This is a genomic window from Pseudomonas sp. SAS7 (assembly GCF_052112345.1).
Lineage (GTDB): Bacteria > Pseudomonadota > Gammaproteobacteria > Pseudomonadales > Pseudomonadaceae > Aquipseudomonas > Aquipseudomonas putida_Q.
On sequence record NZ_JBEGGO010000004.1, the window covers coordinates 228434 to 284911 of the forward strand.

At 63.0% G+C, this 56478-nt stretch carries 54 protein-coding genes (2 of these 54 only partly in view); 22 read left to right on the top strand and 32 right to left on the bottom strand.

The features are described from left to right. Positions 1 to 659, top strand: the 3' portion of a protein-coding gene (locus ABI582_RS09050; protein ID WP_442119002.1) for a hypothetical protein. It extends 310 nt beyond the left edge of the window; 659 of the gene's 969 nt are visible here — the last part of the coding sequence; its start codon lies off the left edge, out of view; its stop codon occupies positions 657 to 659. Between the two features lie 108 nt (positions 660 to 767). Here ABI582_RS09050 and ABI582_RS09055 read toward each other — a convergent pair whose 3' ends face one another. After that, a complete protein-coding gene (locus ABI582_RS09055) occupies positions 768 to 1358 on the bottom strand; it encodes a GNAT family N-acetyltransferase (RefSeq protein WP_338745094.1) in 591 nt (196 codons plus the stop codon). Positions 1359 to 1473: 115 nt separating this feature from the next. Here ABI582_RS09055 and ABI582_RS09060 point away from each other — a divergent pair, with 115 nt between their 5' ends. Further along, positions 1474 to 1872, top strand: coding sequence for a nuclear transport factor 2 family protein (locus ABI582_RS09060; protein WP_442119003.1), 399 nt, complete (start codon positions 1474 to 1476; stop codon positions 1870 to 1872). Between the two features lie 126 nt (positions 1873 to 1998). Here ABI582_RS09060 and ABI582_RS09065 read toward each other — a convergent pair whose 3' ends face one another. The 6 genes from ABI582_RS09065 to ABI582_RS09090 all read right to left on the bottom strand — a co-directional run bounded on the left by ABI582_RS09065 (position 1999) and on the right by ABI582_RS09090 (position 6745). Next, positions 1999 to 2577, bottom strand: a complete 579-nt coding sequence (locus tag ABI582_RS09065; RefSeq protein WP_086975467.1) for a DJ-1/PfpI family protein — start codon at positions 2575 to 2577, stop codon at positions 1999 to 2001. 44 nt (positions 2578 to 2621) lie between these two features. Beyond that, a complete protein-coding gene (locus ABI582_RS09070) occupies positions 2622 to 3779 on the bottom strand; it encodes a phospholipase D-like domain-containing protein (RefSeq protein WP_442119004.1) in 1158 nt (385 codons plus the stop codon). Position 3780: 1 nt separating this feature from the next. Continuing rightward, positions 3781 to 4362 carry a YceI family protein gene (locus ABI582_RS09075; RefSeq protein ID WP_019471184.1) on the bottom strand — a complete coding sequence of 194 codons (582 nt, stop codon included), beginning with the start codon at positions 4360 to 4362 and terminating at the stop codon, positions 3781 to 3783. Between the two features lie 44 nt (positions 4363 to 4406). Then, a complete protein-coding gene (locus ABI582_RS09080) occupies positions 4407 to 4703 on the bottom strand; it encodes an amidase (RefSeq protein ID WP_338745099.1) in 297 nt (98 codons plus the stop codon). Continuing rightward, positions 4700 to 5782 carry a serine hydrolase domain-containing protein gene (locus tag ABI582_RS09085; RefSeq protein ID WP_442119005.1) on the bottom strand — a complete coding sequence of 361 codons (1083 nt, stop codon included), beginning with the start codon at positions 5780 to 5782 and terminating at the stop codon, positions 4700 to 4702. The genes ABI582_RS09080 and ABI582_RS09085 overlap by 4 nt, the downstream gene beginning before the upstream one ends. Positions 5783 to 5857: 75 nt before the next feature. Beyond that, positions 5858 to 6745, bottom strand: a complete 888-nt coding sequence (locus ABI582_RS09090) for an acyl-CoA dehydrogenase (protein WP_442119006.1) — start codon at positions 6743 to 6745, stop codon at positions 5858 to 5860. 158 nt (positions 6746 to 6903) lie between these two features. Between ABI582_RS09090 and olsB the strand changes: the two genes are divergently transcribed. Together olsB and ABI582_RS09100 are read left to right on the top strand one after the other, a co-directional pair. Beyond that, positions 6904 to 7659, top strand: coding sequence for an L-ornithine N(alpha)-acyltransferase (gene olsB, locus ABI582_RS09095; RefSeq protein WP_442119007.1), 756 nt, complete (start codon positions 6904 to 6906; stop codon positions 7657 to 7659). Continuing rightward, positions 7659 to 8447: a lysophospholipid acyltransferase family protein gene (locus ABI582_RS09100; RefSeq protein WP_442119008.1), complete on the top strand. Its 789-nt coding sequence runs from the start codon at positions 7659 to 7661 to the stop codon at positions 8445 to 8447. The genes olsB and ABI582_RS09100 overlap by 1 nt, the downstream gene beginning before the upstream one ends. A 259-nt stretch (positions 8448 to 8706) precedes the next feature. Here the strand turns inward: ABI582_RS09100 and ABI582_RS09105 are convergent, their stop codons facing one another. Next, positions 8707 to 9294 carry an ACP phosphodiesterase gene (locus ABI582_RS09105; protein WP_442119009.1) on the bottom strand — a complete coding sequence of 196 codons (588 nt, stop codon included), beginning with the start codon at positions 9292 to 9294 and terminating at the stop codon, positions 8707 to 8709. A 150-nt stretch (positions 9295 to 9444) separates the two neighbouring features. Here ABI582_RS09105 and ABI582_RS09110 point away from each other — a divergent pair, with 150 nt between their 5' ends. Together ABI582_RS09110 and ABI582_RS09115 are read left to right on the top strand one after the other, a co-directional pair. Then, entirely contained in the window at positions 9445 to 9747 is a 303-nt protein-coding gene (locus ABI582_RS09110) for an ArsR/SmtB family transcription factor (RefSeq protein ID WP_016498090.1), read from the top strand. A gap of 17 nt (positions 9748 to 9764) precedes the next feature. Beyond that, a complete protein-coding gene (locus ABI582_RS09115; RefSeq protein WP_442119010.1) occupies positions 9765 to 10814 on the top strand; it encodes an alkene reductase in 1050 nt (349 codons plus the stop codon). Positions 10815 to 10944: 130 nt separating this feature from the next. Here the strand turns inward: ABI582_RS09115 and ABI582_RS09120 are convergent, their stop codons facing one another. From ABI582_RS09120 to ABI582_RS09130, 3 genes are all read right to left on the bottom strand, one after another. Beyond that, on the bottom strand, positions 10945 to 11814 hold the full coding sequence (locus tag ABI582_RS09120) for an ATPase (protein ID WP_442119011.1): 870 nt from the start codon (positions 11812 to 11814) through the stop codon (positions 10945 to 10947). A gap of 87 nt (positions 11815 to 11901) precedes the next feature. Beyond that, positions 11902 to 12897 (bottom strand): NAD-dependent epimerase/dehydratase family protein, encoded by a 996-nt coding sequence (locus tag ABI582_RS09125; protein WP_338745107.1) that lies wholly within the window; start codon positions 12895 to 12897, stop codon positions 11902 to 11904. 49 nt (positions 12898 to 12946) lie between these two features. Next, positions 12947 to 13837, bottom strand: coding sequence for a LysR family transcriptional regulator ArgP (locus ABI582_RS09130; RefSeq protein WP_132842340.1), 891 nt, complete (start codon positions 13835 to 13837; stop codon positions 12947 to 12949). Positions 13838 to 13937: 100 nt separating this feature from the next. On the opposite strand from ABI582_RS09130, the gene ABI582_RS09135 reads away from it, so the two are divergent. The 9 genes from ABI582_RS09135 to ABI582_RS09175 all read left to right on the top strand — a co-directional run bounded on the left by ABI582_RS09135 (position 13938) and on the right by ABI582_RS09175 (position 27583). Further along, positions 13938 to 14537 (top strand): LysE/ArgO family amino acid transporter, encoded by a 600-nt coding sequence (locus ABI582_RS09135; protein ID WP_049273246.1) that lies wholly within the window; start codon positions 13938 to 13940, stop codon positions 14535 to 14537. 238 nt (positions 14538 to 14775) lie between these two features. Next, positions 14776 to 15372: a superoxide dismutase gene (locus tag ABI582_RS09140; protein WP_012312902.1), complete on the top strand. Its 597-nt coding sequence runs from the start codon at positions 14776 to 14778 to the stop codon at positions 15370 to 15372. Between the two features lie 250 nt (positions 15373 to 15622). Beyond that, complete coding sequence (locus ABI582_RS09145; RefSeq protein WP_019473880.1) at positions 15623 to 17677, top strand: putative bifunctional diguanylate cyclase/phosphodiesterase; 2055 nt, start codon at positions 15623 to 15625, stop codon at positions 17675 to 17677. A 158-nt stretch (positions 17678 to 17835) separates the two neighbouring features. Then, positions 17836 to 19173: an imelysin family protein gene (locus ABI582_RS09150; RefSeq protein WP_338745109.1), complete on the top strand. Its 1338-nt coding sequence runs from the start codon at positions 17836 to 17838 to the stop codon at positions 19171 to 19173. Positions 19174 to 19487: 314 nt separating this feature from the next. Beyond that, a complete protein-coding gene (locus tag ABI582_RS09155) occupies positions 19488 to 20915 on the top strand; it encodes a di-heme oxidoreductase family protein (RefSeq protein WP_442119012.1) in 1428 nt (475 codons plus the stop codon). Positions 20916 to 20934: 19 nt separating this feature from the next. Beyond that, entirely contained in the window at positions 20935 to 21999 is a 1065-nt protein-coding gene (locus ABI582_RS09160; RefSeq protein WP_063422290.1) for an imelysin family protein, read from the top strand. 2 nt (positions 22000 to 22001) lie between these two features. Beyond that, positions 22002 to 23099 (top strand): DUF1513 domain-containing protein, encoded by a 1098-nt coding sequence (locus ABI582_RS09165; RefSeq protein ID WP_258653901.1) that lies wholly within the window; start codon positions 22002 to 22004, stop codon positions 23097 to 23099. A 278-nt stretch (positions 23100 to 23377) separates the two neighbouring features. Then, positions 23378 to 24526 (top strand): efflux RND transporter periplasmic adaptor subunit, encoded by a 1149-nt coding sequence (locus ABI582_RS09170; RefSeq protein WP_442119013.1) that lies wholly within the window; start codon positions 23378 to 23380, stop codon positions 24524 to 24526. 12 nt (positions 24527 to 24538) lie between these two features. Further along, positions 24539 to 27583 (top strand): multidrug efflux RND transporter permease subunit, encoded by a 3045-nt coding sequence (locus ABI582_RS09175; RefSeq protein WP_442119014.1) that lies wholly within the window; start codon positions 24539 to 24541, stop codon positions 27581 to 27583. Between the two features lie 168 nt (positions 27584 to 27751). On the opposite strand, the gene ABI582_RS09180 is transcribed toward ABI582_RS09175, so the two are convergent. The 5 genes from ABI582_RS09180 to colR form a co-directional block, all read right to left on the bottom strand. Continuing rightward, the gene (locus tag ABI582_RS09180) at positions 27752 to 27985 is read right to left on the bottom strand and encodes a hypothetical protein (protein ID WP_442119015.1); all 234 of its coding nucleotides are present in this window, start codon (positions 27983 to 27985) and stop codon (positions 27752 to 27754) included. Next, positions 27985 to 28683: a lipopolysaccharide kinase InaA family protein gene (locus ABI582_RS09185; protein WP_442119016.1), complete on the bottom strand. Its 699-nt coding sequence runs from the start codon at positions 28681 to 28683 to the stop codon at positions 27985 to 27987. Before ABI582_RS09185 ends, ABI582_RS09180 begins: the two co-directional genes overlap by 1 nt. A gap of 6 nt (positions 28684 to 28689) precedes the next feature. Continuing rightward, the gene (locus ABI582_RS09190; protein ID WP_442119017.1) at positions 28690 to 29370 is read right to left on the bottom strand and encodes a class I SAM-dependent methyltransferase; all 681 of its coding nucleotides are present in this window, start codon (positions 29368 to 29370) and stop codon (positions 28690 to 28692) included. Positions 29371 to 29478: 108 nt separating this feature from the next. Beyond that, the gene (locus tag ABI582_RS09195; protein WP_442119018.1) at positions 29479 to 30783 is read right to left on the bottom strand and encodes a sensor histidine kinase; all 1305 of its coding nucleotides are present in this window, start codon (positions 30781 to 30783) and stop codon (positions 29479 to 29481) included. Further along, complete coding sequence (gene colR / locus ABI582_RS09200; RefSeq protein WP_016488935.1) at positions 30773 to 31456, bottom strand: two-component system response regulator ColR; 684 nt, start codon at positions 31454 to 31456, stop codon at positions 30773 to 30775. Before colR ends, ABI582_RS09195 begins: the two co-directional genes overlap by 11 nt. A gap of 183 nt (positions 31457 to 31639) precedes the next feature. Between colR and ABI582_RS09205 the strand changes: the two genes are divergently transcribed. Further along, on the top strand, positions 31640 to 32368 hold the full coding sequence (locus ABI582_RS09205; protein WP_442119019.1) for a phosphatase PAP2 family protein: 729 nt from the start codon (positions 31640 to 31642) through the stop codon (positions 32366 to 32368). A gap of 173 nt (positions 32369 to 32541) precedes the next feature. On the opposite strand, the gene groL is transcribed toward ABI582_RS09205, so the two are convergent. The 5 genes from groL to ABI582_RS09230 all read right to left on the bottom strand — a co-directional run bounded on the left by groL (position 32542) and on the right by ABI582_RS09230 (position 37216). Then, complete coding sequence (groL, locus tag ABI582_RS09210) at positions 32542 to 34185, bottom strand: chaperonin GroEL (protein ID WP_338745117.1); 1644 nt, start codon at positions 34183 to 34185, stop codon at positions 32542 to 32544. A gap of 48 nt (positions 34186 to 34233) precedes the next feature. Next, positions 34234 to 34527: a co-chaperone GroES gene (locus tag ABI582_RS09215; protein WP_016488938.1), complete on the bottom strand. Its 294-nt coding sequence runs from the start codon at positions 34525 to 34527 to the stop codon at positions 34234 to 34236. A gap of 244 nt (positions 34528 to 34771) precedes the next feature. Then, entirely contained in the window at positions 34772 to 35233 is a 462-nt protein-coding gene (locus tag ABI582_RS09220; protein ID WP_338745118.1) for an FxsA family protein, read from the bottom strand. Between the two features lie 65 nt (positions 35234 to 35298). Continuing rightward, the gene (locus ABI582_RS09225) at positions 35299 to 36030 is read right to left on the bottom strand and encodes a HugZ family pyridoxamine 5'-phosphate oxidase (RefSeq protein ID WP_338745119.1); all 732 of its coding nucleotides are present in this window, start codon (positions 36028 to 36030) and stop codon (positions 35299 to 35301) included. Between the two features lie 175 nt (positions 36031 to 36205). Continuing rightward, positions 36206 to 37216: a DUF481 domain-containing protein gene (locus tag ABI582_RS09230; RefSeq protein ID WP_338745120.1), complete on the bottom strand. Its 1011-nt coding sequence runs from the start codon at positions 37214 to 37216 to the stop codon at positions 36206 to 36208. A gap of 151 nt (positions 37217 to 37367) precedes the next feature. On the opposite strand from ABI582_RS09230, the gene ABI582_RS09235 reads away from it, so the two are divergent. Continuing rightward, the gene (locus ABI582_RS09235; RefSeq protein ID WP_338745121.1) at positions 37368 to 37721 is read left to right on the top strand and encodes an MGMT family protein; all 354 of its coding nucleotides are present in this window, start codon (positions 37368 to 37370) and stop codon (positions 37719 to 37721) included. A 44-nt stretch (positions 37722 to 37765) separates the two neighbouring features. Further along, a complete protein-coding gene (locus tag ABI582_RS09240; protein WP_368977858.1) occupies positions 37766 to 39313 on the top strand; it encodes an AmpG family muropeptide MFS transporter in 1548 nt (515 codons plus the stop codon). A 70-nt stretch (positions 39314 to 39383) separates the two neighbouring features. Here ABI582_RS09240 and ABI582_RS09245 read toward each other — a convergent pair whose 3' ends face one another. From ABI582_RS09245 to ABI582_RS09255, 3 genes are all read right to left on the bottom strand, one after another. Further along, entirely contained in the window at positions 39384 to 40628 is a 1245-nt protein-coding gene (locus tag ABI582_RS09245) for an MFS transporter (RefSeq protein ID WP_442119020.1), read from the bottom strand. Between the two features lie 200 nt (positions 40629 to 40828). Then, positions 40829 to 41671, bottom strand: a complete 843-nt coding sequence (locus ABI582_RS09250) for a mechanosensitive ion channel family protein (RefSeq protein ID WP_442119021.1) — start codon at positions 41669 to 41671, stop codon at positions 40829 to 40831. A 114-nt stretch (positions 41672 to 41785) separates the two neighbouring features. After that, positions 41786 to 42271, bottom strand: coding sequence for a YajQ family cyclic di-GMP-binding protein (locus ABI582_RS09255; RefSeq protein ID WP_016498063.1), 486 nt, complete (start codon positions 42269 to 42271; stop codon positions 41786 to 41788). A gap of 100 nt (positions 42272 to 42371) precedes the next feature. Between ABI582_RS09255 and ABI582_RS09260 the strand changes: the two genes are divergently transcribed. From ABI582_RS09260 to ABI582_RS09270, 3 genes are read left to right on the top strand one after another with little or no spacing between them, the layout of a single operon-like run. Further along, positions 42372 to 43289 (top strand): putative 2-dehydropantoate 2-reductase, encoded by a 918-nt coding sequence (locus ABI582_RS09260; protein WP_442119022.1) that lies wholly within the window; start codon positions 42372 to 42374, stop codon positions 43287 to 43289. 38 nt (positions 43290 to 43327) lie between these two features. Next, positions 43328 to 45352, top strand: coding sequence for a sensor histidine kinase (locus ABI582_RS09265; protein ID WP_442119023.1), 2025 nt, complete (start codon positions 43328 to 43330; stop codon positions 45350 to 45352). A gap of 1 nt (position 45353) precedes the next feature. Next, positions 45354 to 45920, top strand: a complete 567-nt coding sequence (locus ABI582_RS09270; RefSeq protein WP_016498060.1) for a cob(I)yrinic acid a,c-diamide adenosyltransferase — start codon at positions 45354 to 45356, stop codon at positions 45918 to 45920. A gap of 129 nt (positions 45921 to 46049) precedes the next feature. Here the strand turns inward: ABI582_RS09270 and ABI582_RS09275 are convergent, their stop codons facing one another. The 4 genes from ABI582_RS09275 to secA all read right to left on the bottom strand — a co-directional run bounded on the left by ABI582_RS09275 (position 46050) and on the right by secA (position 51928). After that, entirely contained in the window at positions 46050 to 46994 is a 945-nt protein-coding gene (locus tag ABI582_RS09275; protein ID WP_442119024.1) for a Nudix family hydrolase, read from the bottom strand. Beyond that, positions 46991 to 47623: a glutathione S-transferase family protein gene (locus tag ABI582_RS09280; RefSeq protein WP_442119025.1), complete on the bottom strand. Its 633-nt coding sequence runs from the start codon at positions 47621 to 47623 to the stop codon at positions 46991 to 46993. The genes ABI582_RS09275 and ABI582_RS09280 overlap by 4 nt, the downstream gene beginning before the upstream one ends. A gap of 155 nt (positions 47624 to 47778) precedes the next feature. After that, positions 47779 to 48996, bottom strand: a complete 1218-nt coding sequence (gene argJ / locus ABI582_RS09285) for a bifunctional glutamate N-acetyltransferase/amino-acid acetyltransferase ArgJ (protein WP_442119026.1) — start codon at positions 48994 to 48996, stop codon at positions 47779 to 47781. A 196-nt stretch (positions 48997 to 49192) separates the two neighbouring features. Beyond that, positions 49193 to 51928 carry a preprotein translocase subunit SecA gene (secA, locus tag ABI582_RS09290; RefSeq protein WP_338745128.1) on the bottom strand — a complete coding sequence of 912 codons (2736 nt, stop codon included), beginning with the start codon at positions 51926 to 51928 and terminating at the stop codon, positions 49193 to 49195. A 389-nt stretch (positions 51929 to 52317) separates the two neighbouring features. On the opposite strand from secA, the gene ABI582_RS09295 reads away from it, so the two are divergent. After that, complete coding sequence (locus ABI582_RS09295; RefSeq protein WP_338745129.1) at positions 52318 to 52773, top strand: DUF721 domain-containing protein; 456 nt, start codon at positions 52318 to 52320, stop codon at positions 52771 to 52773. A gap of 47 nt (positions 52774 to 52820) precedes the next feature. Here the strand turns inward: ABI582_RS09295 and lpxC are convergent, their stop codons facing one another. The 4 genes from lpxC to ABI582_RS09315 all read right to left on the bottom strand — a co-directional run. Further along, positions 52821 to 53732 carry a UDP-3-O-acyl-N-acetylglucosamine deacetylase gene (gene lpxC, locus ABI582_RS09300; protein WP_016498054.1) on the bottom strand — a complete coding sequence of 304 codons (912 nt, stop codon included), beginning with the start codon at positions 53730 to 53732 and terminating at the stop codon, positions 52821 to 52823. A 112-nt stretch (positions 53733 to 53844) separates the two neighbouring features. Further along, complete coding sequence (ftsZ, locus tag ABI582_RS09305) at positions 53845 to 55041, bottom strand: cell division protein FtsZ (protein WP_016488958.1); 1197 nt, start codon at positions 55039 to 55041, stop codon at positions 53845 to 53847. Positions 55042 to 55096: 55 nt separating this feature from the next. Further along, entirely contained in the window at positions 55097 to 56359 is a 1263-nt protein-coding gene (gene ftsA, locus ABI582_RS09310) for a cell division protein FtsA (RefSeq protein ID WP_016488959.1), read from the bottom strand. Between the two features lie 14 nt (positions 56360 to 56373). Continuing rightward, positions 56374 to 56478: the 3' portion of a cell division protein FtsQ/DivIB gene (locus ABI582_RS09315; RefSeq protein WP_442119027.1), read on the bottom strand. 765 nt of this gene lie beyond the right edge of the window; 105 of the gene's 870 nt are visible here — the last part of the coding sequence; its start codon lies beyond the right edge, outside the window — the gene reads right to left on this strand; the stop codon is at positions 56374 to 56376.

The following is a 56478-nucleotide window of genomic DNA, read 5'->3' on the forward strand; positions in this document are numbered from 1 at the left end:
GCATTCGCCGTATCTTCTACGTCACATCCAAACGCCCTGGCGGTACGCTCACCCAGATCTACGCAATGATGTTCAAGGATGAGAGCAGTTACGCCATAACCAACACCAGCCCCTTCGTCTCATCGGTGGTCATTGAGTCCATCACACCACCGCCCCCGCATGACAAGGCGTTCCACCTTGAACCGGGCGCCTCCTTCACCTACAAGTCGCCCAATGCGAATAGCCACTGGGACGACGAGGTCAAAGAGACGGTCAGCTACTTTGGTTTTGCCGATCCCAAGCTCATCCTGGTCGAAAGCACCGCACTGGTGACGCCTTCAAACACGCCCTTCTATGAGCGGCACAATCATGACCACGCCCTTATCTCATTCGAGCTGACCAACGACTACAGCCAGGAATCGAAAGTGACAGCCCTGGGCGTGGGGGAAAACTTCGAAGCGATCTCCCCTGATTCAGGCGAAGCGTTTGTAGAACGACCCAACCACATGGTCATTCATCATTACTACAGGCGCTTTTACGTAAGGCATTACAACTCGCTCAATGAGGCACCCAGTGCGTGGTTGCTACTGGACCAGCACGGCAACGAGTACTACGTCGAGTTTCTCGTCAGCGATGGCGGCCACGCGCTGAAATACCATGTTGGCGAAAACGAGGTATGAAACCTGGGGCTGAAAACCGTCATCTGGGGCGTGCCTCTGATCCCCTGGCAATGTTGGGTACACGGAGCCTGGCCGATTGCCCCTGGTAGCGCCGCGCTGCCGAGATTTTCATGTCATCAGCTCTTTCAGCCAGAACGACATGATCTTCTCGGACGCTGCTTGCTCACCCAGGTCTCGCCAGGCACAGGTGGTGCGTAACGACGGTTCGTGCAGAAAACCCCGGTTGCGCCAGAAACCCTGCAAGGGCTTGTAGTCGGGGGGGCGCCTGGGGTGCACGCCGGGTCGCTCGACGGCGCAGAAAACGCAGTAATCGAACTCGGCAAGCGTGTGCGCATAGGATTCACGCTCGATAAAAAAGCGCACCCCGAGGCCCTGCCCACGGTACTGCGGCAGCACAAGCGACTCCCCGAAGAAATAGACGCTGGCAGGGTCGCGACCCTGAGCCCTGAACAGCTGACGGAACGCGGGGGTGCCATCCATCAGCGGCAAGGCGGTCGAGGCCCCGACCACCCGGCCATCGTCCAGGGCCAACACAACCAGGCTGCGCCCGGAACGGACATAGCTGGCCAGGTAGTCGGCGTCGTCGTCCGGGTTGCCGTCGTACAAGTAGGGAAACTCGCTCAGTACAGCCAGGCGCAGGCGAGCGAGGTCATCGATGTAAGGCGCGATAGCGGCGCCGTGCAGCAGGCGGATTTCCATGCTTGGCGGTCATTTTGTCGATGTGGATGACGCGCTCGGCTATGCCGGGCTTGAGGGGAAACCCTATCATCCGAGGCAGCGAGCCGCCTTTTCCCTACACGACAGGTACTGTTCCATGACCGCTACCGAACTGGTAAATGCTTACTACGCCGCGCTCAACGCGGGCGACATGCCGGGCGTTCTCACCCTGCTCAGCGAGGACGTGATCCACGACATCAACCAGGGCGAGCGGCAGATGGGCAAGGCCAGGTTTGCCACGTTCATGGACAAGATGAACCGCTGCTACCGCGAGCGCCTGGCCGATATCGTGGTGATGCAGAACGCCGACGGCAGCCGCGTGGCGGCGGAGTTCACCGTGCATGGCGAATACCTGGCCGATGACCAAGGGTTGCCGGCAGCCAACGGGCAGACCTATGTGCTGCCGGCGGGGGCTTTTTTCTATATCCACTGCGGCAAGATTGCCCGGGTGACCAACTACTACAACCTCAATGACTGGGTAGAGCAAGTAGCCTAAGCCTGACAGAGCTGCATTGCCTGTACCGGCCTCTTCGCAGCACAAGGCTGCTCCTACAGGGCCAGCACAAGACCTGAGTGTTGTGGGGTCCCTGTAGGACCAGCCTTGTGCTGCGAAGGGGCCCGGTCAGGCGATACGGGTACCCAGCACCTTCAGAAATGCCGCCAGCCACGCCGGGTGGGCTGGCCATGCCGGGGCGGTCACCAGGTTGCCGTCCACATGGGCCTGGTCCACCGCGATGTCGATGAACGTGCCGCCCGCCAGACGCACTTCCGGCGCACACGCCGGGTACGCGCTGCATTCGCGCCCCTCCAGCACACCCGCCGCCGCCAGCAGCTGGGCACCATGGCACACCGCCGCAATCGGCTTGCCAGCCTGGTCAAATGCCCGTACCAGCGCCAGCACTTTTTCATCCAGGCGCAGGTACTCCGGCGCTCGGCCACCCGGGATCAGCAGCGCGTCATAACTCTCGGCTCGCACCCGCACAAAGTCATAATTCAGGGCAAAGTTGTGCCCCGGCTTTTCGCTGTAGGTCTGCTCACCCTCAAAATCATGGATGGCAGTACGCACGGTCTGACCCGCCAGTTTCTCCGGGCAAACCGCGTGCACCGTGTGGCCCACCATGCTCAGGGCCTGGAACGGCACCATCGCCTCGTAATCCTCGACGTAGTCACCCACCAGCATAAGAATCTTCTTCGCCGTCATAGCACCCACTCCTTCGGTAAACTGTCAATGCACGATAGCCGCTGTCAGTCACGGCGGTCGAGCACGTTGACGACCAGTCGGTCGATCCAGCCCCAGATCCGTTGCTTCACCCGGCGCCACAGCGGGCGAGCATGCCAGTGATCGAGGTCGACCTCCTCGCTCAAGGCAAAGTCGCGCTCGAAGCTGGCCACCACCGCTGCCGTCAACGGCGGGTCCAGCGCCTCGATGTTGGCCTCAAGGTTGAAACGCAGGTTCCAGTGGTCGAAATTGCACGAACCGACGCTGACCCAGTCGTCAACCACGGCCATCTTCAGGTGCAGGAAGCACGGTTGGTATTCGAAAATCCGCACCCCGGCGCGCAGCAGGCGTGGGTAGTAGCGGTGCCCGGCGTAGCGGACCGACGGGTGGTCGGTGCGTGGGCCGGTCAGCAACAGCCGCACATCAAGCCCCTTGCTGGCAGCACGGCGCAACGAACGGCGCACGCTCCAGGTCGGCAGAAAGTACGGCGTGGCCAGCCATACCCGTTGCTTGCCACTGTTCAGGGCCCGTACCAGCGAATGCAGGATGTCCTGGTGCTGGCGGGCGTCGGCATAGGCCACCCGGCCCATGCCCTGCCCATGGGCAGGGGCCTTGGGCAGGCGCGGCAGGCCGAAGCCTTCGGCAGGGCGCCAGGCGGTACGGCGGTTGTTGGCGGACCACTGGCGGTCGAACAGCAGTTGCCAGTCGGTCACCACCGGCCCCTGGATCTGCACCATCACCTCATGCCACTCGCTGGTCGCGTCGCCCGGCTTCCAGAACTCGTCGGTAACGCCCGTGCCGCCCACCACCGCCCAGCGTTCGTCCACCAGCAAAAGCTTGCGGTGGTCGCGGTACAGGTTGCGCAGGCCACGCTTCCAGCGCAGGCGGTTATACCAACGCAGGTACACACCGGCTTCCAGCAGGCGCTGGCGCAGGGCGCTGTTGAAGGCCAGCGAGCCATAGTCATCGAACAGGCAGCGCACCCGCACGCCACGCTGGGCGGCCTGCTCCAGCGCTTCGACTACCGCCTCGGCACAAGCGCCGGCTTCCACCAGGTACAGCTCCAGGTCAACCTGAAACTCGGCACCCATTATTGCCGCCAGCATGCGCGGAAAGAACTCGGGGCCGTCGATCAGCAGTTCGAACTGGTTGCCATCCCGCCAGGGGAATACCGGCCCCGGCATGTCAGCGGGCAGTGAAAATCAGCACCGCGCTAACCGGCACCGACGGGTTGATGGACTTGAGCCCGGCAAACTTGCGCAGGCTTTCCAGGCCCGGCAGCAAACCGAAATCCTCGGCGCGCAGCAGCAGCGGTTCCAGGGTCACAACCTGGAAGCGCCGCGCATCCAGGCGAGTGGCCAGCAGCAGGGCGTTGTAGCTGTGCGACTGGCCGTGCAAGGTGACCGTCAGCGGCAGGCGCAACTCGATCTGCGCACCATCGGCCAGGTCATTGATCGGCCGCAAATCGATCTGCGCCTTCACTGTGGCCTCGGCGAAGCGCCCGACCTCGAACAGGTTGTCGCGCATTTGCTCATCACGCAGCGGGATGCCGCTGCTCACAGAGTCCATCTCGATGCTCAGCCCCGCCACGCCCTTGCGGTCGACCGTACCATGCAGCACCAGAAAGCGGTGCACTTCGGCGGTGTCACCGTTCTTGCCGGTAATGAACGACAGGCGCGACGATTCGCCATCAAGGTGCCAATTGGCGTGGGCGGGCAGGCACAAAGCCAGCAACAAGGCGGGCAGTAGACGGGACAGTTTGAACATGACAGATCTCGTGAAACCAAGCCGCCAACCTTACCCGCACGCCTTCATGGCAGCAAGCGGCAGCCCTCGCGCCCGCCTTGCCAGGCAGCCTGGTTGCGCCGCCCCAGCCCCTCGGCGGTGATTAGCCGTTGCTGGCTGTTTTCCTCCAGCAGGCTCAGCGGCAGCCATTGCTTTACATAACCTTGGCAGTAGGCCTGCTCAAAGCCCATGACGAAGCGGCACGAGCAGTATTCCTTGGCTGAATAGGCCGAGAGAATGCCGGGGAAATCCCCCAGCGCCTGACGCTCCTGCCAGGCCCAGAACAACAGGCCCAGCAGCACCACCAACAAGGCCCGCTTCATCTGCCCTCCCAGGCCAATGCCGCCAGTACCCGCTTGAGCAGTTCGTCGTGCTGGTAACTGCCGTCGCGGTCATCGGCATAGCGCACGATCACCAGCTTTTGCGCGGGCAATACGTACAACGCCTGGCCCCAGTGGCCAAGGGCGGCGTAGGTGTCTTCGGGCGCACTCGGCCAAGGCCGCGCGGCGCCGGCCAGCGGCTGGTTGAGCCACCAGTGGCCGCCAGGATTGGCCTCACCCGGCACAGGTTCGGCATGGTCAAACGCTTTACGGTTGAAGGCCACCCAGGCCCTGGGCAGCAGTTGCCGGCCTTGCCAACGGCCGTCGCGCTGCATCAGCAAGCCGATACGCGCCAGGTCACGGGCGCTGAGGTACAGATAGGAAGAGCCCACGTAGGTGCCCGCCCGGTCACGCTCCCACACCGCGCTGTCGATACCCAGCGGGGTGAACAGCGCGTGCCAAGGGTAGTCGGGGTATTGTCCGGCATTGAGCATGCCGCGCAGTGCAGCGGCCAGCAGGTTGCTGTCACCGCTGGAATAGACAAAACGCTCGCCAGGGCTGGCCGACGAACCCCGCGCCGCCGTATAGGCCGCCATGTCCCCGCGGCCACGGGTATACAGCATGGCCACCACCGAGGATTTGAGCGGAGCGTATTCGTAGTCTTCCTGCCAGTCCAGGCCACTGGCCCAGTGCAGCAGATCGGCCATGCGTACACCGGGATGAGCGCGCATGCCGGGGTAGAAACGGGTGACCGGATCTTGTAGCTGGAAGCGCCCTTCACCCTGGGCCACGCCCAGCAGCGTGGCAAGTACGCTCTTGCTTATCGACCAGGTCAGGTGCGCGGTGGCGGCAGTGGTGGGGGCGGTGTAGCGCTCGTGGAGGATACGGCCGTCGCGGATGATCAGCAGCGCGTCGGTGCGGATGCCGCTGCGGTCGGGGGCAGTGCGAGGGGGGAAGGCGTAGGCGTCGACGGCTTGCCAGTCGAACGTGGCAGGGTCGTTCTGCCAGGCAGGATCAGGCCATTCCTCGGCTTCGGCGGTTGCCAAGGCCAGGCAAAGAACCAGTAGCAGACCTTTCAGCATTGCGTTTCAGGCTCGAAATTTTGGGGCCGCAAAGCGGCCCCAAGATTGATCGGTTCACAAAAACCTATCAGGCATTCATGACAATCCCGCAGCCACCCAAGCCTTGTTCAGCCGCTTCTCTCTCGCCGCCGCGGCCAGGGTCATCACCCCTTGGTCACGCTGCCAGATTTGCGCCCAATGCACCGGCCCTGCCGCCAGGGCCGCATCGATCGCCCCCCGCAATGCCTGGAACTGCGCAAACAACCCGCCCAGCAACAAATGGCAACCCACGCTATCAGCACACTGCCGACTGCCCTCTGCACACCCTGCAAGCAGCCCAAGCAGCTGCAGCCGTAAATCCTGTGGCCAGGCGCTTTCCTGCCCCACGCCATACAACCAGGCCGTCAGCGCCGTGAGCACATACAAATCCTCCAGCGAACGAAACGGCTTCACATAGGCATCCCAGCCGTCACCGGCCAGCAACTCGCACGCCGCCTGTTCCAGCAGCAAGCGCCCATGGCCCACCTCCGGCATCAGCGGCAGGGTCGGCAATGGCTCCAGCGTCACGCCAGGCTCCCCGGGGTAGACCACCGCCAGGTTCAACTGTGGCGCCGCGCCAGCCGTTTCACTGCGCGCCGCCACCAGCAGCCACTCCGCTTCCAGCCCGGCGGTGACGAAGTCCTTGCTGCCGGTCAGCCGCAAGCCGTCCAGGCGCGTGCGCATGTCCGCCGGCCGCACGCTGCGCCGCTCGGTGGCGCACAGGGCGCCGAGGCTGGGCGGTGCACTGGGCCACAGCACGCGCAAGGCGGCCTGGTAACCCACCAGGAAAGCCAGGCCTGGCGTAGCCATCGCGCGCCCGCCCAGTGCCGCCAGTTCAAAGGGAGCAACCGGGCCGAGGCGCTCGAGCAGCGCGGCGTAGGTTTCGCCCAGCGTGCCCGCCAACGCGTGGCGAAGCGGGTCGTTCAATCGTTGCAACCAGGCCATGGGACGGCTCCTTGCTGGGGCTTTCTGGTCAAGGTTCGGGGGTGTCACGCAAGCATCACCAAAGATTCACAGGGGTGACACCGCGTCTACCTAGGCTGACTTTGCACAACAAAGCCGACCGGCCGCAACCCTTCATGGCTGGCTTATGGAGACTCGTAATGACTCGGATCGCTCACTCTGGCGACAACAGCACTGAACGCCGTCTGCAAGCCGAACGCCTGGTTGGCGCCGCGGCGCTGCAAGAGGCCCAGGCCCTGCGCTTCAAAGTGTTCAGCGCAGAATTCAAGGCCAAGCTCAAGGGTGCCGAGCACGGGCTGGACATGGACGACTACGACGTGCACTGCCGCCACATTGGTGTACGCGACCTGAGCACCGGCGAGCTGGTGGCCACAACCCGCCTGCTCGACCACCAGGCCGCCAGCAGCCTGGGCCGCTTCTACAGCGAAGAAGAATTTCGCCTGCACGGCCTGTTGCAGCTGCAGGGCCCGATCCTGGAGCTCGGCCGCACCTGCGTAGCCCCCGACTACCGCAACGGCGGCACCATCGCCGTGCTCTGGGGTGAACTGGCCGAGGTGCTCAACGAGGGCCGCTACAGCTACCTGATGGGCTGCGCCAGCATCCCCATGCAGGACGGCGGCGTGCAGGCCCATGCCGTGATGCAGCGCCTGCGTGAACGCTACCTGTGCAACGAGCACCTGCGTGCCGAGCCGAAGAACCCGCTACCAAGCCTGGCCTTGCCGGGCAACGTCATCGCCGAAATGCCTCCGCTGCTCAAGGCCTACATGCGCCTGGGCGCAAAGATTTGCGGCGAGCCGTGCTGGGACGAGGACTTCCAGGTGGCGGACGTGTTCATCCTGCTCAAGCGCGATAACCTGTGCCCGCGCTACGCCCGCCACTTCAAGGCGGCAGTCTGATGCCGAAGCTGCGGGTAGTAGCCCGCCTGACCCGACTGCTGCTGGTGCTGTTGCTGGGCATGTTCATGGCCAGCCTTGTTGCCCTCGGCGAACGCCTGGGCTTCAAGCCCCCCCTGGAGCGCCGCCAGCGCTGGTCATGCCTGTTCATGAAACGCCTGGTCACCGCCATGCCCTTCGACGTACGGGTAGTGGGTGAGTTGCCGCAGCGGCCAATGCTGTGGGTGAGCAACCACGTTTCGTGGACCGATATCCCCCTGCTCGGCATGCTGCTGCCGCTGTCGTTCCTGTCCAAGGCCGAGGTGCGTCATTGGCCGGTGGCGGGTTGGCTGGCGGAAAAAGCCGGCACGCTGTTCATTCGCCGTGGTGGTGGCGACAGCCAGCGCCTGCGCGAACAGATCGCCGGGCAACTGGGGCTGGCCCGCCCCCTGCTGATATTCCCCGAAGGCACCACTACCAGCGGTCGCACCTTGCGCACCTTCCATGGCCGCCTGCTGGCAGGCGCCATCGACCGGGGCGTGGCGGTGCAGCCGGTGGCCATCCAGTACCTGCGCGATGGCCAGATCGACCCGATTGCGCCGTTCATTGGCGATGATGATCTGGTGTCGCACCTGATGCGCCTGTTTGCCCAGCCACGGGGCGAGGTGTGCATTCACTTGCTGCCACCCATCGGCAGCGTGGGCAAGGAACGTGCGGTGCTGGCATTGCAGGCGCAGCAGGCGATTCACTTGGCGCTGTTTGGGGTTGAAGAAGTTGAAGCAGTGCCAAGGCGGCAGGCGCGGGCTGCCTGAGCCCGGCGTGAGCAAGCTGGCGCCTGCGAGATCGAGCGCCGCCCGCGCGGCGCTTCGGAGCACAAGGCTGCTCCTACATCTGTTTCGGGCCAGTTATTCCTGGGGCATAGGCGCGCGGTCCCTTGGTGTTCACCTCGATATCGTGTCGGACAAACAAGGCGGTCGCGCGCATTGGTACAGACGTAATTGGACCGAAACAGATGTAGGAGCAGCCTTGTGCTGCGAAGCGCCGCGCGGGCGGCGCTCGATCTCACATGCGCTACAACCCCTCAGCCCTACGCTGCGCCGCCGCAAAGGCCTGCAGCTGCGGATAGAACTCGCGAAAATCCGCCAGCAGCGGCTCATAAAGCCGCTCAAGCTCCCCCATCACCCCGGCCATGCCCTCAGGCCGCGACAAGCGCCGGGCAATGCCGTTGAACACCTGCTCCAGCGTGTCGAAATCGCCATACGCCCCCAGCCAGTCATCGGCCGCCATGAACGGCGCAATCCGCGCCAGCCGCCCCGGCAGTTCGGGCTCCGCCAGCAGCACCCGATAAAATGCGCCAGTAAACTGCTCCAGCGGCTGATCGGCGTAGTCATCCCAATGCCGCGCCAGGCAATGGTCGAAAAACACATCCAGCACAATGCCGGCAAAGCGCCGCCGCTCACGCGGAAAGCGCGCCAGGGCTGCCAGCACCAACGGGTGCCGATCCGTGTAGCTGTCGATATGCCGGTGCAGCCGGATAGCCGCCTCCAGTGCAGGCGGAAAGCGCCCTTCCAGCGAGCCTTTGACGAAATCGCCATACAGGCTGCCAAGCAGTTGTTGCGGCGCCGGGCCGCCCAGGTGCAGGTGTGCGAGGTAGTTCATGAGCGCAGTCTAGCACCGCTCACTTGTATATCGTTATAACGCGATATAGCGATTGGTACTCAGCTCAGAACCTCTTCGTATTTGTATATCGGGAACGGGCGATTTACATTTCGTTCTATCGCGATATACCGCTACAACGAGCCTCAACCCATGCCTCTCGATCTCGACGAAATCATAAAAGCGCTGGCCCATCCGGTCAGGCGAGAAATCCTCAGCTGGCTGAAAGACCCGGCAACCCAATTCCCCGACCAGTACCACAGCACCGAAAACGGTGTGTGTGCCGGGCAGATCGACCAACGCTGCGGCTTGTCGCAGTCGACCGTCTCCGCTCACCTGGCCACCTTGCAGCGCGCCGGGCTGATCAGCAGCCAGAAGATCGGCCAATGGCACTTCTTCAAACGCAACGAAGCCACCATCGAGGCGTTCCTCGAACAACTGCGCCAAGCACTTTGACAAGGCAGGTAACCGTTATGACCACGCTTTTCGATCCGATCACCCTGGGCGACCTGCAACTGCCCAACCGCATCATCATGGCCCCGCTCACCCGCTGCCGTGCCGACGAAGGCCGCGTGCCCAATGCGCTGATGGCCGAATACTATGTGCAGCGCGCCAGCGCCGGGCTGATCCTCAGCGAGGCGACTTCGGTCACTGCCATGGGCGTCGGCTACCCGGATACCCCCGGCATCTGGAACGATGAGCAGGTGCGCGGCTGGAACAACGTCACCAAGGCCGTGCATGCCGCTGGCGGGCGCATCTTCCTGCAGCTGTGGCACGTCGGCCGCATCTCCCACCCCAGCTACCTGAACGGCGAGCTGCCGGTTGCCCCCAGTGCGATCCAGCCCAAAGGCCATGTAAGCCTGGTGCGCCCGCTAAGTGACTATCCCACCCCGCGCGCGCTGGAAACCGAGGAAATCAACGACATCGTCGAGGCCTACCGCAGCGGTGCTGAAAACGCCAAAGCTGCCGGTTTCGACGGTGTAGAGATTCACGGCGCCAACGGCTATCTGCTCGACCAGTTCCTGCAGAGCAGCACCAACCAGCGCACCGACCGCTACGGCGGGTCGCTGGAAAACCGTGCACGCCTACTGCTGGAGGTGACCGATGCGGCCATCGAAGTGTGGGGTGCGAACCGCGTAGGCGTGCACCTGGCGCCGCGTGCCGATGCTCACGACATGGGTGATGACGACCGCGCCGAAACCTTCAGTTACGTGGCTCGCGAGCTGGGCAAGCGGGGCATTGCCTTTATCTGTTCACGGGAGCGGGAAGCCGACGACAGCATCGGCCCAATGATCAAACAAGCATTCGGCGGCCCGTATATCGTCAACGAGCGGTTTGACAAAGCCAGTGCCAATGCGGCCCTGGCCAGTGGCAAGGCCGATGCGGTGGCGTTTGGTGTGCCGTTCATCGCCAACCCCGACCTGCCGGCGCGGCTGGCGGCGGATGCGCCGTTGAACGAGGCGCGGCCTGAGACCTTCTATGGCAAGGGGCCGGTGGGGTACATCGATTATCCGCGGTTGTAATCAAGATTGCCGGGGCCGCTTTGCGGCCCTATCGCGACACCAGGCCGCTCCGACAATGGATCGGCGTACACCGTACATTGTGGGATCGGCCTAGTGTCGCGATAGGAGGGCAACGCCCTCCCCTACGGCGTCACGGCCGGGCGTTGATCTGCTGCTGCAGGTTCTGAATCTGGCTCTGCAGTGTATTCAGGTTGCGCGTCGTCTGCGCCCGGAACGCATCAAACTCCTGCACCGACGCACCACCGGACGCCGCAGCAGCCGGGCGGTTGTCAATCTGGCTCTTCAGCACCAGCATGTCCTGCTCCAGGTTCTGAATGGCAGCGCTCGGGTTACCCTGCTTCTTCAGCGCCGCCACATCGCTGCCCAGGCTCTTGAGTTGCCCGTCCAGCTTGTCACCCTCCACCTGGGCGGCCTTCAACGCGGCCACCTGCTCGCTCAGGCTCTTGAGCTGGGTGTCCAGCCTGCCACCATCAACTTGTCCCGAACGCAACGCGGCAAGCTCGCCATTCACCAGCTTCAACTGCGCCTGCAGCTGGCTTTGCAGCTCGGTCACAGCCTTCTGCTGTTCACGGGTATCGGCCAGCACCTGCTCCAGGCGCTTGCCAAGGTCGCCGGTCTGCCCGGCTACCCCCTGCTGCAACTGGCGTAACTGCAGCTTCAGTGCCTCGCTGCTGGTAGTGACACCGGACTCGCTGGCCTCGACCTTGCCACTGATCGCCTGCAAACGCCCGGCGGCTTCTTCACTGATGCGGGCAAAACTCTCCTGCGTCGCCACCAATTGCTGCTCCATCAGCGAGATCTGCTGGAAGCTCCACCAGCCCAGGCCCGCCAACGCAATGAAAGAAGCCCCGAGCAGCGCCCACAACGGCGCCGTGCTGGCACCACGGGCGGATTTCTGGCGGCTGCGCACCACGTGCGCCGGCATCAGTTCGTCATCATCAACGGTGCCCGCCCGCAAGCTGGGCACGTCATCGAAGTCATCGTGAGCATGGTTACGCATGGATACATTCAACCGCGGTAGTCGCAAAGAGGCACGAGTATAAACCGCAAGCGCGTCTCGTTCATGACCATCGTCACTCCCGCGGCTTCACTGCCCAGGCGGCAAATGCTTCCACCAGCCGCAGAATTCATCCAGCGCTGTCCACAGGCTGACCTTGGGCTGGTAGTCCAGGTACTGTCGGGCGCGGCTGATATCCAGAGTGAAATCACGGCTCATCACCTGCATCCCCAGGCGCGACAAGGTCGGTTGCGGGCGCCCCGGCCACAGCATGCAAGCCGCCTCGTTCAGCGCGGCCAGGCTGTAGGCCAGGCCGTAGGAACGGTAGCGGGTAACCTGCGGTAGTTGCATCTGGCGCATCACGTAGTTGACCACGTCCCACAGCGGCAGCGGCTGGCCGTTGCTGATGTTGTAGGCCTGGCCCAGCGCACGGTCGTCGGCGAATAACGCGCTGAGCAGTGCTTCGTTGAGGTTGTGCACGCTGGTGAAATCGACTTTGTTCAAGCCGTTGCCAATGATCGCCACGCGGCCTTTACGCTGCATCTGCATCAGCCGCGGAAAAATGCTGGCATCGCCGGCGCCTGTGACGAAGCGCGGGCGCAGCGCCAGCACTTCGAGGCCGAACTCCTGGGCACCGAACACTTTTTGCTCGGCCAGGTGCTTGGTCTGCCCATAGTGGTCGTGAAAACGCCGCGGCACCTGCTCTTCACGGATGTCCAGGCGCGAACGGCCATTGAAATAGATCGACGGCGACGACAGGTGCACCAGGCGCCGCACATGTTCCTTCAGGCACCCCTCGACCACGTTTTCGGTGACGACCACATTGCCTTGGTAGAAGTCCTGATAGCGCCCCCAGTTGCCCACTGCGCCGGCGCAGTGCACCACCGCCTCAATGCCTTGGCACAGGCGGCGGGCCAGCTCTGGGTCACCCAGGTCGCCAGGGATGAACTGGGCGCCGCGCTTGACCAGGTGCTCGACCCCCTCGGCGCGGCGGCCGCTGATCCGCACGTCCAGGCCCTGCTCCAGGGCAAAGCGCGCAAAGCGCCCGCCAATGAAGCCACTCGCGCCGGTGACCAGAATTCGCATGTAAGACTCCATCTTGCCAGATTTCAGATGCAACTGACGCCAACCGTGGCTACAAGGGCACCAGCCACTGCCGTGCGGTGTGCCGCAGGTGGTCGGTCAGTTGCGCGAGCAATTGCCCGCCATTGCGCCAATGATGCCAGTACAGCGGCACGTCGATGGGGGTATCGCTGCAGATTTCCACCAACTGCCCGCTGGCCAATTGCTCTCGAGCCTGCAATTCGGGCACCAGCCCCCAGCCCAGCCCGGCCTCGGTCATGCGCAGGAAACCTTCGGAGGACGGGCACAGGTGGTGCAGGAAGCCGTCCTCGATGCCCAGTGATGCCAGGTAGCGGTGCTGCAGGAAATCATCCGGGCCGTACACGATCGCCGGGGTGCGGGCCAGGCGGCTGGCGACAAAGCCCTGGGGGAAATGCCGCGCCATGAACCCTGGGCTGGCCAACGCCCGGTAGCGCATGGCCCCCAGTAACAGGCTGCGCGCCCCGGCTACCGGGCGTTCACTGCCACACAGGCAGGCCGCTACTTCGCCGGCCCGCATGCGTTTCAGGCCCACTTCCTGGTCTTCTACCACCAGGTCGGTCAGCACGTTCTGCTGCGCACAGAAGTTGCCCACCGCGCCGGCCCACCAAGTGGCCAGGCTGTCGGCGTTAAGGGCGATGCGCAGGCGTTCCGGCATGCCCTCCTCGTCCAGCGCCGGTACCTGGCGCTGCAGGTCGCGTTCAAGCAGGCGCACCTGCTGCACATGGTTGAGCAATTGCCGGCCAACTTCGGTCGGGCTGGGCGGCGTGGCACGCACCAGCACCGGTTGCCCGACCCGCGCTTCAAGCAGCTTGATGCGCTGGGAAATGGCCGACTGCGACAAGCCCAGCACTTGCGCGGCACGCTCGAAACCACCCTGTTCGATCACCGCCGCCAGGGCGGCCAGCAATTTATAGTCGAACATCGATTTTCCTAATGACGGATCAGCTTTATTTGTTTTTCTTATACAGCGCGAGCCACCACAATGGCCAGCATCTTTCAGGTCCATTTATGGAGAGCACGCCATGTGGCAAAGCTATCTCAACGGCATGCTGGTGGCCTTCGGCCTGATCATGGCCATCGGCACCCAGAATGCCTTCGTCCTCGCCCAGAGCCTTCGCCGCGAGCATCACCTGCCGGTAGCGGCGCTTTGCATCGTCTGTGACGCTCTGCTGGTGGCTGCCGGGGTATTCGGCCTGGCCACGGTGCTGGCGCAAAACCCGACCTTGCTGGCCGTTGCGCGCTGGGGCGGCGCGTTGTTCCTCATCTGGTACGGCGCCAAAGCCCTGCGCAGTGCCTTTTCCAAACAAAGCCTGCAGCACCAGGAAGGCCAAGGCATGCGCTCGCGCCGTGCCGTACTGCTCAGTGCGCTGGCGGTAACGCTGCTGAACCCGCATGTCTACCTTGATACGGTGTTGCTGATCGGCTCGTTGGGCGCCCAGCAGACCGAGCCTGGCGCCTATGTGGCCGGGGCAGCCAGTGCCTCGCTGCTGTGGTTCTCGACCCTGGCGATCGGTGCGGCCTGGCTGGCACCGTGGCTGGCCCGCCCGGCGACCTGGCGCATGCTCGACCTGATGGTTGCGGTGATGATGTTCGCGGTGGCGGCGCAGTTGATCTTCAACTGACCTTTGGCCTGCATGGCCCGGCACACATCGGTTGGCCGGGAAACGACCACCACTGGTCGGTACCCGCCAACCGCTGCGGAACCTCTATTCCCTATGTTTGTTGCGTGGTTATGCGCCGGGGCTGGTGCTATGATCGACCCCTTGCGTCGCAAAGAGTACAAACTCGCCGACGCTCATAGGGCCGCCCGTGATCGGCCCTGCGCAAACCGCGAACTAGACCTGAATCAGGAGATCCACCATGGCTTTTGAATTGCCGCCGCTGCCGTACGCCCACGATGCCCTGCAGCCGCACATCTCCAAGGAAACCCTGGAGTATCACCACGACAAGCACCACAACACCTATGTCGTGAACCTGAACAACCTGGTCCCAGGCACCGAATTCGAAGGCAAGACCCTGGAAGAGATCGTCAAGAGCTCTTCGGGCGGCATCTTCAACAACGCCGCTCAGGTCTGGAACCACACCTTCTACTGGAACTGCCTGTCGCCAAATGGCGGCGGCCAGCCTACCGGTGCCCTGGCTGAAGCCATCAACGCCGCTTTCGGTTCCTTCGACAAGTTCAAGGAAGAGTTCACCAAGACTTCGGTTGGCACCTTCGGTTCCGGCTGGGGCTGGCTGGTGAAGAAAGCTGACGGTTCCCTGGCCCTGGCCAGCACCATCGGCGCTGGCTGCCCGCTGACCAGCGGCGACACCCCGCTGCTGACCTGCGACGTCTGGGAGCACGCCTACTACATCGACTACCGCAACCTGCGTCCGAAGTACGTCGAGGCGTTCTGGAACCTGGTCAACTGGGCCTTCGTTGCCGAGCAGTTCGAAGGGAAGACCTTCAAGGCCTGAGTCATCCAGCCTTGATCAGAAAACCCGGCCATGTGCCGGGTTTTTTTGTGCCTGTGTCGGCCGCGAAACGGCCTGAACGGTTTTGCTTGCTCAGCCCGCATAGCGCGCTAACATCAAAGCTCTGGAAGATTGATACAGCGCACTCAAGTTGCGGGGTCAGGCAACCGATACAATCCTCATGATCGGCCGATAGTGTATCGTCATCGTTGATGGCAAAATGATGCCATGCGCATGGATTAAGGAAACCCCATTGAAGCTGGAATTGCGGAACAGCTTGTCGGTCAAGTTGCTCAGGGTCGTGCTGCTGTCGGCGTTGGCAGTTGGCGTCGTGCTCAGCTGTGCGCAAATTGTCTACGACACCTACAAGACCCGCCAGGCCGTCAACAACGATGCCCAGCGCATCCTCGACATGTTCCGCGACCCCTCCACCCAGGCGGTGTACAGCCTCGACCGTGAAATGGGCATGCAGGTAATGGAAGGCCTGTTCCAGGACGAGTCGGTGCGCATGGCGTCCATCGGCCACCCCAACGAAACCATGCTGGCCGAAAAGTCCCGCCCGCTGCGGGACATGTCCATGCGCTGGCTGACCGACCCCATCCTCGGCCAGGAACGCACCTACACCACGCAACTGGTCGGCCGCGGTCCCTACAGCGAATACTACGGCGACCTCAGCATTACCCTCGATACCTCGTCCTACGGCGAAGACTTTCTGATCAATGCGGTGATCATCTTCATTTCCGGCGTACTGCGGGCCTTGGCCATGGGCCTGGTGTTGTACCTGGTCTACCACTGGCTGCTGACCAAACCGCTGTCGAAGATTATCGAGCACCTCACCCAGATCAACCCCGACCGCCCGAGCCAGCACCAGATACCGCTGCTCAAGGGCCACGAGAAGAACGAACTGGGCCTGTGGGTCAACACTGCCAACCAGCTGCTGGCCTCGATCGAGCGCAACACCCACCTGCGCCATGAAGCCGAAAACAGCCTGCAGCGCATGGCCCAGTACGATTTCCTCACCGGCCTGCCCAACCGCCAGCAACTGCAGCAGCAGCTGGACAAGATTCTCGTCGACGGCGGCCGCCTGCAACACCGTGTGGCGGTGTTGTGCGTGGGCCTGGACGACTTCAAGGGCATCAACGAGCAGTTCAGCTATCAGGTCGGTGACCAACTGTTACTGGCCCTGGCCGACCGCCTGCGGGCCCACAGCGGCCGCCTCGGCGCTTTGGCGCGGCTGGGCGGTGACCAGTTTGCCCTGGTGCAGGCCAATATCGAGCAGCCATACGAGGCGGCCGAACTGGCGCAAAGCATCCTCGACGACCTGGAAGTGCCCTTCGACCTCGACCACCACCAGCAGATCCGCCTGCGCGCCACCATCGGCATCACCCTGTTCCCCGAAGACGGCGACAGCACCGAGAAGCTGCTGCAGAAAGCCGAACAGACCATGACCCTGGCCAAGGCCCGTTCGCGCAACCGCTACCAGTTCTACATCGCCAGCGTCGACAGCGAAATGCGTCGCCGGCGCGAGCTGGAAAAGGACCTGCGCGAAGCCCTGCCGCGCAACCAGCTGTACCTGGTGTACCAACCACAGATCAGCTACCGCGACCACCGCGTGGTCGGCGTCGAGGCGCTGCTGCGCTGGCAGCACCCGGAGCTGGGCATGGTCCCGCCGGACCAGTTCATTCCGCTGGCCGAACAGAACGGCAGCATCATCAGCATCGGCGAATGGGTACTGGACCAGGCCTGCCGGCAACTGCGCGAATGGCACGATCAAGGCTTCAGCGAGCTGCGCATGGCGGTCAACCTGTCCACCGTGCAGCTGCACCACAGTGAACTGCCGCGGGTGGTCAACAACCTGCTGCAGGCCTACCGCCTGCCGCCACGCAGCCTGGAGCTGGAAGTGACCGAGACCGGCCTGATGGAAGACATCAGCACGGCCGCCCAGCACCTGCTGAGCCTGCGCCGCTCCGGGGCGCTGATTGCCATCGACGACTTCGGCACAGGCTATTCGTCGCTCAGCTACCTCAAATCACTGCCGCTGGACAAGATCAAGATCGACAAGAGCTTCGTTCAGGACCTGCTGGACGACGATGACGACGCCACCATCGTCAGGGCCATCATCCAGCTGGGCAAGAGCCTGGGCATGCAGGTAATTGCCGAAGGGGTGGAAACCGCCGAACAGGAAACCTACATCGTTGCCCAGGGCTGCCACGAGGGCCAGGGCTATCACTACAGCAAGCCGCTGTCGGCCCGTGAGCTGACCAGTTTCCTCAAGCAGGCGCAGCGCAACCAGGTTTCGATGCTCTGAGCCGGCCCGCCGGGTTACAGGCTGTGACCGGCAATTACATGAATTGCGCGCCCGCCCCTTTACAGCAAATGCAAATCTTTCGCATGATGTTGCGGTTTCGCGTGCCACGGCGCACGGTCCACCCCTTGGTCCAACCACACGACGCAGGAAAACCAATAATGATTCGAATGCCTCTGGCCTCCGCCAGTCTGCTGGCCATTGCCATCGCTCTCGCCGGTTGCGGTGAAGGCAAGGACGACAAAGCCGCCGCGCCGCAAGCCCAGGCACCTGCTGCCGCCAGCACCACCGCTGCTGCGCCAGGGGCTGTCGACGAAGCCGCCGGCAAAGCCGTGGTCAAGCACTACGCCGAAATGGTCCATGCCGTGTACAGCGACTCGCTGAGCACCGCCAAGGCCCTGCAGACCGCGGTCGACGCGTTCCTGGCCAAGCCCAATGACGAAACCCTGAAGGCCGCCAAGGAAGCCTGGTTCGCCGCGCGCGTACCGTACCTGCAGACCGAGGCCTTCCGCTTCGGCAACACCATCATCGACGACTGGGAAGGCCAGGTGAACGCCTGGCCGCTGGACGAAGGCCTGATCGACTACGTCGACAAGAGCTACGAGCACGCCTTGGGCAACCCGGCTGCTGGTGCCAACATCATCGCCAACACCGAAATCCAGGTGGGCGAAGAAAAGGTCGACGTCAAAGACATCACCCCTGAAAAACTGGCCAGCCTGAACGAACTTGCTGGCTCCGAGGCCAACGTTGCCACGGGCTATCACGCCATCGAGTTCCTGCTGTGGGGCCAGGACCTGAACGGCACCGGCCCAGGCGCTGGCAACCGCCCGGCATCCGACTACCTGGAGGGCCAAGGCGCCACCGGCGGCCACAACGACCGCCGCCGTGCCTACCTGAAAGCGGTCACCGACCTGCTGGTCACCGACCTCGAAGAGATGGTCGGCAACTGGGCGCCGAACGTCGCCGACAACTACCGCGCCAAACTGGAAGCCGAGCCTGTCAACGACGGCCTGCGCAAGATGCTGTTCGGCATGGGCAGCCTGTCGCTCGGCGAACTGGCTGGCGAGCGCATGAAGGTTTCGCTGGAAGCCAACTCGCCGGAAGACGAGCAGGACTGCTTCAGCGACAACACCCACTACTCGCACTTCTATGACGCCAAAGGCATCCGCAACGTCTACCTGGGCGAGTACACCCGCCCGGACGGCACCAAGGTGACCGGCCCGAGCCTGTCGTCGCTGGTCGCCAAGGCTGACCCGGCCGCCGACGCCACCCTCAAGGCCGACCTGGAAGCCACCGAAGCCAAGATCCAGGTGATCGTCGACCACGCCCTCAAAGGCGAGCACTACGACCAGCTGATCGCTGCCGACAACGCAGCCGGCAACCAGATCGTGCGTGACGCCATCGCCGCCCTGGTCAAGCAGACCGGTTCGATCGAGCAGGCCGCTGGCAAACTGGGTATTGCCAACCTGAACCCGGACACCGCAGATCACGAATTCTGATCCTGCTGTAGCGGTTCTGAACAAGGCGGCCTTCGGGTCGCCTTTTTCTTTGACATGCACAATCCCTTTGTAGGAGCGGCCTTGTGTCGCGACAGGGGCGCGAAGCGGCCCCAGAATCTCAGCCGTTCTGCAGATTGCCGGGGCTGCTGCGCAGCCCATCGCGACACAAGGCCGCTCCTACAGGGGGCCGCGTCGCCGCTGTCGGCATGGCCAACTGACACCGATTTCATCCAGCAATTGCAAATTGCTCTTATTCAAACACCCCCACTTTGCTAAGCTTGCACGCCGGTTTTCGCTCACGCCCAGGATCCTTGATGTCCTCGTCGCTGTCCCGACTTTCCCCCCTGCTGCTAACCCTTGCCCTCGCCGCCTGTGACGACGCCCCGCGTTTCACCCAGGCCGAGCCCGGCGAAGCGTTGTCGGGTGGCAAGGCGACCGTGCAGCGCAGCGACCGCAACGCCTATTCCTTGCCCTCGGCCAACCTCTCGCCCGAGCGGCGCCTGGACTTCGCCGTGGGCAACAGCTTCTTCCGCAACCCCTGGGTGATCGCCCCCTCCACCACCACCGCACGTGATGGCCTGGGCCCGCTGTTCAACACCAACGCCTGCCAAAACTGCCATGTGCGCGATGGCCGTGGCCACCCGCCAGCGCCGGGTGACAGCAACGCGGTGGGCATGCTGGTACGCCTGTCGATCCCCGACCAGCCCTACCTGGCCAAGGTGATCGAGCGCCTCGGTGTGGTGCCAGAGCCGGTGTACGGCACCCAGCTGCAGGACATGGCCATCCCTGGCGTGACGCCAGAAGGCAAGGTGCGGGTGAGCTACACCCAGCAAACCGTGTCGTTCAAGGACGGCCACCAGGTCGAGCTGCGCAAGCCAACCCTGCAGATCACCCAGCTCGGCTATGGGGTGATGCACCCGGACACCCGCTTTTCGGCCCGGGTAGCCCCCCCGATGATCGGCCTTGGCCTGCTCGAAGCCATCCCCGAAGCCGACCTGCTGGCCAACGAAGACCCGGACGACCACAACCGCGACGGCATTCGCGGGCGGGCCAACCGGGTGTGGGACGACGCCCAGGGCAAGACCGTGGTCGGTCGCTTCGGCTGGAAGGCCGGCCAGCCCAACGTCAACCAGCAGAACGTACACGCCTTTGTCGGCGACATGGGCCTGACCAGTACCCTGCAACCCAAGGACGACTGCACCCCGGCCCAGGCCGACTGCCTGGCCGCGCCCAACGGCGACGGTGCCGATGGCGAAAAGGAAGTCAGCGACAACATCCTGCGCCTGGTCACCTTCTACACCCGCAACCTGGCCGTACCGGCCCGCCGCGATGTGAACGCGCCGCAGGTGCTGGCGGGCAAGAACCTGTTCTACCAGGCCGGCTGCCAGGGCTGCCACACCCCGCAGTTCACCACCGCCGCCGATGCCGCCGAGCCGGAGCTGGCCAACCAGGTCATCCGCCCTTACACCGACCTGCTGCTGCATGACATGGGCCCGGGCCTGGCTGACGAACGCACCGAATTTGCCGCCAACGGCCAGGACTGGCGGACCCCGCCCCTGTGGGGCGTGGGCCTGAACGAAACGGTGAGCGGCCACAGCCAGTTCCTGCACGACGGCCGCGCCCGCAACCTGCTTGAAGCCGTGCTCTGGCATGGTGGCGAAGCCGACGCGGCACGCAACTTCGTACTCACTTTCAATGCCGAGCAACGCGCCGCGTTGCTGGCGTTCCTGAACTCACTTTAAACGCGCAAAGGAGCCGGGCATGTTCCGACCCAAACTGTTGTTCACCAGCCTCGCCGCACTCGCCCTAGGCGCCTGCTCTCCGCAGGACCCGCAAGCAGTGACCTCCGCTGCCATCGCCAAGCAGGTCATCCTGCCCACCTACAGCCGCTGGGTCGAAGCTGATCGCGCGCTGGCCGCAAGCGCCCTGGCCTACTGCGAAGGCAAGGAAGACCTGGACAAGGCCCGCGCCGACTTCCTCAACGCGCAAAAGGCCTGGGCTGAGTTGCAGCCGCTGCTGGTCGGCCCGCTGGCCGAAGGCAACCGCGCCTGGCAGGTACAGTTCTGGCCCGACAAGAAGAACCTGGTCGGCCGTCAGGTCGAACAGCTGGTCAATGGCGACAAGCCGGTCGATGCCGCGACCCTGGGCAAGTCCAGCGTGGTGGTTCGTGGCCTGTCGGCCTACGAGTACATCCTGTTCGACAGCAAGCCAGACATCGCCACCGCCGAGCAGAAAGCCCGCTACTGCCCGCTGCTGGTGGCCATCGGTGAACACCAGAAGGTGCTGGCCGAGGAGATCCTCAAGGGCTGGAACAGCACCGACGGCATGCTTTCGCAGATGACCAAGTTCCCGAACCAGCGCTACGCCGATTCCCACGAGGCTATCGCCGACCTGCTGCGCTCCCAGGTCACCGCCCTGGATACCCTGAAGAAGAAGCTGGGTGCGCCGATGGGTCGCCAGAGCAAGGGCATCGCGCAGCCGCTGCAAGCCGAAGCCTGGCGCAGCCACAACTCGCTGAAAAGCCTGGAGGCCACCCTCAAGGCCGCCGAAACCGTTTGGGTCGGGGTCGACAACCAGGGCCTGCGTGGCCTGCTGCCCAGCGATCAGAAAGCGTTGGCGGACAAGATCGACGCCGCCTACGCTACCTCGCTCAAACTGCTGGCAGACAACCAGAAAACCCTCGGTGAGCTGTTGGCCGACGACGCTGGCCAGCAAACCCTCAACCAGATCTACGACAGCCTCAACGTCGTCCACCGCCTGCACGAAGGCGAACTGGCCAAGGCGTTGAACATCCAGCTGGGCTTCAATGCCAACGACGGTGACTGATCATGCTGCGACGCCAGGCACTCAAACTCGGTAGCGTATTGCTCAGCGCCCTCACCTTGGGCGGCTGGAGCCTGTTCCGCAACAAAGGTAGCGAACCCTTGCTGCTCTCGGCGCGTGACGACGGCGACGGCAAGCACTATGCCGTCGGTTTCCGCCTGGATGGCACCCAGGTGTTCAGCACCCAGGTCGCCCAGCGTTGCCATGCCATCATCCACCACCCCGAGCAGCCGATCGCCCTGTTCGTCGCCCGCCGCCCCGGTACCGAAAGCTACCTGATCGACTTGCGCGACGGGCGCCTGCTGCAAACAGTAGCCTCGCAGCCGAACCGGCACTTCTACGGCCACGCCGTGGTGCACAAAGGCGGCGAATGGCTGTATGCCACCGAGAACGACACCACCGACCCGGGCCGGGGCGTGCTCGGCGTGTACCGCTTCGAAGGTGAACGCCTGGTACACACCGGCGAGATTCCGACCCACGGCATCGGCCCGCACGAGGTGGCCTGGCTGCCCGATGGCGAAACGCTGATCGTGGCCAACGGCGGTATTCGCACCGAAGCCGAAAGCCGGGTGGAGATGAACCTCGACGCCATGCAGCCGAGCCTGGTGCTGATGCAACGCGACGGCACCCTGCTGAGCAAGGAAACCCTGGCCCAGCAGATGAACAGCGTGCGCCACCTGGCGGTGGGCAGCGATGGCACCATCGCCGCATGCCAGCAGTTCATGGGCGATGCCGATGAAACTGCCGAGCTGCTGGCGATCAAGCGCCCGGGCGAGCCGTTCAAGGCCTTCCCGGTGCCAGAGCGGCAGTTGCAGGCCATGGCCCAGTACACCGCAAGCGTTGCCATCCACAGCGAACTGCGGCTGGTGGCACTGACCGCGCCGCGGGCCAACCGCCTGTTTGTCTGGGACCTGGACAGCGGCGCGGTTCGCCTGGACGCTCCCATGCCTGATTGCGCGGGGGTTGGCGCGGTGAAAGACGGCTTTGTCGTCACCTCCGGGCAGGGCCGTTGCCGGTTCTACGATTGCCGCAAGGCCGAACTGGTCGGCCAACCGATGAACCTGCCATCCGGCTTCTGGGACAACCACCTGCATCTCGTCTGATTCCCACCGGCACACTCGGTCGTTGTAGGAGCGGCCTTGTGCCGCGAATGGGCTGCGCAGCAGCCCCGGCAGTTCTTCGATGATGCGAAAATCGCGGGGGCGCTTCGCACCCCTTTCGCGGCGCAAGGCCGCTCCTACAAGGGGCTGTGCAGGCCGCGCCATCGCAATCCATTTCCCCGTCAGCCAAAAACAGTCAATACTTCCCCCATCCACACGTGGGCAGGATCGCCCGTTGTCGTGTCCAGGCTAATAACAACCGTATCCAAGGAACCGGACCTATGCTGCGCCGCCGCATGCTGATCATGTTGGCCGTGGTTCTGCTGATCGTGCTGGCCCTGGGGGGCTACAAGGCGTTCTCGATCTACCAGCAGATCCAGATGTTCACTGCCCCCAAGCCGCCCATCACCGTAGCGGCAGCCTTGGCCGAACAGCGCCAGTGGCAAGAGCGCCTGCCCGCCGTCGGCAGCCTCAAGGCACTGCAGGGTGTGGAGCTGAGCCTGGAAGTGGAAGGTATCGTCAAAGCCCTGCACTTCGACTCGGGCCAGCAGGTCAAGGCCGGGCAACTGCTGCTGCAACTCAACGACGACCAGGAAACGGCCCTGCTCGGCACCGCCCAGGCAGACCTGGGCCTGGCGAAGGTGGATTTTGGCCGTGGCAGCCAACTGGTCGGCGACTCGGCCATCTCCCGTGGCGAGTTCGACCGCCTTAGCTCCCAGTACCGCCGAAACCAGGCGGTGGTCGAGCAGCTCAAGGCGCAGAAGATCAAGAAGAGCATCAACGCCCCGTTCAGCGGCACCATTGGCATCCGCCAGGTGGACGTCGGGCAGTACCTGGCCGCCGGCACGATGATCGCCACCCTTCAGGACACGTCCAGCCTGTACGTAGACTTCAATGTACCGGAGCAGGCCTTGCCGAAGTTGAGCCTGGGCCAGCAGGTGCTGTTGCAGGTGGCCGCCTACCCGGGCCAGACCTTCCCCGCCAGCCTCAGCGCCATCAACCCCAAGGTCGAGGAAGCCACGCGCAACCTGCTGGTGCGTGCCACCTTGGCCAACCCCGACGGCAAGCTGCTGCCGGGCATGTTTGCCAACCTGCTGGTCCTGCTGCCCAACCCACAACCGCAAGTGGTAGTGCCGGAAAGCGCCATTACCTACACCCTGTACGGCAACTCGGTGTACGTCGCCGCGCCGAAGAAGGACAAGGACGGCAAGCCGGAAAACGACGACAAGGGCCAACCCCAACTGGTCGCCGAGCAACGCACGGTCCAGACCGGCGAGCGCCGCGACGGCGTGGTGGTGGTCAGCAAGGGCCTGCAAGCCGGCGAACAGGTGGTCACCGCCGGGCAACTGAAGCTCACCCCGGGCGCCGCGATCCGCATCGGCCAGGACAAAGCCCTCAAGCCCGAGCAGGGCGCGGCGGGCAAGGACTGACAGGAGGCTGGCATGGCGTTTACCGATCCGTTCATCCGTCGCCCGGTACTGGCCAGCGTGGTCAGCCTGCTGATCCTGCTGCTGGGCTTCCAGGCCTGGAACAAGCTGCAGATCCGCCAGTACCCACAAATGGAAAACGCCCTGATCACGGTAACCACCGCTTACCCCGGGGCAAACGCCGAGACGATCCAGGGCTACATCACCCAGCCGCTGCAGCAAAGCCTGGCAAGTGCCGAAGGCATCGACTACATGACCTCGGTGAGCCGGCAGAACTTCTCGATCATTTCCATCTACGCGCGCATCGGTGCCGACAGCGACCGGTTGTTCACCGAGCTGCTGGCCAAGGCCAACGAAGTGCGCAACAAACTCCCTCAGGACTCCGAAGACCCGGTGCTGAGCAAGGAGGCTGCCGATGCCTCGGCGCTGATGTACGTGAGTTTCTACAGCAAGGAAATGAGCAACCCGCAGATCACCGACTACCTGTCACGGGTCATCCAGCCCAAGCTGGCTACGTTGCCAGGCATGGCCGAGGCAGAGATTCTCGGCAACCAGGTGTTTGCCATGCGGATCTGGATCGACCCGGTGAAGCTGGCCGGCTTCGGCCTGTCGGCCACCGACGTGACCAATGCGGTGCGCCGCTACAACTTTCTCTCTGCTGCCGGTGAGGTGAAGGGCGAATACGTAGTAACCAGTATCAACGCCAGTACCGAGCTGAAGTCGGCCGAAGCGTTCGCCGCCTTGCCGGTCAAGACCAGCGGCGACAGCCGCGTGCTGCTGGGCGATGTGGCGCGGGTAGAGATGGGCGCAGAAAACTACGACACGGTCAGCTCGTTCGACGGCACCCCGTCGGTGTATATCGGCATCAAGGCCACCCCGGCCGCCAACCCGCTGGAAGTGATCAAGGAAGTGCGGCGCATCATGCCCGAGCTGGAAAGCCAGCTGCCCTCGGCGCTAAAGGCATCGATCGCCTACGACGCCACGCTGTTCATCCAGGCCTCCATCGACGAAGTGATCAAGACCCTGGGTGAAGCGGTGCTGATCGTGATCGTGGTAGTGTTCCTGTTCCTCGGCGCCCTGCGCTCGGTGCTGATCCCGGTGGTGACTATTCCGCTGTCGATGATCGGCGTGCTGTTTTTCATGCAGATGATGGGCTACTCGCTCAATCTGCTGACCCTGCTGGCCATGGTGCTGGCCATCGGCCTGGTGGTGGACGATGCCATTGTCGTGGTGGAGAACATCCACCGGCACATGGAGGAAGGCAAGTCACCGTTCGACGCGGCCCTTGAAGGCGCCCGCGAAATCGCCATGCCGGTGGTATCGATGACCATCACCCTGGCCGCCGTCTATGCGCCGATCGGCTTCCTTACCGGGCTTACCGGGGCCTTGTTCAAGGAGTTCGCCCTGACCCTGGCCGGGGCGGTGATCATTTCCGGTATCGTCGCCCTCACCCTTTCACCGATGATGTGTGCCCTGCTGCTGCGCCAGGAGCAGAACTCCAGCGGCCTGGCCCATCGCCTTGACCAGCTGTTCGAACGCCTGAAGGTGCGCTACCAGCGCGTGCTGCACGCCACCCTCGACAGCCGGCCGGTGGTCCTGGTGTTTGCCGTGATCGTGCTGTGCCTGATTCCGGTGCTGCTCAAGTTCACCCAGAACGAACTGGCGCCCAACGAGGACCAAGGGGTGATCTTCATGATGAGCAGCTCGCCGCAGCCGGCCAACCTCGATTACCTCAACGCCTACACCGACCAGTTCACCCCACTGTTCAAAACCTTCCCCGAGTACTACTCGTCGTTCCAGATCAATGGTTTCAATGGTGTGCAGAGCGGCATTGGTGGTTTTTTGCTCAAGCCCTGGAACGAGCGCGAACGTACACAGATGGAGCTGTTGCCGCTGGTGCAGGCCAAACTTGAGGAAATCGGCGGCCTGCAGATTTTCGGCTTCAACCTGCCCTCGTTGCCCGGCACTGGCGAGGGCCTGCCGTTCCAGTTCGTGATCAATACCGCTGGCGACTACCCGGCGCTGCTGGAGGTGGCCCAGCGCATCAAGACGCGCGCCCAGGAGTCGGGCAAGTTCGCCTTCCTCGACATCGACCTGGCCTTCGACAAGCCCGAAGTGGTGGTCGATATCGACCGGGCCAAGGCGGCGCAGATGGGGGTATCGATGGACACCTTGGGCGGCACGCTGGCCACCTTGCTGGGTGAGGCGGAAATCAACCGATTCACGCTGGAAGGACGCAGCTACAAGGTGATTGCCCAAGTCGAGCGGCCGTACCGCGACAACCCTGGTTGGCTGAACAACTACTACGTAAAGAACGACCAGGGCCAACTGCTGCCGCTGTCGACCCTGATCACCCTCACCGACCGCGCCCGCCCGCGCCAGCTCAACCAGTTCCAGCAGCTGAACTCGGCGATCATCCAGGGCGTGCCCATGGTCAGCCTGGGTGAAGCGCTGAAGACGGTGCAGGACATCGCCCGCGAAGAGGCCCCGGAAGGCTTCGCCTTCGACTACGCCGGCGTGGCCCGCCAGTACGTGCAGGAAGGCAGCGCGCTGTGGGTTACCTTCGGACTGGCACTGGCGATCATCTTCCTGGTGCTGGCAGCGCAATTCGAAAGCTTCCGCGACCCGCTGGTGATCCTGGTGACGGTGCCGTTGTCGATCTGCGGGGCACTGCTGCCGCTGTTCCTGGGCATATCGAGCATGAACATCTACACCCAGGTCGGGCTGGTGACCTTGATCGGGCTGATCAGCAAGCACGGCATCCTCATCGTCGAGTTCGCCAACCAGCTGCGTGAAGAACGCGGCCTGAGCGTGCGCGAGGCGATCGAGGAAGCGGCGGCGATTCGCCTGCGGCCAGTGCTGATGACAACGGCGGCAATGGTGTTCGGCATGGTGCCGCTGATTCTGGCGACCGGCGCCGGGGCGGTCAGCCGTTTTGACATCGGGACGGTGATCGCCACCGGGATGTCGATTGGCACGCTGTTTACCTTGTTTGTGCTGCCTTGTATCTACACGCTGCTGGCGCACAGGGCGGTGGCTAAAGAACCTGCTGTAGCCTGATCCGGCCTCTTCGCGGGCAAACCCGCTCCCACAGGTACTGCACAGGTTCCGTACCTGAGCTTTACCTGTGGGAGCGGGTTTACCCGCGAAGAGGCCGGTGAGGCAGACACAAAAATGCCAGAGGCCCCGCGATTGCGGGGCCTCTGGCGTTTCTAGCTCACACCGGGTTCAACCAAATGGCCGCAACCCTTGACGCAGACCAAACAGGAACAACAAAAGGTCCTGATCCGGCGCAACCTGTGCCTGCTGCTGCGGTTTCGTTTCACGCGGCAACGCGCACTGGTCGGCCATCTCAGCCTTGCTGAACACGGTCGGCCTCGGCTCTTCCCAGGCAGCCACCGCCACAGTGGTCACCGCCAGGCCAGCTACCAGGAACAAAGCTCGAGCTATTTCTAGTTTCATTACGCTAACCCTTTGACAGCGCTGCCAAACGCCATCTGGTAAAAGTAGAGCAATGACTGCCATTCCGCGTCATTGAGCGACGAATGGCGGCGCAGCTGGCGCAGGTCGTTACCTGCCGCACGCTGGCAACTGATACGCCGCCGGCACTTCTCAAGGTCCAGCAGCGCCACTTCGACACGTGCGTCGTCGCTCTCGCCAATCACCTTGATGAAGACATGCTTGCCATACAGGCAGCCGTGCTGCCAATGCCCCAGGTGCATGCGCGCCAGGTTATCCGCCAGGTCTTTGAGCATGCGCTCATGCACCACCTGCGGGTAACGCTCGCGGGCACCTTCGGCATGCCAGGTGTCGAGCTCGACAAAGCCGTCCAACGCTTCGCTCACCAGCAGCGCACGCCATTGGTGGTCGGCATCGCGTTCGGCACCACAGAAGACGATGCGCGGTACACGCACGCCCAGTTGCTCGAAGCTGTTCAGCGCATCGAGTTCACGCAATACGGTCGGCCGGCCAAAAGGGTGCAGCAGGCTGCGGTAGATATGCCCGACCTGACGCTTGGCATACAGCAGCTTGCCGCTGGCATCGTTGAGGCGTTGCACACCACTCTCGCCGCCGCGGCGCTGGTTAGGCTCCTCGACCCACTCGCCCTGCTGGCGCCAGTAAAAATCGAACCGCGACTCCCCTTTCTGGGCTACAGCCATCAAACACTACCCCTTTCGCAATACATAGACCCGCCACATGGCATAGAACGGCAGGAAGTCGAGGCGTTCCTGGATTCTGAAGCCGGCAGCCCTGAATTCTTCTTCGACCGTTTCGGCCGGTAACACAAAACGGTTCTGGTAATTGTCCTGCTCGGCCTTGGCACTGCGGCGGTGCTCCAGTTTTTTCCGGCGCCAAGCCTTGAAATTGCCATCCACCCACAGGGACAGAATCACACTATCACGGCTAACCCGCTGAAATTCCGAAAGAATGGTCTTTCTGTGGGCGGATTCGCCAATGTGGTGGAACAGTCGCATACAGAAAATGCTGTCCACCGAGTTGTCCGGCAGGTCAATGGCAAACGCAGAAGTCTGCAAAGGGCGTACCCGTGCCACCACTTCTGGCGGTTGCGCGGCGCAAGCTGTCTCGATCATCGCTTCGGAGTTGTCGGCCCCGATGATTACCCGATTGGGTTTTTCTGCCAGCAGCGGCCAGAAACGGCCAGCACCGCACGGCAGGTCCAGTACCAGGCCAGGCTCGCCAGCCAATGCCAGGGCGCGACGCGCCAGTTGCTCATCTCGCTTGTGGGAAAGGCGTCGCGCCAGGCCGTCCTGGTGCTTGAGAAAGTACTCACGCGCATGGTCTTTGTCGTACTTCTCGGAAAATTCAAGCTTGATGGGGCTACGCATTGGGCATCTCCTGACTCCAGTGCCGCTCACCTTAGGTAAGCAAGCGTTGGAATCAGGTCATGCCAATGTGAAAAAAATGTTGCGCGCCAATTGACCTGTTACAAACCATTACTCGGCCATGCCGCCGCCTTTGGCAGCGGTATTGCTCAGGTCTACCTGGAAGCGGCAACCATGCGGCAAGGTTGAAGTCAGGGTGACACGCCAGCCCTGGTCATCACAAATCCGCTGCACAAGCGAAAGCCCCAGCCCCAGGCCCTCGCCGCGCCGCTCATCGCCGCGTACGAACGGCTTGAACATGGCCTCGCGCTGCTCTTCGGGGATGCCCACACCGCTGTCCTCAACACTGAAGCCATTGGCTTCAAGGCTCAGGCGGATATAGCCGCTGTCGGTGTAGTGCGCAGCATTGCGCAGCAGGTTGCCCATCACCGACTGCAGGAACGTGGCGTTGTACAGCACCGGGCTCGCACTGATGCGGCCATCGAAGTACAGGGTCAGGCCCTTTTGCTCGATGGTGTCGCGCCACACGCCGATCAGTTCATCAGCCACTTCGCGAAGGGTCGCCTGCGAGGCCACCGCGCCCTCGTCACGCTGCGCCCGCGCCAGCATCAGGAAGGTCTTGACCAGCTCGCGCATCTCTTCCGTAGCCCGCGCCACCCGCTCCACCTGGCTGCGTGCGCGGGTGTCGAGGTTGGGGTTTTCCATCAGCAGTTCGCAGGAGGTTGCCAGCACCATCAATGGCGTGCGCAGCTCATGGCTGACGTCACTGGTGAACAGCCGTTCGCGAGTCAGCGCGTCGCGCAGGCGGCCCAGGGTATCGTCGAAGGCCACTGCCAGCTGGCCGACTTCGTCGGCGGCGTAGTCCGGTGCCAGCGGCGGGGCCAGGCCCAGCAGCTGGTCGCGGTGACGCACCTGGCGGGCCAGGCGGATCACCGGCGCCATTACCCGGCGCGCCACCAGCCAGCCGAGGATGACGGCCAGCACCAGGCTGAGCACGAAGCCCACCACCACCACCGCGAACAGCACGCGCTCGCGTTCTTCGAAGTCGCTCTGGTCCTGAAGCAGCACATACCGGCGGCCATCGACGATCTCGACCATGGCGTGGTACGACAGCTGGTCGCGAAACACCTCGTGGAAGCCCCGGTCAAGGTGGCGCAGGTCCTTGGGCAGCTCGAAGTCGTCACGCCCGCCGCTGAAGTAGAACAGCTGATCGGGGCGTGGCCGGTGGCTCCAGTCGCTGACGCTGTCCATGCGCAGCAGGCGCTGCAGGTCACCGCCCAATACCGAGGAAATCAACCGCTCTTCGACCAGGTGCACAGTGGCAACGATGCCGAAGGCGAACGCCCCGGCCACCAGCGCGCTCATCAACGCAAAGGCGATGATGATGCGCTGGGCAAGGCTTTGCTTAAACTCCATCGCGGCCCTCGGCGAGGCGATAGCCGACGCCATGCACGGTATGCAGCAACGGTTTTTCAAACGGTTTGTCGATCACCTGGCGCAGCTGGTGCACATGGCTGCGCAGGCTGTCGCTGTCAGGGCAGTCGTCGCCCCACAAGGCTTCTTCCAGCACTTCGCGGCGCAGCACGTGCGGGCTTTTCTGCATCAGCACCGCCAGCAGCTTGAGGCCGACAGGGTTGAGCTTGAGCAGGCGCCCCTGGCGGGTAACCTCCAGGGTGTCGAGGTCGTAGCTGAGGTCGGACACCTGCAGCGTACGGCGCCCGCCGCCCTGGGCACGGCGCAGCACCGCTTCGATGCGCGCCGCCAGCTCCGACAGCGCGAACGGCTTGAGCAGGTAGTCGTCGGCCCCGGAGCGGAAGCCTTGCAGACGGTCGTCCAACTGGTCGCGGGCGGTAAGCATGATCACCGGGGTGTCGCGGCGGGCGTCTTCACGTAGGCGCTTGCACAGGGTGTAGCCATCGATGCCGGGCAGCATGATGTCCAGCACGATCAGGTCGTAGTGTTCGGTGGCAGCCAGGTGCAGGCCCGACAGACCGTCCTGGGCGCAGTCGACGGTATAGCCCTTCATGCCCAGGTAATCGGCCAGGTTGGCCAGGATATCGCGGTTGTCTTCAACCAAAAGAATGCGCATCGGTTTCTCCTGTGCGGCGCTTCTCGCTGTGGTGCGCGGCAGGCGCAGCTTAAGGCCTATACCTGCACGGTGCCAGCCCCCGGAGAAATTCACCGCACTTGACGGTTTTTTCACTGATCCTTCACGGACACAGGATAGCGGGCGGCCGACAATGCCCGATCTTTTTCGTGCCCTGGAGCCGTCATGCAGCAACGAACCCGCCCTCGCCCGATCAATTACTGGCTGTACCTGGGCATACCCTTGGCGACCGCGCTGGCCTTGATCCTGCTGGAGCTGACTTCGGTCGACATGGATGTGGCCAAGCTGTTCTTCGACCCCGCTGCAGGGCAGTTCATTGGCCGCCACAGCTACCTGCTGGAAAACATCCTGCACGACCGGGTCAAGCAAGGGGTGATCTTGCTGGGGGTGTTGTCCCTGCTGACGTTTGCCGCCAGTTTCTTCTGGAAGCGCCTGTTCGGCTGGCGCCGCGAGCTGGGATGTCTGGTGCTGGCACTGGGCCTGTCCACGGCGTTTGTCACGCCGCTGAAAAAGGTGACCCAGGTACAGTGCCCGTGGAGCCTGACCCAGTTTGGCGGCACCGAAACCTACAGCAAGTTGCTGGAGCCGCGGCCGGCCACCGACAAGCCAGGGCTGTGCTGGCCAGGCGGGCATGCAGCGACCGGGTTCTGCCTGTTCGGCCTTTTCTTCATGCTGCGTGATCGCAAGCCGCGGTTGGCGCGGGTGGCGTTCGTAGTGGCATTGGTAGCCGGATCGGTGCTGGGTGTGGGGCGGATGATGCAGGGGGCGCACTTTTTGTCGCACAACGTGTGGACAGCGGTGTTCTGCTGGTTGATCGGGTTGGGGTCGTATTACCTGGTTCTGTATCGGCGGGGCGCGGTGGAAGCGCCAGCTGTCGGGCGTAGCGTCGCCTGACAGAGGGGCCGCTTTGCGGCCCATTCGCAGCACAAGGCTGCTCCTGCAAGGGTACGCGTCGGTGCCGGACTGTAGGAGCAGCCTTGTGCTGCGAAGAGGCCCCCACAGAAAACAAAAAAAAGCCCCGGTTCTCGCGAACCGGGGCTTTTTGATGGTGCAGGGGTAAGGCTGGCTTACATCATGCCGCCCATGCCACCCATGCCGCCCATGTCTGGCATGCCGCCGCCAGCTGGGGCTTCGCTCGGAGCGTCAGCAATCATGGCTTCGGTGGTGATCATCAGACCGCCGATCGAAGCAGCAGCTTGCAGGGCCGAACGGGTGACCTTGGCTGGGTCCAGGATGCCCATCTCGATCATGTCGCCGTATTCGCCGGTAGCAGCGTTGTAACCGAAGTTACCCGAACCTTGCTTGACCTTGTCAGCGACAACGCTTGGCTCGTCGCCGGCGTTGGCAGTGATCTGGCGCAGCGGCGCTTCAACAGCGCGACGCAGCAGGGCGATACCGACGTTCTGGTCTTCGTTGTCGCCTTTCAGGTCAACGATCGCGTTCAGGGCGCGAACCAGGGCAACACCACCGCCAGGCACCACGCCTTCTTCAACGGCTGCACGGGTAGCGTGCAGGGCGTCTTCAACGCGGGCTTTCTTCTCTTTCATTTCAACTTCGGTGCCGGCACCGACCTTGATCACGGCAACACCGCCAGCCAGCTTGGCCAGACGCTCTTGCAGCTTCTCACGGTCGTAGTCCGAGGAAGTCTCTTCGATCTGGGCACGGATCTGCTTGACGCGTGCTTCGATCTCGGTGTCAGCGCCAGCACCATCGATGATGGTGGTGTTTTCCTTGGACAGGATCACGCGCTTGGCGTTACCCAGGTGCTCCAGGGTAGCGGTTTCCAGGGACAGGCCGATTTCTTCGGAGATGACCTGGCCGCCGGTCAGGACTGCGATGTCCTGCAGCATGGCCTTGCGGCGATCGCCGAAGCCCGGTGCCTTGACCGCTGCAACCTTGACGATGCCGCGCATGTTGTTGACTACCAGGGTAGCCAGCGCTTCACCTTCAACGTCTTCAGCAACGATCAGCAGTGGGCGGCCGGCCTTGGCAACGGCTTCCAGAACTGGCAGCAGCTCACGGATGTTGGAGATCTTCTTGTCGACCAGCAGCAGCAGCGGGCCTTCCAGCTCGGCAACCATGGTGTCCGGCTTGTTGACGAAGTACGGCGACAGGTAGCCACGGTCAAACTGCATGCCTTCTACAACAGACAGTTCGTTTTCCAGGCCCGAGCCTTCTTCAACGGTGATCACGCCTTCTTTACCGACTTTTTCCATGGCTTCGGCAATGATGTTGCCGATGGAGTCGTCAGAGTTGGCGGAGATGGTGCCTACCTGAGCGATGGCCTTGGAGTCGGCGCATGGCTTGGACAGGTTTTTCAGCTCGGCAACAACGGCGGCGGTAGCCTTGTCGATGCCGCGCTTCAGGTCCATCGGGTTCATGCCGGCAGCGACGGCTTTCAGGCCTTCGTTGACGATGGCCTGAGCCAGAACGGTAGCGGTGGTGGTGCCGTCACCGGCAGCGTCGTTGGCCTTGGAAGCAACTTCCTTGACCAGCTGGGCGCCCATGTTTTCGAAGGCGTCTTTCAGCTCGATTTCTTTGGCGACGGAAACGCCGTCCTTGGTGATGGTTGGCGCGCCGAAGCTTTTGGCCAGTACCACGTTACGGCCTTTCGGGCCCAGGGTCGCTTTTACCGCGTCAGCCAGAACGTTGACGCCAACCAGCATTTTCTTACGAGCGGAATCGCCAAACTTTACGTCTTTAGCAGCCATGATCGTTTAATCCTTGGAATTCTTTGGAGTAACGGGAAGTCGGGGAAATCAGCCTTCGACAACGGCGAGGATTTCGTTCTCGGCCATGACCAGCAGGTCTTCGCCATCGACTTTCACGGTGTTGCTGCCCGAGTAAGGGCCGAATACCACTTTGTCACCCACTTTCACGGCCAGCGCGCGAACTTCGCCGTTGTCCAGGATGCGACCGGTGCCGACGGCAACAACTTCGCCGCGGTTTGGTTTTTCAGCGGCCGAACCCGGCAGGACGATACCGCCAGCGGTTTTCGATTCTTCTTCGCTGCGACGGATGACTACGCGGTCATGCAGAGGACGAAGCTTCATTGTCGATCTCTCCCAAATTGTGGTTTTCATCGGCCGGTATCGACACCGGCGGGTTGATGCTGTCCGGCGTTGCCGGGAAGTGGCCCGCGATGGGCGAACCACTTGTGTAATGTCTGGCGTTGCCACCAGAAACCTTGCGGTGACCACATACATGAGGCCGCCATATTCAATTACAAGGCTGGATATACAAAATTTTTCATCAGGCCGAAAAAGACCGGGGCCGCTTTTGCGGCCCCGGTGCGTTCTACTTGTCGCGGCGCTCGTATTCGCCTTCGATCACGTTCGGGCGATGGCCGCCATCACGCGGCTGCGCCTGGAACGGGTCATCCTGGAACGCACGCTGGCGCAGGGCCTGGGCCTCGGCACGCTCACGCATCTTGCGCGCAGCCAGGCGCCGGGTGAGCGGCAGCAGGCACAGCAGGCCCAGCACGTCGCTGATGAAGCCTGGCAGCAGCAGCAGGCCGCCACCGACGGCCAGCATCATGCCCTGGAACATGTCTTCGGCGGGCAGTTCACCGCGCTGCAGGCTCTCACGGGCACGCAATGCGGTGGCCAGCCCGGCCACCCGCATCACCAGCACACCCAAGGCGGAGCCAGCGATGATCAGTAGCAGTGCCGGGAAGAAACCGATTGCCGCGCTGACCTTGACGAAGACGAAAAGCTCCAGCACAGGAAAAATCAGAAACAGCAGTAGAAAAGCACGCATCAAGGGTTCCTCGACGGAAGATAACCTTCCAATAAGACCTCAAATGGATGCCGGCGCTCCGAATTTCAACCCTCGACTTGCGTCGCAACCGGCCATTGGTCGGCCCGAGCCAGCAAAACCAAGGCTTCCCGGACTTGTGTCGGCGTGTTGCAAGTAGCCGGAAAAGGCAACCAGTGCACAGCCTGACCGATGCGAAGGTGCATGCCTTCGCTGTCTACCCCAGCCATCTGGGCCGGTGCATGCCGTGGCAGGTCGGTCAGTTCGACGTAGTGAGCAATAGCGTTGGCGTGATCGCTGTTCATATGCTCGACCATGCTCGCCTCGGCCTTGCCGGCGAACGGGTTGGCCAAGGTCACCTGGTCAAGCCAGTGGATTGCGCCAAAGCCACCAATGTAGCGGTGACGCACAGGCTGCAGCACCCAGAAGTCGAAGTCGTGGGCCTTGTGGTAGTTGGCGGCGTCCGGGAAGTAGCGGTAGTAGCGCTCGGCAGCCGCTTCGACAACGGCCTCATCGACCAGCTTGTGCGCCTCTGCCATCACGGTCAGGCGCCCTACAGCCTGCACATCCTCGGCCTCGCGCTCACCCACCAGCAGCGAACACTTGGGGTCTTTCTGCAGGTTGTGGGTGTGCTGGGCGATGCGGCTGATGAGGATCAGCGGGTTACCGTGGGCATCGAGGCAATACGGCACGACCGAGCCGAACGGGTAGCCGGGCATCGACTTGGAATGGGTCGAGAGCACGCCGCGGTACTCCTTGAGCAGCAGTTCCCGGGCTGGGCGGATGGCGTTGGTACTCACTTGAAGGCGGCTCCTGGCGGACTGGATGGGGGACAAGATAAGCATTATCACCCAATGCTGCCAATGGGGCTGCTGCGCAGCCCATCGCGACACAAGGCCGCTCCTACAGGGAATCGCGTACATCCTGTAGGAGCGGCCTTGTGTCGCGAAAGGGCCGCAAAGCGGCCCCAACGATCTACCAGGTAACGCCGAAGCCTGCGGTATAGCGGGTCTTGTCCAGGTCACTTTCACGCGTGCCGGTAATGATGTCCTTCTCCGCCTTGAGGTTGAGCGAGGCCCACTCGGTGACCTTGTAGCGCAGGCCAACCTCGGCATCCAGCGAGTAGTCGGCCACGCCACCCAGCGGCTTGGCGAACTCGCCGTTGGTGAACAGCTGCACGTTCTTGCCGATCAGGTAGCGGGTGTAGTCCCACTTTACCGCTGCGGAATAGAAGTTGTCCTTGCCGCCGTCCTGGTACTCGAAGTCGGTGCGGTTGATCAGCGAACCCAGCGAGAACGCGCCCAGTTCATCGTCCCAGAACTGGTAACCCGGGCCGGTACCGACGGTGCGCTGGCGGGCCAGGTCTTCGATGCGGTCACGCTTGTACTCCGCACGCCCCTGCCAGAACCACTTCTCGGTGATGAAGCGGTCCAGGGCGTACTCGGCGCTCCAGTTGTCGGTGGTGGTGACGTCGTCCTTGGTCTCGCGGTTGTATTCGCCTTCGGCATTGTGCCGCCAGCGGCCATGGCGAGCGGTGGTCTTGAAGCCTACGTCGTAATCGTCGGTGTCGTTCTCGGCACGCTTGTAGTCCAGCGCCACATCGACGTTGCCTTTCCACACGAAGTCCTCGACCAGTGGCTTGGGCTTCATGATCTGCTCGATGCTGGCCAGTTCCACGGTCTTGGGCGCTTCGCCGTTGGCCAAGGTCACTTTGCCAGGCTCGGCGGCTTTCAGCGACTTGGCTTTTTCACCGGTATAGGCGTCTTGCTTGACCAGCATCTCCTGGTCGCTTTCCAGGGTCTGGACTTGTTTCCAGTCCAGCGCAATGGACCCACCATAGGGGGTTTCCAACAGCAGCTTGCCGCCGTCGAAGACTTTGATCTTGCCACTGAGCCGGTCACCGTTCTTCATCCACACGGTGTCGGCCAACGCCGGGGAGGCACACAACGAAGCAGCTAGCAGGCACAACAAGGATCTAGAATACATAAGCGGGCTATGGGTTCGACTTGACAAAAAAGCCGGGCATTATCCAGATACCGACGGCCAGAGCAAGGACAGACCAAGCACTTGGCGTTGAGTTCAACTCCCATTTGCCGGACCACCGGTCTGGTTTCATCTGCAGCCCAAGGGGGGCGTGATGTTTGATGGATATGAGCACGCCCTGGATAACGCCGAGGGCCGACGAACGGCGCTGTATTCGGTACTCGGCCAGGTGCCGCCCGGCAAGGTTGTGAGCTATGGCCAGCTGGCCGAGCTGGCGGGGCTTGGCCGCGCGGCTCGGTGGGTCGGGCGCACCCTCGGGCAGCTGCCAGCAGACACCCGCCTGCCCTGGCACCGGGTACTCGGCGCAGGTGGCCGGCTGAGCCTGGCCTTGGGGACGCCGTCTGGCGATGAACAGCGGGCGCGTTTACGCGCGGAGGGTGTGAATGTAACCAACAATCGTGTGGATATGACGCGCCATGGCTGGCGCCCAATGGAGCACAGCGGTTAGAGTGCGCGCTTTAGTTTTCGCAAACTTGAGGCAGATGTTGGCCCATGCCCCGTAAAACCTGGCGCGCTGCGCTTGCTGCCTATGCCAGCCCGTCAACTTTGGTACTTTTGCTGCTCGGTTTCGCCGCTGGCCTGCCCTACATGCTGGTGTTCTCGACCCTGTCCGTGTGGTTGCGCGAAGCCGGCGTTGCCCGCGAAACCATTGGTTACGCCAGCCTGATCGGCCTGGCCTACGCCTTCAAGTGGGTGTGGTCGCCGCTGCTCGACCAATGGCGCCTGCCGCTGCTCGGCGGACTTGGGCGCCGGCGCTCGTGGTTGCTGCTGTCGCAAGCGCTGGTGGTGGTCGGGCTGGTTGGCATGAGCCTGTGCGATCCGCAACAGCACCTGTCGTGGCTGATCGCCATGGCGGTGCTGGTAGCGTTCGCCTCTGCCACACAGGATATCGCCGTCGACGCCTATCGCCTTGAAATCGCCGACGACCAACGCCAGGCCGCGCTCGCCGCCAGCTACATGGCCGGCTACCGGGTGGCAGCGTTGCTCGCCACGGCCGGCGCGCTGTTCTTCGCCGAGTGGTTCGGCTCCACCGGGTTCAGCTACCTGCACAAAGCCTGGGCCGGCACCTATGTCATGTTCGGGGTGATGATGCTACCCGCCCTGTTCACCACGCTGGTCATGCGCGAGCCGCCAGTGCCCATGCGTACCCAGTTGTCGGCAGCGCGCTATGGGCTGGTGCACCAGCTGGCGTCGGTGTTCGTACTGATCATCCTGCTGGTTTCGGTACCGGCCAGCTTTACCCAGATGTTCAATACCGGCTGGTCCAGCGTCATTTCCGGTGATGCAACGCCGCTCGACCTGCTGCTGGAAGACCGCGCCTTCCTGCGCCTGATCCTCTACGTGCTGCTGAGCTGGGCGTGCCTGTCCAGCCTGGGCCGCCGTGGCCTCGCCCCGGTGCTGACCCCGGTAAACGACTTCATCACCCGCTACCGCTGGCAGGCCCTGCTGCTGCTTGGCCTGATCGCTACCTATCGCATGTCGGACACCGTCATGGGCGTGATGGCCAACGTGTTCTATATCGACATGGGCTTCACCAAGGACCAGATCGCCAGTGTCAGCAAGATCTTCGGCCTGATCATGACCCTGGTCGGCGCCGGGGTCGGCGGCCTGCTGATCGTGCGCTTCGGCATCATGCCGATCCTGTTCATCGGGGGTGTCGCATCGGCCGGTACCAACATCCTGTTCCTGATGCTGGCCGACATGGGGCCGAACCTGGAAATGCTGGTGGTGACCATCTCGCTGGACAACTTCAGCTCCGGCATGGCCACCTCGGCCTTCGTTGCCTACCTGTCGAGCCTGACCAACCTGAAGTTCTCGGCGACGCAGTACGCGCTGCTCAGCTCGATCATGCTGCTGTTGCCGCGGCTGATCGGCGGGTACTCAGGGGTTATGGTGGAAAAATTCGGCTACCACGACTTCTTCCTGATCACCGCATTGCTGGGTGTGCCTACGCTGATTCTGATTGCCCTGCAGTGGCGTCAGGAAGCTGGGCGGGGTACGCCGGTGGCACAGGAAAGTTCAGCGGCTGAGCGGCCCTGAAAGAACTCTATCGCCTGTACCGGCCTCTTCGCGGGTAAACCCGCGAAAGGGCCGGTACAACCAACTGAGATTACTGAGTAACAGCCCCTTCCCCAGGCCGCCCGCCCACCACAAACCACAACGGCCACAACGCCAATGCCCCCGCCACACCCGCCGCCAAGGCAAAGTGCAGCAAGCTGGCCCCGGCGCCGATCATCGCCAGCACCGCCCCGCCCAACCCCAGCAAGGCAATGGTGATCATCCCCAGCATGGCCGAGACCAGGCCTTTGCTCTGTTCGCTGGAGAACAACGTCATGCGGTACAGCACCGCGTTGGCCACACCCAGCCCCAGCGCGTACAGCGACATGCCCGCCACCACACTGGTAACGCTCGGCCAGTACCAGGTCGCCAGCACCATCAGGCACAGGCCGGCCAGGTAGGGCCACAGCGCGCCCCGCACCAGGGCAGGCAGCGGGTAGCGGTCGGCGATGCGGTTGATGATCAGGTTACCGAGAATCAGCCCGCCAAACACCGGCAGCTGCCACAAGGCGTACGCCATCGTGCTCAGCCCCTCATCGTGGATGAGCAGCACCGGCGACAGGCCGATCCAGCCAATCAACGGCAAACCGACCAGGCCCAAGGCAGCGCTGCCCGCGACAAAACGGCGGTTGGCCAGCAACTGACCATAGCCCGCCAGCAGTGGCAGCAGGTGAATCGGCGTAAACGCAAGGCGCGAGCCGTCACGGCGTTCCACACCGAGGGTTTCGGGCATCAGGCGGTACAACAGCCCCCACACCAGTACCGCGCCAATGGCAAAGGCCACGAACAGCCAGCGCCAGTCCAGCCATTGCAGCAGCAAGGTGCCCACCAGCGGCCCGAGCAGGGGTGACAGCAAGGCGATGTTGGCCAGCAGGGCCATCATGCGCACGGCGTCAGCCTCGCTGAAGGCTTCGTTCAGGGCGGGATAGCTGACTGTGACCACAAAGCCCAGGCCGATGCCCTGCAGCAGGCGCAGCAGGTTGAACAGGCCAATGTCGTGAACCCAGAAGGTGGCCAGGCAGGCCAGGCCGAAGAATGCGCAGCCAACCAGCAGCAGCGGGCGCCGGCCATAACGATCGGCCAGCGGGCCGATCAACCATTGCAGTACCACGCCCCCCAACAGATACAGGTTGAGGGCATGGGGGATGTATTCGGGGCTGGCGTTCAGGTCGCCCACCACCACCGGCATGGCCGGCATGACGGCGTCGCTGGCCAGGTAGGTGAGCAGTTCGAACAGGGCCAGGGTCAGGCCGAACAGCAAGGCGCGCAGGGGGGTGATGTACAGCAGTGGTTTCATGATGGCATATCGGGTGTGACAGGTGGGGCCAGGGTATATGCCAGAAAAGCCGAGCAATTGCTGTGAACAAGTGTAAAAACTGGGGCCGCTGCGCGCCCCTTCGCGGGCTTGCCCGCTCCCACACGGATTGCGGAATCTCTGTGGGAGCGGGCAAGCCCGCGAAGGGGCGCGCAGCGGCCCCAGTCGATGACAAAGCGGTATTACTGCGCGGCAGTCTCCTGCACCACACGGATCACCCGCTGCGGAAACGGAATGTCGATCCCTTCGGCCTTCAAGCGGTCACGCGCATGCTCGTTGAGCATGAACATCACGTCCCAGTAATCGGACGTCTTGGTCCACAAGCGCAGCGAGACGGTAATCGAGCTGTCGCCGAGCGTCGCCACTACAGCCTGCGGTGCCGGGTCGGCCAGGACACGCGGGTCCTTGGCCAGCTCCAGCAGCACGTTGCGGGCCTTTTGCAGGTCGGCCTCGTAGTCCACACCCACATCGAACACCACCTTGCGCGTCGGCTGGCGGTTGGTGTTGGTGATGATGCCATTGGACAGGCTGCCGTTAGGCATGATCACAGTCTTGTTGTCACCGGTACGCAGCACGGTGTGGAAGATCTGGATGCTGTCGACGGTGCCGGCAACGCCCTGCGCTTCGATCCAGTCACCAATACGGAACGGGCGGAACATCAGGATCAGCACACCGCCGGCGAAGTTTGCCAGGCTGCCCTGCAGGGCCAGGCCGATGGCCAGGCCTGCGGCACCGATGGCGGCAACGAACGAGGTGGTCTCGATGCCGATCATCGACGCCACGCTGACCATCAGCAACACCTTCAGCACGATATTCGCCAGGGTGCTGATGAAGCCCTGCAGCGCCAGGTCGGCATTGCGCAGGCCAACCAGCTTGCCGAGGCGGGCGCTGACCTTGTTGATGATCCACCAGCCGACCGCCAGGGTCAGCAGTGCCAGCAGCACGCGGCTGCCGTACTCCATGATCAAGGGGACCCAGGTCTGGGATTGGCGGACGAGCTGATCGACTTCAGCGTTCAAATCCATATTCATCTCCTGATGCCGAGCGGCAAGTACACGGTAGAACAGGCTGCGCGCATTTACACAGCCCCGGCCCCCATGGACATCATTACGCCATCGGGGTTCCGGGCAGCACCTGCATCAGTCGCGGAAGTTGTTGAACTGCAGCGGCATGTCGAATTCCTTGGTGCGCAGCAGGGCAATGGCTTCCTGCAGGTCGTCACGCTTCTTGCCGGTTACCCGCACCTGCTCGCCCTGGATGGCGGCCTGTACTTTCAGCTTGCCATCCTTGATGGTGGCAACGATCTTTTTCGCCAAGTCCTTGTCGATGCCTTCGCGGAACTTGGCTTCCTGCTTCTTTTCCTTGCCGGAGGGGTACGGGTCCTGGGTCTCCAGGCATTTCACGTCGATCTTGCGCTTGACCAGTGCAAGGCGCAGGATTTCCAGCATCGCTTCGAGCTGGAACTCTTCCTCGGCGGTCAGCAGAACGGTCTGATCTTTTTCCTTGAACTCGAAGGTGCCCTTGCCCTTCAGGTCGTAGCGCCGATCAAGTTCCTTGATGGCGTTATCAACGGCGTTCTGCACTTCGTGCTTGTCCAGTTCCGATACCACGTCGAACGAAGGCATGGTTGTTCTCCAAAAAATAAAGCGCGCTCGGTCTGAAGATGGAGCACGCTGAGTTAGACGGTTAAAATGCGGGCTCATTATAACGGGTTGCGAAACGCATATGAGCAGCACCTGGCATATTCTCGGCGCCGGCAGCCTCGGCAGCCTGTGGGCCTGCCGCCTGGCGCGCGCAGGCAAGGCGGTGCGCCTGATCCTGCGTGACGGGCAACGGCTGCAGGCTCATCAGCAGGCCGGCGGCCTGACCCTGGTCGAGCAAGGCCAGCCCCGCCACTACGCCATCCCGGCCGAAACCGCACAGGCGCAGGGCCCCATCCACCGCCTGCTGGTGGCGTGCAAGGCGTACGATGCCGCCCCGGCCATTGCCAGCGTGGCGCCGCGGCTGGCCGAGGGTGCCGAGGTACTGTTGCTGCAGAACGGCCTGGGCAGCCAGGATGAAGTGGCCGACCTGGTGCCCCACGCACGCTGCATCTTCGCCTCCAGCACCGAAGGGGCCTTTCGCGAGGGGGACTGGCAGGTGCAGTTTGCCGGCCACGGATTCAACTGGCTGGGCGACCCACGCAACCCTGCAATGCCCGCCTGGTTCGATGACCTGCACGAAGCCGGTATCCCTGCCGAATGGACGGTGGACATCCTCACCCGCCTATGGCGCAAGCTGGCCCTCAACTGCGCCATCAACCCGCTGACCGTGCTGCACGAATGCCAGAACGGCGGCCTGCTGGGGCATCTGGGAGAAGTCGATGCGCTGTGCGCCGAGCTGGTCCAGTTGCTGCGGCGCTGCGGCCAGCCGCAAGCGGCAGATGAGCTGAGCGAAGAAGTGCAGCGGGTGATCCTTGCCACCGCAGCCAACTACTCTTCCATGTACCAGGACGTGCGCGCGGGCCGACGCACCGAGGTGCACTACCTGCTCGGCCATGCCTGCCGGGCGGCCGGGCGCCACGGCCTGCAACTGCCACAGCTGGAACACTTGCAACAGCGCCTGGTCGATAACTTGCGCACGCGTGGCTTGCCCTGCGACTGACGCGGCCCTTTCAACCGGATACGGACATTGCCTAGCCCATGACCTTGCGCCAACGCCTGGAAAACCTCCCGGTCGGGCAGAAACTGCTGGCGGCCCTGCTGGTATTGCTGGTGACCATCCTGCTGGTGGCCAACCTCACCTTCATCAGCGCCGCCTACTGGATCACCCAGGAAAGCATGGCGCCGCAGGCACTGCAGACCATCGGCCGGCTGGTGGCCAACCCGCAGCTTGCGGCCCGCGCCGGCGACACCCCGGAAACCGCCAGCGCCCTGCTAAAGGAACTGGACAGCTACACCCCACTACGCGCCGCCGCCGTCTACGGCGGCGATGGCCGCATGCTGGCGCAGTTGCAGCATGGCGAGCCGCTGGCCCTGCCCAAGCGTTTTCGCAACATCGACGGCTGGCGCCTGATGGAGTTTCGCAGCACCCAGCTGATCCGCATACCGCGCGACGCCAACCCGCCGGCACACCTGCTGCTGGTGGCCAGCAGCGAGCTGCCCACAGCGTTCTACACCGGCACCCTGAGCGCCAGCATGGGCATCCTGGTGTTCAGCATCCTGCTGTGGATTGTGGTGGCCCGGCAGATAAAGCGCCTGATCACCCAGCCAATCAACCAGCTCGAAGAGCTCAGCCGCCAGGTTACCCGCGAAGAAAGCTATGCCCTGCGCGCCAAGCGCGGCAACGACGACGAAATCGGCAGCCTGGCCGAAGCCTTCAACACCATGCTTTCGCGCATCGAAGGCCGCGAGCAGCAGCTGAAACGCGCGCGGGACGAATTCCAGAGCGCCTACGACCAGGCCCAGGGCCTGGCCGAGGAAACCCGCCATACCAACCGCAAGCTTGAGCTGGAAGTGCAGGTGCGCAGCAAGATCGAGAAAAAACTCACAGGCTTCCAGAACTACCTCAACAGCATAATCGACTCGATGCCCTCGGCGCTGATCGCCCTCGACGAACAGCTTTACGTGACCCAGTGGAACCACGAAGCCACGGTGCTTTCCGGTACGCCACTGGACGAAGCGCTGAACCAGCCGGTGTTCATCGCCTTCGAGCCGCTCAAGCCGTACTTGCCGCAGTTGAAGGAAACCGTGGAAAAGCACCGGGTAGCGAAGATCGAGCGGGTCACCTGGGCCAAGGGCGATGACCTGCGCCACTACGCCCTGACCTTCTACCCGCTGACTGGCGGTGGCGGGCGCGGCGTGGTCATCCGCATCGACGACATTACCCAGCGCCTGTCGCTGGAAGAGATGATGGTGCAATCCGAGAAGATGCTCTCGGTCGGTGGCCTGGCAGCGGGCATGGCCCACGAGATCAACAACCCACTGGGCGCCATCCTGCACAACGTGCAGAATATCCGCCGGCGCCTCTCGCCCGAGCTGCCGCGCAACCAGGAGCAGGCCGAAGAGCTGGGGATCGACCTGGCCACGGTCAACCGCTACCTGGACGGCCGCGAGGTGCCACAACTGCTCGATGGCATTCAGCAGGCCGGTGCCAGGGCAGCGAAGATCGTCACCCACATGCTCAGTTTCAGCCGCCGCAGCAACCGCCAGTTGGCACCGTGCGACCTGCCGGCACTGATCGACCAGGCGGTGGAAATTGCCGGCAATGACTTTGACCTGGCCATCGGCTTCGACTTCAAGGGCCAGGCGATCGTGCGCCAGTTCGACCCTGAACTGGGCCCGGTGCCATGTACCGCCAACGAACTGGAGCAAGTACTGCTCAACCTGCTGAAAAACGCGGCCCAGGCCATCCACGTTCGGCCACAGCCCAGTGAGCCCGGGCGCATTACCCTGCGCACCCGGCTGAACCCGCCATGGGCGGAAATCCAGGTCGAGGACAATGGCGTCGGTATGCCCGAGGCGGTGCGCAAACGCACCTTCGAGCCGTTCTTCACCACCAAGGAAATCGGTCAGGGCACTGGCCTGGGCCTGTCGGTTTCGTATTTCATCATCACCAACAACCACAAGGGGCAGATGGAAGTGCAGTCCACGCCCGGCCAGGGCACCTGCTTTACCTTGCGCCTGCCCCTCGGCCAGCCGGCGACGCCGGCCAACACGGAGAAGTGACATGGGCTATCGCCTGTCGAAGATCTACACACGCACCGGCGACAAGGGCGAAACCGGCCTGGGCGACGGACGCCGGGTGCCCAAGGACCACCCACGGATCGAGGCGATTGGCGAGGTAGACAGCCTTAACAGCCAGTTGGGCCTGCTGCTGGCGGGCCTGGACGAGCAAGGCCTGGACGAGGTGAGCACCGTGCTGGTGCCGTGCCAGCACCGCTTGTTCGACCTGGGCGGTGAGCTGGCAATGCCGAGCTATCAGGCGTTGACCCTGGCAGAGGTGGAGCGCCTGGAGGCGGCCATCGATGTGTGGAACGAAGAGCTGGGGCCGTTGAAGAACTTCATCTTGCCCAGTGGTTCGGCGCTGGTGGCGCAGGCGCATGTGTGCCGCAGCCTGGCGCGCAGTGCGGAGCGGCGGTGCCAGCAGTTGAATGCCGTGGAGCCACTGGAAGGCGTTGGCTTGGCGTATATCAACCGGCTTTCCGATCTATTGTTCGTGGCAGCGCGGATCATCGGGCGGCGCCAGGGGGTGGCTGAGGTTTTGTGGCAGCCTGCGCCAAAGCCAGAGGGCTGATAGTACCGGGGCTGCTTTGCAGCCCATCGCCGGCAAGCCAGCTCCCACAGGTTCATCATCAACCCGAAGGCAACGCTAAACCTGTGGGAGCTGGCTTGCCGGCGATGGGCCGCAAAGCGGCCCCCTTACTCAGGCCTCGGGCCAGAACGCCCGGATCCCGGCAACACCCTGTGCCCCGGCTTCCCAGGCTTGCTCGCGCTGATCAGGCCCTACCCCACCCAGCAGGTAGACCGGCTTGTTGAACCCCGCAATCAACCGCTGCGCTTCATCCCACCCCAGCGGCACCGCCTCAGGATGGGTCTGGGTGGCCTGCACCGGTGACAAGGTGACAAAGTCCACATCCATCTGCTCAGCCAGCGCCAGCTCCTCGGCACTGTGGCAGGACGCCGCCAACCAGCGCTCCTTGGGGAATGGCCGGCCTTTGGCCGCGTACTTGCGCAGCTGCGCGGCTGTCAGGTGCCAACCGGCCGACGGGAAATCACCCAGCCATTCCAGCGGTCCCTTGAGCATCAGTTGCGCCTTGCCCCCACACAACCCGACTGCATCCACCGCCACATCACGGTACTTGGGGTCGTACATGTCCGGCGCCCGCAACTGGATCAGGCGAGTACCGTTGGCCACCGCCTTCTGGATGCCCTTGAGCATCTGCGGCACTTCCAGGCCATCGGGGGTAATCAGGTACTGGTCCGGCAGCCGCGCCGCAGCAACGATGGGTTTGTTGGCTTCAGGAAATGCGTACTGCGACAGATCGCGCGGGGCCACCCATTCCAGCGGCTGCCCTTCTGCGCCATGAGGCTCGCCCGTGAACGCTTCGACTTCGCGCACGTCCAGCAGCACCTGTTTGTCCGGGTAGTCATGGCTGACCTTGATCAGCGCACGCGAGCGGGTCACCTCGATGCCCAGCTCCTCGCGCAGTTCGCGGGCCAGCGCCGCTTCAACGCCTTCGCCCTCTTCCACCTTGCCACCGGGAAATTCCCACAAGCCGCCCTGGTGCTGGGTATCCGCCCTGCGGGCAATCAGAATACGGCCATCAGTACCGCGAATGACCGCCGCTACAACATGTATCCGTTTCACCCTTCACGCTCCGCCAGGCCGGCCTGCTGCCAAGCCTGGAAGGCTGGCCACTGATAAATGGTTTCGATGTAGGCTGCCGCCTCTGCCGGCACCGCCACGCGGTAGGTGCGCAGGCGCACGGCCACCGGGGCGAAGAAGGCATCGGCCAGGCTCGGTTTGCCGAACAGGAACGGGCCGCTGTCCTTGGCCACCACGCGGCATTCGGACCACAGCGCGACGATACGGTCGATATCGACCTGCACGTCCAGCGGCATATTGTCCAGGGCCTGGTCACGCGACAGGTCGAACGGCATGGCACCGCGCAGGGCGAAGAAACCGCTGTGCATCTGCGCACAAGCCGAACGGGCCTGGGCACGCGCGGCTGCATCGGCAGGCCACAGCTGGGCCTCGGGATGCTGTTCGTTGAGGTATTCGGCGATGGCCAGGGAATCGGCGATCACGCCGTGCTCGCTCTTGAGCAGCGGCACCTTGCCGGTGGAGGAAAAAGCGAGGATGCGCTGGCGGGTATCAGGCTGGTTCAGCTTGATCAGGGTTTCTTCGTAGGGCACGCCAGCCAGCTCGAGGGCCAGGGCGCCACGCAGCGACCAGGAGGAGTACAGCTTGTCGCCGATGATCAGGTGATAGCTCATGGTTCGGCTCCATCAGGTTTGTATTGCAAAACCCGCAGGCCGCTGCGCGGCCTTTCGCGGGCAAGCCCGCTCCTACAGGGACCGCACCGCTCCTGCAGGCATTGCAACACCTGTGGGAGCGGGCGTGCCCGCGAAGAGGCCTTCGGATCAGTAGATCAGGTACGGTACTCGGCGTTGATCTTCACGTACTCGTGGGACAGGTCGGTGGTCCAGATGGTTTCGCTGCAATGGCCACGGCCCAGTTCGATGCGGATGGTGATCTCTTCCTGGGCCATCACTGCCGAGCCCTGAGCTTCGGTGTAGCTCGGGTTGCGGCCGCCTTTGCTGGCGATGCACACGCTGTCCAGGTACACGTCGATCAGGCTTACATCCAGCTCTGGCACACCAGCGCGGCCAACGGCGGCCAGAATACGGCCCCAGTTCGGGTCGGAGGCGAACAGTGCGGTCTTGATCAGTGGCGAGTGGGCCACGGCATAGCCGACGTCCAGGCATTCCTGGTGGTTGCCACCACCGTTGACCTGCACGGTTACGAACTTGGTCGCGCCTTCGCCATCACGGACGATGGCCTGGGCCACTTCCATGCACACTTCGAACACGGCCTTTTTCAGCGCTTCGAACAGCGCGCCGCTGGCTTCGGTGACCTCTGGCAGGTTGGCCTTGCCGGTGGCAATCAACATGCAGCAGTCGTTGGTCGAGGTGTCGCCATCGATGGTAATGCGGTTGAACGACTTGTTGGCGCCGTCCAGCATCAGGTCCTTGAGTACCGCCGGGGCAACCTTGGCGTCGGTGGCGATGTAGCCGAGCATGGTGGCCATGTTCGGGCGGATCATGCCTGCACCCTTGCTGATGCCAGTGACGGTAACAGTCACGCCATTGTGCTGGAACTGGCGGCTGGCACCCTTGGGCAGGGTATCGGTGGTCATGATGCCGGTGGCAGCTTCAGCCCAGTGGTTTTCCGACAGGTTGTCGAGGGCGGCCTGCAGTGCACCTTCGATCTTCTCGACCGGCAGTGGCTCGCCGATCACGCCGGTAGAGAACGGCAGTACCGACTCGGCCGGCACGCCAGCCAGCTCGGCCAGCTTGGCGCAGGTACGTTCGGCGGCGGCCAGGCCTGGCGCGCCGGTACCGGCGTTGGCGTTACCGGTGTTGGTCAGCAGGTAGCGCACGGTGCCCTGTACACGTTGCTTGGACAGGATCACCGGCGCTGCGCAGAAAGCGTTGAGGGTGAACACGCCAGCCACGCTGGAGCCTTCGGCACAGCGCATGACCACCACATCCTTGCGCCCCGGGCGCTTGATGCCGGCAGAAGCGATGCCGAGTTCAAAACCCGGAACCGGGTGCAGGGTAGGCAAAGGACCAAGACCAACAGCCATTAGAGCGCTCCTAGAAAAACGGTGAAATGATGATGGAAGAGCGGGGCCGCTTCGCGCCCCATTCGCGGCACAAGGCCGCTCCTACAGGGGCATCGCAACCATTGGGTCGGGCGCGGTCCCTGTAGGAGCGGCCTTGTGCCGCGAATGGGCCGCAAAGCGGCCCCCGGATGTTTCAGGTTACAACTGCCTGGTCAGATCACTCGATCTGCCCGTGGCAATGCTTGAACTTCTTGCCCGAACCGCACCAGCACGGCTCGTTGCGGCCCAGCTTCTGGTCGTTGCGCACTGGCGCTGCGGCGACCGCCACTTCAGCGCCCTCCTCGCTCAGTTGCTCGCTTTCCAGCCCCGGGGCAGGGGCATGCTGGAACTGCATGCGGCTGGCCAGTTCCTCGGCCTCGCGGCGCAGGCGGGCTTCTTCTTCGATCGGATCTTCGCGGCGAACCTGAACGTGCGACAGCACGCGGATGGTGTCGCGCTTGATCGACTCGAGCAGCTCCTGGAACAGGCTGAACGACTCGCGCTTGTACTCCTGCTTCGGGTTCTTCTGCGCATAGCCACGCAGGTGAATACCGTGACGCAGGTGGTCCATGGTCGACAGGTGGTCTTTCCACAGGTCGTCCAGCACGCGCAGCAGAATCTGCTTCTCGAAGGTACGCAGGGCGTCGATACCGGCCTGGTCTTCCTTCTCCGTGTAGGCGGTGGTGATCTCGTTCAGCAGCTTCTCGCGCAGGGTCTCCTCGTAGAGGTGATCGTCCTCGTCGAGCCACTGCTGGATCGGCAGCTTCATGGCGAAATCGCTGGCCAAAGCGGCTTCCAGGCCGACCACATCCCACTGCTCGGGCAGCGACTGCGGCGGGATGTGCTGGCTGATGGTAGCGTCCAGTACTTCCTGGCGGAATTCTGCGATGGTGTCGCCGATGTTCTCGGCGGCCAGCAGGCTGTTGCGCATGTGGTAGATCACCTTGCGCTGCTCGTTGGCCACGTCGTCGTATTCGAGCAATTGCTTACGGATGTCGAAGTTACGGCCTTCGACCTTGCGCTGGGCCTTTTCGATGGCGTTGGTGACCATGCGGTGTTCGATGGCCTCGCCCGACTGCATGCCCAGTGCCTTCATGAAGTTCTTCACCCGGTCAGAGGCAAAGATGCGCATCAGGCTGTCTTCCAGCGACAGATAGAAGCGGCTGGAACCCGGGTCACCCTGACGGCCCGAACGGCCACGCAGCTGGTTGTCGATACGGCGCGATTCGTGGCGCTCGGAAGCGATCACGTGCAAGCCGCCCGACTCGATCACCTGCTGGTGACGTTTCTGCCAGTCCGACTTGATCTGGGCGATCTGCTCGGGTGTCGGGTTTTCCAGGGTGGCCACTTCGGCCTCCCAGTTACCGCCCAACAAGATGTCGGTACCACGACCGGCCATGTTGGTGGCGATGGTCAGTGCGCCTGGCGCGCCGGCCTGCGCGATGATCTCGGCTTCCTTCTCGTGGTACTTGGCGTTCAGTACCTTGTGCTCGATGCCTTCCTTGAGCAGCAGGTTCGACATGTGCTCGGAGGTTTCGATGGTGGCAGTACCCACCAGCACCGGGCGGCCAAGGGTCATGCTTTCCTTGATGTCGGCGATGATCGCGGCGTACTTCTCGTCGGCGGTCAGGTACACCAGGTCGTTGAAGTCCTTGCGTGCCAGCGGCTTGTTCGGCGGAATCACCATCACGTTCAGGCCATAGATGGACTGGAACTCGAACGCTTCGGTGTCGGCGGTACCGGTCATGCCGGACAACTTGGTGTACAGACGGAAGTAGTTCTGGAAGGTGGTCGAAGCCAGGGTCTGGCTTTCGGCCTGGATATTCAGGTTCTCTTTCGCTTCGATGGCCTGGTGCAGGCCCTCGGACAGGCGACGGCCCGGCATGGTACGGCCGGTGTGCTCGTCGATCAGCAGGACCTGGCCGTCCTGGACGATGTACTCGACGTTGCGGTGGAACAGCTTGTGCGCGCGCAGGCCAGCGTAAACGTGGGTCAGCAGGCCCAGGTTGTGCGCGGAATACAAGCTCTCGCCCTCGGCCAGCAGGCCGGCCTGGGTGAGCATCTCTTCGATGAACTGGTGACCGGCTTCGTTGAGCTCGACCTGGCGGCTCTTCTCGTCGATGGTGAAGTGGCCTTCCTGGGTGACCTGGCCTTCGACTTCTTCGATGTGCTGGGTCAGGCGCGGTATCAGGCGGTTGATCTCGATGTACAGCTTGGAGCTGTCTTCAGCCTGGCCGGAAATGATGAGCGGGGTACGCGCCTCGTCGATGAGGATGGAGTCGACTTCGTCGATTACCGAGAAGTTGAGTTCACGCTGGAACTTCTCTTCCTGGCTGAACGCCATGTTGTCGCGCAGGTAGTCGAAACCGAATTCGTTGTTGGTGCCGTAGGTAATGTCGGACGCATAGGCGGCACGCTTTTCTTCTGGCGGCTGGAACGCCGAGACGATACCGACCGACAGGCCGAGGAACTCGTACAGCGGTCGCATCCAGTTGGCATCACGGCGGGCCAGGTAGTCGTTGACGGTGACCACGTGCACGCCCTTGCCGGACAATGCGTTGAGGTACACGGCCAGGGTACCGACCAAGGTCTTGCCTTCACCGGTGCGCATTTCTGCGATCATGCCCTCGTGCAGGGTCATGCCACCGATCAACTGCACATCGAAGTGGCGCATGCCCATCACGCGCTTGCCAGCCTCCCGGGCCACGGCGAAAGCTTCAGGCAGCAATTGGTCCAGTGTCTCGCCTTTGGCCAGGCGCTCCTTGAACTCTGCGGTCTTGCCCCGCAGCTGCTCGTCGGAGAGGGCCACCATCTTCTCTTCGAAGGCATTGACGATACTCACCGTCTTGAGCATGCGTTTGACTTCACGCTCGTTCTTGCTTCCAAAAAGTTTTTTTAACAAAGGCGCAAACATATCGGCAGGATCTTCCACACGTAGGGATGGAGGGCGGCCCCATGAGTCGCCCGTGCAGCCCTTAGGCCGCATGCGAACGAGCATTCTACCCGGAAACGATGGTGAGGAAAGTGGTGGATTTCCACGATGCTATTACAGCGTTTTGGTGGGGGCCTGTCTTAGATAGGGGCATTTTCCCTGAGTTCAAGGCTTGGCAACATGAAAGCTATCGAGAACTACTCTTATCTTCTATAGCCTGTGCCGGCCTCTTCGCGGGTAAACCCGCTCCCACAGGTATTTCACAGGATCCGGACCTGTGGTGATCCTGTGGGAGCGGGTTTACCCGCGAAGAGGCCGGCACAGGCTATAGAGGTGTTAAACTGCTGCTCTTGTAACCTTATGCGTACCCAATGGCCTACAAACCCTCCCCCGCCCAGCCGCCCTCCGCATTGCTGCGCCAGGTCCGCCCGCTGCGCCTGCTGCTGAACCAGGCCGAGCGCCTGGAGCACCTGCAGCGCCTGCTGGAAAGCCAGCTGCAACCGGCTGCCCGCGAGCACTGCCATGTCGCGTCATGGCGTGATGGCACGTTGTTGCTGGTGGTGACCGACGGCCATTGGGCAACCCGCCTGCGCTACCAGCAGAAGCGCCTGCTGGCGGCATTGCAGGCCATGGAAGCCTTCGGCAACCTTCGGCGCATCCTCTACAAGGTGCAGCCACCGCTGGTGCCTGCCAAGCGTGGCGGGCATGCGGCAGAGCTGTCGAACAGCGCCGCCGAGAGCCTGCGCGACACCGCCGAAGGTATCGCCGACCCCAAGCTGCGCGCAGCGCTGGAACGGTTGGCCGCCCACGCTCACGACAAGTCATAAAAAAGGCCACCCGAAGGTGGCCTTAATGAACTAGAGAGTGTTCGAACTTACACGGCCGCAACAGGGCGCATGTACGAGATCGGTGCCGTGCTGGCATCTTCGAAAGTGACCACTTCCCAGGCATCGGTTTCAGCAATCAGCTTGCGCAGCAGCTGGTTGTTCAGCGCGTGGCCGGACTTGTAGCCCTTGAACTCGCCGATCAGGCTGTTGCCCAGCAGATAGAGGTCGCCAATGGCGTCGAGGATCTTGTGCTTGACGAATTCGTCATCGGAACGAAGGCCGTCTGCGTTAAGCACACCGGTCTCGTCGACCACGATGGCGTTCTCGACACTGCCGCCCAGCGCAAGGTTGTGCTTGCGCAGGTACTCGATGTCACGCATGAAACCGAAGGTACGCGCGCGGCTGACTTCCTTCACAAACGAGGTGCTGGAGAAGTCGACGACCGCACTCTGGGTCTGGCCCTTGAGGACCGGGTGATCGAAGTCGATCTCGAAGCTCACCTTGAACCCTTCGAAAGGCAGGAACGTGGCGCGCTTGTCGCCCTCTTCCACGGTTACCTCACGCAGGATGCGGATGAACTTCTTGGCTGCGTCCTGTTCTTCCAGGCCGGCAGACTGAATCAGGAATACAAAGGGTCCGGCGCTGCCATCCATGATCGGCACTTCCGAGGCGGAGAGCTCGACGTAGGCGTTATCGATGCCCAGGCCCGCCATGGCGGAGAGCAGGTGCTCGACCGTATCGACCTTGACGTCACCGTTGACCAGCGTCGTCGACATGGTTGTCTCGCCGACGTTGGCCGCACGCGCAGGGATTTCGACCACAGGGTCGAGATCGGCGCGGCGGAAGACGATGCCGGTGTCAACAGGTGCGGGCTTGAGGGTCAGGTAAACCTTCTCCCCAGAGTGCAGACCGATACCTGTGGCACGGATGGTATTCTTCAGGGTGCGTTGTTTAATCATGGCATTGGCCGCTTCAGCGCAAATTGCGAACAGGTATCAACAAAGGCTGGGGATAATAACAGACCCAACCTTTGATGAATACCAATCACCTTTATACCCCTGATAAATTCCATTAATCAGCCTGACGACGCAGGAAAGCCGGGATATCGAGGTAGTCCAGGTCATCCTGAGGGTTCAGTTTAGCGGCTGCAGCAGCACCTGCATGGGCCTGGTTGCGCATCACAGTCGGGCGCTCCAGGTCACGGTAGTTGACCGCTGGCTGCTCCTGGCGAACCGGCGCAGGATTGGACGCTTCGTACGCCTGCTGTGCGGTCTGCAGGGTGTTGTCGACCACTTTGACCGGCTTCTCGATGCGCGCGCCCAGGCCAGTGGCCACAACGGTCACGTGCAGTTCGTCGCGCATGTCCGGGTCGATCACGGTGCCGACCTTGACCATGGCGTGGTCAGAGGCGAAGGCTTCGATGATGCTACCCACATCGGAGTACTCACCCAGCGACAGGTCCGGGCCTGCGGTGATGTTCACCAGGATGCCACGGGCGCCCTGCAGGTTGACGTCTTCCAGCAGCGGGTTGCGGATCGCCGCCTCGGTGGCTTCACGCGCACGGTTCGGGCCGCTGGCACAGCCAGTACCCATCATCGCCATGCCCATTTCACCCATCACGGTACGCACGTCGGCGAAGTCGACGTTGATCATGCCAGGGCGTTTGATGATGTCGGAGATACCGCGAACGGCACCGGCCAGTACATCGTCGGCCTTGGCGAAGGCGGACAGCAGGCTGGCATCCTTGCCCAGGATGGTCAGCAGTTTCTCGTTGGGAATGGTGATCAACGAGTCGACGCTTTCAGCCAGCATGCGGATGCCTTCATCGGCGATCTGCATACGTTTGCGGCCTTCGAACGGGAACGGACGGGTCACCACAGCTACGGTGAGAATGCCCATTTCCTTGGCCACTTCGGCAATGATCGGCGCTGCACCGGTACCGGTACCGCCACCCATGCCAGTGGTGATGAACACCATGTTGGTGCCCTGCAGCACTTCGGCGATGCGCTCACGGTCTTCCAGCGCAGCCTGACGGCCGACTTCCGGGTTGGCACCGGCACCCAGGCCCTTGGTCACGCCAGTGCCCAATTGCAGGATGGTGCGCGCGCCAATGCTTTTCAGCGCCTGGGCATCGGTGTTGGCGCAGATGAATTCCACACCTTCGATGCTGCTCTTGACCATGTGGTTGACGGCGTTGCCGCCACCACCACCAACGCCGATCACCTTGATGACCGGACTTTGCGGGACGTTGTCTACGAGCTCGAACATTTTCCCTCTCCTTACAGTTCTCTAGTTGTTGCGCCTACCACTACTGCTTTGAAACTTAGAAGTTGCCCTGGACCCACTTCTTGAAGCGCTCAAGCACTGGGGCCTTCGGTTCATCGCCATAGCTGTTGTTGCTGCTGTTGGTGTTACCGGTCAGGATCAGGTCCTCGGACTGCTTCAGCAGACCGTAGGTGAGCAAGCCCACGCCGGTGGAATAGATCGGGTTGCGAACCACGTCGCTCAGCCCGCGAACGCTGTGCGGTACGCCCAGGCGTACCGGCATGTGGAAGATTTCCTCGGCCAGTTCCACGGCACCTTCCATCTTCGCGGTGCCGCCAGTGAGGACGATGCCGGCTGGCACCAAATCCTCATAGCCGCTGCGGCGCAGCTCGGCCTGGATCAGGGTGAAGAGCTCGTCGTAACGTGGCTCCACCACCTCGGCCAGGGCCTGGCGCGACAGCTCGCGCGGTGGGCGGTCGCCCACACTCGGCACCTTGATGGTCTCGCCGGCGCCAGCCAGTTTGGCCAGGGCGCAGGCGTAGCGGATCTTGATTTCTTCGGCGTACTGGGTAGGGGTACGCAGGGCCATGGCGATGTCGTTGGTCACCTGGTCGCCAGCAATCGGGATGACCGCGGTGTGACGGATGGCGCCCTCGGTGAAGATGGCGATGTCGGTCGTGCCGCCACCGATGTCCACCAGGCACACGCCCAGCTCTTTTTCATCGTCGGTCAGCACCGAGTAGGCCGAGGCCAACTGCTCGAGGATGATGTCGTCGATTTCCAGGCCGCAGCGGCGTACGCACTTCTCGATGTTCTGCGCCGCGTTGACTGCGCAAGTGACCACGTGAACCTTGGCTTCCAGACGCACGCCGGACATGCCCAGCGGTTCGCGCACGCCTTCCTGGTTGTCGATCACGTAGTCCTGCGGCAGCGTGTGCAGCACGCGCTGGTCGGCCGGGATCGCCACGGCCTGGGCGGCGTCGAGTACACGCTCCAGGTCGGCCAGGCTGACCTCGCGGTCGCGGATGGCGACGATGCCGTGGGAGTTCAGGCTGCGGATGTGGTTGCCGGCCACCCCAACGAAGGCCGAGTGGATGCGGCAGCCGGCCATCAGCTGCGCTTCTTCCACGGCGCGCTGGATCGACTGCACGGTGGACTCGATGTTCACCACCACGCCTTTTTTCAGGCCGCGGGACGGATGGGTGCCGATCCCGACGATTTCCAGGGTGCCGTCTTCGCCCACCTCGCCCACCAGCGCCACCACCTTGGAGGTGCCAATGTCCAGCCCGACGATCATTTTGCCGCTATGCGCGTTTGCCATGGTCCTGCCTCTCTCTAATTCTTCGCAACGGCGGGTTGGGCCGTCGTCGGTGCAATCGGTTCCCGCCAACCAACGGCAAGTCCGTTGGAATAACGCAGATCAATGCGGGCGATGGTGGT

Coding starts and splice junctions, on each gene's coding strand:
- ABI582_RS09120 (WP_442119011.1), bottom strand. CDS start 11,814: ATGCGTAACCATGCTCACGATGACTTCGATGACGTGCCCAGCTTGCGG.
- ABI582_RS09295 (WP_338745129.1), top strand. CDS start 52,318: ATGGCCTACAAACCCTCCCCCGCCCAGCCGCCCTCCGCATTGCTGCGC.
- groL (WP_338745117.1), bottom strand. CDS start 34,185: ATGGCTGCTAAAGACGTAAAGTTTGGCGATTCCGCTCGTAAGAAAATG.
- ABI582_RS09125 (WP_338745107.1), bottom strand. CDS start 12,897: ATGCGAATTCTGGTCACCGGCGCGAGTGGCTTCATTGGCGGGCGCTTT.
- ABI582_RS09190 (WP_442119017.1), bottom strand. CDS start 29,370: ATGCGTAGCCCCATCAAGCTTGAATTTTCCGAGAAGTACGACAAAGAC.
- ABI582_RS09160 (WP_063422290.1), top strand. CDS start 20,935: ATGTTCCGACCCAAACTGTTGTTCACCAGCCTCGCCGCACTCGCCCTA.
- ABI582_RS09265 (WP_442119023.1), top strand. CDS start 43,328: ATGACCTTGCGCCAACGCCTGGAAAACCTCCCGGTCGGGCAGAAACTG.
- ABI582_RS09235 (WP_338745121.1), top strand. CDS start 37,368: ATGTTTGATGGATATGAGCACGCCCTGGATAACGCCGAGGGCCGACGA.
- ABI582_RS09115 (WP_442119010.1), top strand. CDS start 9,765: ATGACCACGCTTTTCGATCCGATCACCCTGGGCGACCTGCAACTGCCC.
- ftsZ (WP_016488958.1), bottom strand. CDS start 55,041: ATGTTCGAGCTCGTAGACAACGTCCCGCAAAGTCCGGTCATCAAGGTG.
- ABI582_RS09150 (WP_338745109.1), top strand. CDS start 17,836: ATGATTCGAATGCCTCTGGCCTCCGCCAGTCTGCTGGCCATTGCCATC.
- ABI582_RS09085 (WP_442119005.1), bottom strand. CDS start 5,782: ATGCTGAAAGGTCTGCTACTGGTTCTTTGCCTGGCCTTGGCAACCGCC.
- ABI582_RS09270 (WP_016498060.1), top strand. CDS start 45,354: ATGGGCTATCGCCTGTCGAAGATCTACACACGCACCGGCGACAAGGGC.
- secA (WP_338745128.1), bottom strand. CDS start 51,928: ATGTTTGCGCCTTTGTTAAAAAAACTTTTTGGAAGCAAGAACGAGCGT.
- ABI582_RS09100 (WP_442119008.1), top strand. CDS start 7,659: ATGCCGAAGCTGCGGGTAGTAGCCCGCCTGACCCGACTGCTGCTGGTG.
- ABI582_RS09195 (WP_442119018.1), bottom strand. CDS start 30,783: ATGGAGTTTAAGCAAAGCCTTGCCCAGCGCATCATCATCGCCTTTGCG.
- ABI582_RS09140 (WP_012312902.1), top strand. CDS start 14,776: ATGGCTTTTGAATTGCCGCCGCTGCCGTACGCCCACGATGCCCTGCAG.
- ABI582_RS09165 (WP_258653901.1), top strand. CDS start 22,002: ATGCTGCGACGCCAGGCACTCAAACTCGGTAGCGTATTGCTCAGCGCC.
- ABI582_RS09245 (WP_442119020.1), bottom strand. CDS start 40,628: ATGAAACCACTGCTGTACATCACCCCCCTGCGCGCCTTGCTGTTCGGC.
- ABI582_RS09185 (WP_442119016.1), bottom strand. CDS start 28,683: ATGGCTGTAGCCCAGAAAGGGGAGTCGCGGTTCGATTTTTACTGGCGC.
- ABI582_RS09060 (WP_442119003.1), top strand. CDS start 1,474: ATGACCGCTACCGAACTGGTAAATGCTTACTACGCCGCGCTCAACGCG.
- ABI582_RS09070 (WP_442119004.1), bottom strand. CDS start 3,779: ATGCCGGGGCCGGTATTCCCCTGGCGGGATGGCAACCAGTTCGAACTG.
- ABI582_RS09205 (WP_442119019.1), top strand. CDS start 31,640: ATGCAGCAACGAACCCGCCCTCGCCCGATCAATTACTGGCTGTACCTG.
- ABI582_RS09250 (WP_442119021.1), bottom strand. CDS start 41,671: ATGGATTTGAACGCTGAAGTCGATCAGCTCGTCCGCCAATCCCAGACC.
- ABI582_RS09110 (WP_016498090.1), top strand. CDS start 9,445: ATGCCTCTCGATCTCGACGAAATCATAAAAGCGCTGGCCCATCCGGTC.
- ABI582_RS09130 (WP_132842340.1), bottom strand. CDS start 13,837: ATGTTCGACTATAAATTGCTGGCCGCCCTGGCGGCGGTGATCGAACAG.
- colR (WP_016488935.1), bottom strand. CDS start 31,456: ATGCGCATTCTTTTGGTTGAAGACAACCGCGATATCCTGGCCAACCTG.
- argJ (WP_442119026.1), bottom strand. CDS start 48,996: ATGGCTGTTGGTCTTGGTCCTTTGCCTACCCTGCACCCGGTTCCGGGT.
- olsB (WP_442119007.1), top strand. CDS start 6,904: ATGACTCGGATCGCTCACTCTGGCGACAACAGCACTGAACGCCGTCTG.
- ABI582_RS09105 (WP_442119009.1), bottom strand. CDS start 9,294: ATGAACTACCTCGCACACCTGCACCTGGGCGGCCCGGCGCCGCAACAA.
- ABI582_RS09055 (WP_338745094.1), bottom strand. CDS start 1,358: ATGGAAATCCGCCTGCTGCACGGCGCCGCTATCGCGCCTTACATCGAT.
- ABI582_RS09260 (WP_442119022.1), top strand. CDS start 42,372: ATGAGCAGCACCTGGCATATTCTCGGCGCCGGCAGCCTCGGCAGCCTG.
- ABI582_RS09240 (WP_368977858.1), top strand. CDS start 37,766: ATGCCCCGTAAAACCTGGCGCGCTGCGCTTGCTGCCTATGCCAGCCCG.
- ABI582_RS09280 (WP_442119025.1), bottom strand. CDS start 47,623: ATGAGCTATCACCTGATCATCGGCGACAAGCTGTACTCCTCCTGGTCG.
- ABI582_RS09175 (WP_442119014.1), top strand. CDS start 24,539: ATGGCGTTTACCGATCCGTTCATCCGTCGCCCGGTACTGGCCAGCGTG.
- ABI582_RS09135 (WP_049273246.1), top strand. CDS start 13,938: ATGTGGCAAAGCTATCTCAACGGCATGCTGGTGGCCTTCGGCCTGATC.
- ABI582_RS09170 (WP_442119013.1), top strand. CDS start 23,378: ATGCTGCGCCGCCGCATGCTGATCATGTTGGCCGTGGTTCTGCTGATC.
- ABI582_RS09255 (WP_016498063.1), bottom strand. CDS start 42,271: ATGCCTTCGTTCGACGTGGTATCGGAACTGGACAAGCACGAAGTGCAG.
- ABI582_RS09090 (WP_442119006.1), bottom strand. CDS start 6,745: ATGGCCTGGTTGCAACGATTGAACGACCCGCTTCGCCACGCGTTGGCG.
- ABI582_RS09180 (WP_442119015.1), bottom strand. CDS start 27,985: ATGAAACTAGAAATAGCTCGAGCTTTGTTCCTGGTAGCTGGCCTGGCG.
- ABI582_RS09080 (WP_338745099.1), bottom strand. CDS start 4,703: ATGAAGCGGGCCTTGTTGGTGGTGCTGCTGGGCCTGTTGTTCTGGGCC.
- ABI582_RS09065 (WP_086975467.1), bottom strand. CDS start 2,577: ATGACGGCGAAGAAGATTCTTATGCTGGTGGGTGACTACGTCGAGGAT.
- ftsA (WP_016488959.1), bottom strand. CDS start 56,359: ATGGCAAACGCGCATAGCGGCAAAATGATCGTCGGGCTGGACATTGGC.
- ABI582_RS09215 (WP_016488938.1), bottom strand. CDS start 34,527: ATGAAGCTTCGTCCTCTGCATGACCGCGTAGTCATCCGTCGCAGCGAA.
- ABI582_RS09155 (WP_442119012.1), top strand. CDS start 19,488: ATGTCCTCGTCGCTGTCCCGACTTTCCCCCCTGCTGCTAACCCTTGCC.
- ABI582_RS09220 (WP_338745118.1), bottom strand. CDS start 35,233: ATGCGTGCTTTTCTACTGCTGTTTCTGATTTTTCCTGTGCTGGAGCTT.
- ABI582_RS09230 (WP_338745120.1), bottom strand. CDS start 37,216: ATGTATTCTAGATCCTTGTTGTGCCTGCTAGCTGCTTCGTTGTGTGCC.
- lpxC (WP_016498054.1), bottom strand. CDS start 53,732: ATGATTAAACAACGCACCCTGAAGAATACCATCCGTGCCACAGGTATC.
- ABI582_RS09075 (WP_019471184.1), bottom strand. CDS start 4,362: ATGTTCAAACTGTCCCGTCTACTGCCCGCCTTGTTGCTGGCTTTGTGC.